Raw genomic sequence first — 57,671 nt, 5'->3', positions numbered from 1 at the left:
GAAAGTCATGACCCAGATTGAAAGACCGTCCATTCTCGCGGGCCTGATCGGCTCAGGTATCCAGGCCTCACGAACACCGTCGATGCATGAACATGAAGGCGATGCCCAGGGTTTGCGCTATCTGTATCGGCTGATAGATATCGACGCCCTCAAGCTGGATATCAACGCACTGCCGCGCCTGCTGGAAGGCGCCCAGAACACGGGGTTCACAGGCCTCAATATCACCTTCCCCTGCAAACAGGCCGTCATTCCTCTGCTGGACGAACTGTCCGACGAGGCTCGCGGCATTGGCGCAGTCAACACCGTGGTCTTCAAGGATGGCAAGCGTATCGGCCATAACACCGACTGCCTGGGCTTTGCCGAAGGTTTGCAGCGCGGTCTGGCTCAGGCTCCGCGTCAACATGTGGTGCAGATGGGCGCTGGAGGTGCCGGCGCTGCCGTGGCCCATGCGTTGCTCAGTGCAGGCGTGCAACGCTTGAGTGTGTTCGAGGTAGAGCCTGAACGCGCCCGAGGCCTGGTCGATAACCTCAATACGTTTTTCGGCGCAGGCCGGGCTCAGGTGGGCATCGATCTGCCAGGGGCAATGGCCGAAGCCGACGGGCTGGTCAATACCACACCTGTGGGCATGGCCAAATTGCCCGGTACGCCCTTGCCGGTAGAACTGCTGCGCCCCGAACTCTGGGTGGCCGAAATCATTTACTTCCCGCTGGAAACCGAACTGCTCAAACATGCCCGCGCACTGGGCTGCCGCACTCTCGACGGCTCGACCATGGCCGTGTTTCAGGCGGTGAAAGCATTCGAGCTGTTCAGTGGTCGCCCTGCCGATGCAGAGCGCATGATGGACCACTTCCACAGCCTGTAAGACTCAACGTTTGAGGTAACTCAGGACAGCGTCGCAGATCATGGTCTTGTGACGCTTCTTGACATCATCGCTCCACAGTTCGATCTGGAAAATCTCGCTGAACGTGTGGCGGTTGGAAATGCGATAGAAGCAGAACGAGCTGATCATCAGGTGCAGGTCCACCGGATGGACACCTTCGCGGAACAGCCCCATGGACTCGCCGCGTCGCAAAATATCGTCCAGCGCACGAATGATGTTCTGGCTCTTGGCCTGAATCGAATCGGACTGTTTGACGTTCTCGCCATTATGTATGTTTTCGATGCAGACAATCCGCACGAAATCGACATTGCGGTCATGGTGGTCGAAGGTGAATTCCACGACTCGATGGATGGCTTCCACCGGCTCAAGCTCGCCCAGGTTCAACTGGCTTTCGGTGGTGCGGATATCGCCGTAGAGCTTTTCCAGCACTTCAACGTACAGTTGCTCCTTGCTACCGAAGTAGTAATAGATCATCCGTTTCGACGTCTTGGTGCGCTCGGCGATGGCATCGACTCGCGCCCCGGTCAACCCATAGGCAACGAACTCGACGATGGCCGCCTGCAGGATATCCTCGCGGGTTTTCTCCGGATTGTTCTTGCGGCTCTTGCGCAGCGCATCGACGGGCTCGACGGCAGCGGAGTCGGCAGTTTTTTTCATTATTCGCTCACGACCACGGTTGAATTCCGGATTATGAAGCGCGTAATGGATCGAGGGAAGCTGCGCAGCACTCCTGCACTGCGCAGCCCGGCAGCTGGCGTCAGAGACGCGCCTGACGCGCCGCCACGTTACGGGCCTTGGCCATGGCCGCAAGACGCACCGGAACGTTGGCCGCGCCATATCCGACGTAATCGTTCTTGCGTTGCAGGATCTCGAAGAAGAAACGCCCGTCAAAGGCATCGGTGTAGACATGGAACAGCTCGCCGCCCTGGGCATCACGGTCGTACAGCACGTTGTAATACGCCAGTTCGCTGAGGAATTCGTCATCGAAGTCGAAGCGTGCGGCCAGGTCGTCGTAATAGTTGAGCGGGATATCCAGCAACGGGACGCCTGCCTCCTTGGCGCGGCTGACCTCGGCGAAAATGTCTTCGCACGAAAACGCGATGTGATGCACGCCGGAGCCACGATAACTCGACAGAGCATGGGATATCGCCGTGTTGCGGTTTTCCGAAATGTTCAGCGGCAGACGGATCGTACTGCACCGGCTGCGCAACGCACGGCTTTTGACCAGCCCGTAAGGGTCAGGCAGCACCACTTCGTCATCGGCCTCGAAATCCAGCAGGCTCTTGTAGAACAGCACCCAACTGTCGAGGCTGTCTGCCGGCAGAGCCATGGCCATGTGGTCAATGCGCTGCAGGCCGCCATGATCCCTGGTCTTGGGGTCAACGATAAAGTCGATGTCGTAGATCGACTGGCCAGGCTCTGCGCCCTGAACCAGATAAATCAGGCTGCCATCGGGCGCACGCACCGAAGGGATTTCCCGCTCGTTCGGCCCGACCAACCCACGGTAGGGCTGGCCCTTGAACGCTCGCGCACGCTCCAGCGCCCTGTTGCCATCATCCACTCGCAAGGCAGTGGCGCACAACGAAGGGCCATGGGCCTCGAAAAAGCTGTGGGCAAAGGAATAGGGTTCGGCATTGAGCACAATCTTGATATCACCCTGACCCAGCAGGCTCACCGCCTTGGAGCGATGCTGCCCCAGACGGGCGAAACCGAGACGTTCCAGCCAGCCGGACAATCGTGCGCCCTGAGTCTCGTCAACCGCGAACTCAAGGAACTCGACGCCACTGTACGTGCTGGCAGGCGGCGGGTTGAACAGGATTTCGGAAGCCACCGGCTCAGCCTCACGGGCCAGAAGCTCGCGGGTTTTCTCTTCCAGATAGAGCAATGAGCGGAAACCATCGGCGGCGTTGGCGCGGGTTGGTGCAGCCCGAAAACCATCATTGAAGACTTCCAGCGACAAAGGCCCGGTGTAGCCACTGCGCAGGATCGGCGCCAGAAAGCCTGGCAGGTCGAATTCGCCCTGCCCGGGGAAGCAGCGAAAATGTCGGCTCCACTCCAGCACGTCCATGGCCAGGATTGGCGCATCGGCCATTTGCACGAAAAATATCTTGTCGCCGGGAATCTGGGCGATGGCACCTGGATCGCCCTTGAGCGAAAGCGTATGGAAACTGTCGAGCAATACACCCAAAGCCGGGTGATCGACCTGACGCACAAGATTCCAGACCTGTTGCCAGGTATTCACATGACGCCCCCAGGCCAGGGCTTCGTAGCCCACCCGCAGGTTACGGGCACCGGCACGCTCGGCCAGCAGGCCCAGGTCATCGAGAAGGATATTTTCATCGCCCACCGAGTCGGCGGCGGCATTGCTGCAGACCAGCACCAGGTCGGTGCCCAGTTCCTGCATCAGATCGAATTTGCGTTCGGCACGGTCGACATTACGCTGAAGCCGGTCACGGCGGCAGCCTTCAAAATCACGAAACGGCTGGAACAGAGTGATGGCGATACCCAGGTCGGCGCAGATCTGCCTGACGTTGCGCGGGCTGCCGTCGTAATACAAAAGGTCGTTCTCGAAGATTTCTACCCCGTCGAAACCGGCTGCAGCAACGGCTTCGAGCTTTTCAGGCAGAGTACCGCTCAGGGATACGGTGGCAATAGAACGCTGCATGCTTTGAGCTCCTGGATGAGCACAACCTCTTCGGGTCGTGACTGGATAGCACCGCATTCTCGGCCTGAATCGGCCTCATTAGAGGGGTGCGAGTAAAGTATTTCCCTGTCAAAATGCCAGATCAACATAAAGTGTACGAACTGGTTAGTTTTGCGTTCGATTATCGAACAAAAGCCATTTTCCTCGATTGACGCTGTTTCGATCAGTCCTCACCATCTGCCACACATTGCAGGATCACCGCGTGTCCGTTTTTCGCTTCACGGCAACAAACCCATAACAATTTCAAAAAACAGGAATATTGCTCATGTCTACCCTCCTTGCGCCGTCCGCTCTCACCTCGACACGCCCTTACCGGTCACTGGACCGACGATACCAGCAGGTCGTTCACGCGACCCGACCTGTCGACGCCTGAATCAACCCAGCGCACTCGAAGGGTTGAGCCTGTAAGATGCCGGCCCGTTGAATCGTTCAGAAGATGCCGTGAGCAACCGGCCACGGGCATAACGGTTCGACGATCTCACTTTTACAGGTACAGCGCCTGAGTCGAGTGGACTTCTCAATTCCGACTGTAGCGAACTGCACAGTCTTGGAACGGATGGTTAGAACATCATGATCAACACCCAAACCAACCCAGCCGCCCGGGCTGCCCGGGCGGGCATCGGCGAAAAGATTCGTGGCGCCATGGCCGTGGGCAAGACCCGCTGGGGCATGCTTGCCCTGGTGTTCTTTGCAACCACCCTGAACTACATAGACCGTGCAGCACTCGGTGTCATGCAGCCGATCCTGGCCAAGGAAATGAGCTGGACGGCGATGGACTACGCCAACATCAACTTCTGGTTCCAGGTCGGTTATGCGGTGGGCTTCATACTGCAAGGCCGGTTCATTGACCGGGTCGGCGTCAAGCGTGCTTTCTTCCTGGCCGTGCTGCTCTGGAGCCTGGCCACCGGCGCCCACGGCCTGGCGACATCCGCTGTCGGCTTCATGATCTGCCGCTTCATTCTGGGCCTGACCGAAGCTGCCAACTACCCCGCCTGCGTCAAGACCACACGCCTGTGGTTCCCGGCCGGGGAACGTGCAGTGGCCACCGGCATCTTCAACGCCGGGACCAATGTCGGCGCCATGCTGACCCCTGCCCTGCTGCCATTGATCCTGACCATCTGGGGCTGGCAGGCCGCGTTCATGGCCATGGGCTCGCTCGGTCTGTTCTGGGTCATCATCTGGCGCCTGAAGTATTACAACCCCGAAGAACACCCGACCCTGAGCAAGAGTGAACTGGACTACATCAACCAGGAAGTCGAGCCAGAGCCGGTCAAGGTGCCTTTCTCACATATCCTGAAGATGCGCGGCACCTGGGCGTTCGCCGTGGCCTATTCCCTGACCGCTCCAGTGTTCTGGTTCTACCTGTACTGGCTGCCGCCGTTTCTCAATCAGCAATACAACCTGGGCATCAGCGTCACGCAAATGGGTATCCCGCTGATCCTGATCTGGCTGACCGCCGACGTGGGCAGCATTGGTGGCGGCATCCTGTCCTCATGGCTGATCGGACGTGGTGTACGGGCAACCACCGCACGCCTGATATCGATGCTGATCTTCGCCATCACCATCTGCAGCGTGATCTTTGCCGCCAATGCCAGCGGATTGTGGGTTGCCGTACTGGCCATTTCGGTAGCGGTCGGTGCGCATCAGGCCTGGACGGCGAATATCTGGAGTCTGGTGATGGACTACACGCCCAAGCACATGATGAGCACCGTATTCGGCTTCGGCGGGATGTGTGCGGCCGTCGGCGGGATGTTCATGACCCAGTTGGTCGGCGCGGTCCTCACTGCCACCAATAACAACTACAGCGTGCTGTTCACCATGATCCCGGCGATGTACTTCATTGCCCTGACCTGGATGTTCTTCATGGCACCCCGCAAGGTGCCGAAGATCAGCGAGTAATAGAACGGCCACCTGTCAAACGCAACATCCGTAGGAATTTATTCGCGAGACGCCCGTACATCCGAAAAAAATGTATCGCCGTCAATGACGTCTCGCGGATAGATCCGCTCCTGCTCACCCCTTGCTACGCTGCTGCCACGCCGCAGCAAGCCCGCTCAGGCAGATGATCACGATGCCGACCTGGGCGATGGGTGACGGCATATGGTCGAAGACCATGAACCCCAGAAGGCCCGCAAAGACAATCTGGCAGTAACTGAACGGCGCCAGGATAGCCGGCGCGGTGAAGCGGAATGCCTGGGTCAGCAGCAAATGAGCGGACATCCCGCACGCCCCCAACGCCAATAGAAACGGCCAGTGCTTGAGCTCAGGCGTCTGCCAGAAAAACGGCACCAGCGCGCTCATCAGCAAGGTATTGAACAGACCGGCAAAGAAGTTGCTGGTGGTCGGGCTGTCGTACGGGCTGACCAGACGAGTCAGCAGTTGATAGATCGCAAAGCACAAGGCCGAAGACAGCGGCAGCAGAATCGCCGGAGTAAAGAGTTCACCGCCCGGGTGAATGATCACGATCACCCCCGAAAACCCCACCACCACCGCCAGCCATTGGCCCCGCGTGACACGCTCCTTCAATAATGGCACCGACAAGGCCGTGACCAGCAACGGCGCAAGAAAGTTGACCGCCGTGGCTTCAGCCTGGGGGATGAACATCAGGCTGCTGGTAAACAACAGGCTGGTACCCAGCAGGGCCAGCGCACGCAAGACCTGAAAGCCCGGTCGCTTGGTGCGCAACACCCGCAGCCCCGCCGACGGCATGAAAATGAACGCCATGAGCAGCGTATGAACCAGATAGCGCGCCCAGACCACCAGAATGATCGGATAGAAGCCGGAAAGGTATTTGGAGAGCGTGTCATGGCTGGCGAACAGAAAGGTCGCCAGCAGGATCAGGCCAATTCCCTTGAGGGGTTGATTGATACCGGATAGCGGCGTGCTGGTAGTGCTCATCGGGCTTCCTTGTTCTGGCATGCAACTGAAGAATATTCACGCGCCTCGCCCAGCGGGGCCGCAATCATTTTTGAGTGAGCATCGCAGGCAGTAATCGGGGCGTCTCGTTAAAATGTTCTAACCAGTTAATTTTTGGTCGATAATCGCACGAAATAGCATTTTTCCAATTGCAGACGCTTCTTTGGTCTTTACTATCAGAGCCAGTTGTACTGCCCACAAATAATGATAAGAAGGCTCCTACCTCATGCGCTTGAAATCCAACTGCAAAATCCTTTGCGGCTTTTCTGCGGCTATCACAGCCAGTCTCACTCCCACCTTCAGCCAGGCGGCAGGCTTCGTCGATGATGCCAAGGTGGGCTTGAACCTACGCAACTTCTTTATCAACCGCAACTTCGTCGACCCTGACAACGCCCAGAACGGCGCTCAGGAATGGACCCAGAACTTCATTCTCGACGCCCGCTCCGGCTTCACCCAGGGCACCGTCGGCTTTGGCGTCGATGTACTGGGGCTCTACTCCCTCAAGCTTGACGGCGGTAAAGGTTCCGGCGGTACACAACTGCTGCCGATACATGGTGACGGACGCCCCGCCGATGATTTCGGACGACTGGGCGTTGCGGCCAAGGCGCGCTTTTCCAAGACCGAGCTGAAAGTCGGCGAATGGATGCCGGTGCTGCCCATCCTGCGCTCCGACGATGGCCGTTCGCTGCCACAGACCTTCCGTGGCGGACAGATCACCTCGAAGGAAATCGACGGCCTGACACTCTACGGCGGCCAGTTCCGCGCCAACAGCCCGCGTAACGACGCAAGCATGGAAGACATGTCGATGCAGGGTCGCGGGGCATTTACCTCCGACCGGTTCAACTTCGGCGGCGGCGAATACACCTTCAATGAAAAACGCACACTGGTCGGCCTCTGGTACGCCCAGCTCGAAGATATCTACCAGCAACAGTACCTCAATGTGGTCCACAGCCAGCCGCTGGGCAAATGGGTACTGGGTGCCAACCTTGGTTTCTTCAACGGCAAGGATGACGGCCAGTCACTGGCCGGCGACATGGACAACAAGACCTGGTCGGCCATGCTCTCGGCCCGCTACGGCGGCAACACTTTCTACCTCGGCCTGCAGAAAGTCAGCGGCGACAGCGCCTGGATGCGGGTCAATGGCACCAGTGGCGGCACCCTGGCCAACGACAGCTACAACTCCAGCTTTGAAAACGCCAAGGAACGTTCCTGGCAGTTGCGCCATGACTACGACTTCGCCGCACTCGGCGTGCCCGGCCTGACCCTGATGAACCGCTACATCAGTGGCGAAAACGTGCACACAGGCACCATCACCAATGGCGAAGAATGGGCTCGGGAATCGGAGCTGGCTTATGTCTTCCAGAGCGGCTCGTTCAAGAATCTGTCCGTCAAATGGCGCAACTCCAGCATGCGCCGCGATTACAGCACCAACCAGTTCGACGAGAACCGCCTGATCGTCAGCTATCCGTTGTCGCTGCTCTGACAGACAAAGGCCGCCAGGGAAAACCCTGGCGGCCTTTTCATGCACCCACTTCCTGAGCCCGCCATCACTCCTTGTTCAACGACTCCACGCCCATCTCGTCCCACACCTCTTCAGCCAGATGGAAAGTCGCATTGGCGGCCGGAATCCCGCAATAGATCGCGCTCTGCATCAGCACTTCCTTGATCTCGTCACGGGTCACGCCATTGTTTTTGGCGGCCTTCAGATGCAGACGCAATTCCCCTTCGCGATTCATGCCGATCAGCATGGCGATGGTGATCAGGCTGCGGGTATGACGCGGCAGGCCGGGGCGCGTCCAGATATCGCCCCAGGCATGACGGGTGATCATTTCCTGAAACTCTTCGTTGAAGGGGGTCAGTTTTTTCAGGCTGTTATCGACATGGGTATCGCCCAGCACCGCACGACGAACCTGCATGCCGGCCTGATAGCGTTCTTCTTCATTCATTGCTTGATCCTTGTGTGTTCGGCGACGGCACGTTCAACCCAGAGTCGGGCCTGGCCAAGGTAATGAGCCGGGTCGAGCAAGCGATCCAGCTCTTGAGATGACAATTGGGCAGTGACGTGCGGATCCTCACCCAGCACCTGACGCAGATGCGCGCCCTGCTGGACTGCCCGACGACAGTTCTGCTCGACCAGATGGTGTGCAGCATCTCGTCCGATGCGTCGGGAAAGCTCGATGCTGACAGCTTCGGCCAGCACCAGCCCACGGGTGGAATCCAGATTCACCAGCATCCGCGACTCATCGACTTCCAGCCCCGGCACAACCTGCAAGGCTTGCTGCAACGAGCCGGACACAAGGCAGCAGAGTTCCGGCAGGGTTTCCCATTCTGCATGCCACAGGCCCAGACTGCGCTCATGCTCCTGAGGCATGGCGGTAAACATTGTGGCGACCAGCCCCGGCGCGCGAGTCGCCGCGCCGATCATCACCGCTGCGCCCACCGGATTTCGTTTGTGGGGCATGGTCGAAGAGCCGCCCTTGCCTGCTGCCGCGGGCTCGAACACTTCGCCAACTTCGGTCTGCATCAGCAGGCTGATATCCCGGCCCATCTTGCCCAGGCTGCCCGCAATCATGCCCAACAGACTGGCGAACTCCACCAGCCTGTCACGCTGGGTATGCCAGGGCTGATCAGGCACGCTCAACTGCAACTCGTCTGCCAGGGCCTCGGTTACCGCAAAAGCCTCATCCCCCAAGGCCGCCAGACTGCCGGAAGCCCCACCGAACTGCAGGCACAGCAGGCGCGGCCTGATCTCTTCCAGGCGCTGGCGATGGCGCGTCACCGCCCCCAGCCAGCCAGCGATTTTCATGCCCAGCGTCACTGGCGTCGCCTGTTGCAGCCAGGTGCGCCCGGCCAGTGGCGTCTGCGCATGACGCTGGGCCTGCACGACAAGGGTGTCGGCCAGCTCTTGCAGATCACACTCCAACAGTTCGATAGCACGACGCACTTGCAGGATAAGCCCGGTATCCATCACATCCTGGCTGGTAGCCCCCATGTGCACGTAACGTTCGGCTTCAGGGTTACGCTGGGCAATCTGCTTGCCCAGCGCCTTGACCAGCGGAATCGCCGAGTTGCCCGCATTACCGATTGCAACGGCCAGGTCATCGAAATCGAACAGCCCGGCACGGCAGCTTTCCACAATATCGGTCACTACGTCCCCGGGAATCAGCCCGACACGGGCCTGAGCCCTGGCCAGTGCGGCCTCGAAATCCAGCATGCCCTGCACTCGCCCGGCATCGCAGAACACCTCGCGCATTTGGGGCTGAGTGAAATAGGCATCGAAAAGTTGATTGCTCGGTCTGTTCACATCACCGCTCCAGATAAAAAGTCAGGTGGCATCTGCATGGCTGACCCAGCCTTTGATCAGTACCGCCAACGCGGCCAGCGCAGCGGGAATCACCAGTGCAGTCAGGACCTGCTCGAAGCTCCAGCCCAATCCCAGCAGCGTCGCACCAGCCCAGGCACCGAGAATCGCACCAAAGCGACCAATGCCCAGCATCCACGAAACACCCGTGGCACGACCCTGGGTCGGATAGAAACGGGCCGCCAGCGAAGGCATCGCCGACTGCGCTCCATTGATGCACATGCCCGCCATCAGCACGAGGGTCGCCAACAGCGCAACATTGTGCAGGCTCTGCCCGACCAGCCAGGCGAACACACCGGCCAACGCATAGGCCACGCCAATCACCTTATGCGGGTTGAACCGGTCCATGGCCCAGCCGACGCCCACGGCACTGAGCACACCGCCAAACTGGAACAAGGCACCGATGAACGCCGACTGCTCCATGCTCGCGCCGCTGTCGCGCATCAGGGTCGGCAGCCAGCTGGTCAGCAGATAAACGATCACCAGGCCCATGAAATAGGTCAGCCACAGCAACAAGGTTCCGGTGCTGTAAGTGCCGGAAAAAATCACCTTCAGTACATTGCGGCTGCTGACGGTCTTTTGCTCCGGGACGCTGAAATCCCCGGCGGTCGCTACCTCAGACGGCGCAATGGGCGCCAGTACTTTACGAATCCGCTCTGCACCGCGATTGCGCACCACCAGAAAACGCGCCGACTCCGGCAGCCAGACCATCAGCACCACTGCCAGCAGCAACGGCAGGATGCCGCCGAGCATCAGCAGGCTGTGCCAGCCCAGGCTGGGAATCATTTTCGCCGAGACAAAACCTCCGCACGCCATGCCCAGGTTGAACCCGCAGAACATGCTGGTGACCAGCAAGGACTTGAGGCGCTCGGGCGTGTATTCGGACAGCAGCGTGGTAGCGTTGGGCATTGCCGCACCCAGCCCCAGGCCGGTCAGCAGACGCAGCACCAGCAACTGGTCGATATTGGTGCTGTAGGCCGAAGCCAGGCTGAACAAGCCAAACACAAACACTGCGACCACCAGCACCACTTTGCGACCAAAGCGGTCAGCCAGCGGCCCGGAGCCCAGTGCGCCGAAGACCATGCCGATCAGGGCTGCACTCATCACCGGCCCAAGGCTGGCACGGTCAATGCCCCAGTCCTGACTCAACGCAGGCGCAATGAAGCCCATGGCCGCCGTATCCAGGCCGTCGAGAAAGACGATCAGAAAGCACAACGCAACAATCCGCCACTGATACCTGGACAGCGGCTGACGGTTGATGAAGACCTGCACGTCGAGCGTGCCCGTGGCGGGCTCGCGAGCTGAAAGCGTCATGGATGTTTCCTTTTATTTTTATAAGGTCGCCAGCCAATGCTGGCGCCATGCAACGCACGCAATGACAACTTTTTAAAAGTCGAAAAACACCGTTTCGTTCTCGCCCTGAATCTGGATATCAAAGCGGTAAGCCAGTTGACCATCGACGCTGCAACGCCGTGCAATCAGTGTTTCGCGACGTGGCGGTTGTTCGATCAGGTTCAGCACCGGATCGACCGCATTGGCCTGAGGCTCATCGTCGAAATACAGCCGCGTCTGCAAGTGGATATTGATCCCTCGGGCAAACAGAGAAACGTTGATATGGGCCGCCATCGGCACTCCGGCGGCGTTGTGCACGACACCCGGCTTGATGGTCTTGAGCGTCCACAGGCCATCGTCCCCAGTTGCGGTACGACCAAAACCGTTAAAGGTCTTTTCAGCCCCGTAAATGCTGTCATAGACACCATTATGGTCGGCCTGCCAGAACTCCAGAAACGCATCGCGAATCAAGTGGCCATTGCCATCGTAGACATTCCCCAGTAACAGAATGTGCTCACCCGGCGCACCGGGCTTGGCCATCTCGTTCCAGATTTCCAGCTCGCGAGTCGGGTTACCGGCTATTTCCAGCGCCAGACCGATATGCACATAAGGGCCAGCGGTTTGCGAAGGCGTTTCCTGCAACAGTTGAACGGGCATGTCGAAACCTCCTCAGCAGTTTTCAAAGTGAGTCTTGCGCTGGCCGCGCAGAACGATATCAAAGCGATAAGCCAGACAATCCATCGGATTGCCCATGCCGAGGTCAAGCCTGGCGATCAGGCTCTGGACCGCATCGGGGTTGGTAATCGACTTGACGATCGGGCAGATCGGAATCAACGGATCGCCCTCGAAATACAGCTGGGTGATCAGGCGCGTGGCAATCGACGGGCCACTGACCGAGACATGGATATGCGCAGGCCGCCAGTCGTTGGGGCCGTTGCGCCATGGGTACGGACCGGGTTTGACGGTGCGGAAACTGTAGTTGCCTTCGCTGTCGGTCAGGGTCCGGCCGACACCGCCGAAATTGGGGTCGATGGGTGCCAGATAGCTGTCGCGCTTGTGACGATAGCGGCCACCGGCATTGGCCTGCCAGATTTCCACCAGCGTGTGCGGAACAGGCTTGCCGTACTGATCGCAGACCCGACCGGCGACGATGATGCGCTCACCGATGGGCAAGCCGCCATTGTTGAAGTTGAGCAACAAGTCGTTGTCATGCTGACCGAACTTCAGGTGTGAAAAGTCCGGGCCGCTGGCTTCGGAAACCGATTGTGGAATGCTGACCAGCGCCTGGCGCGGGGAGCGCAGGATCGAGGTCTTGTAATCCGGTGTCAGTGCTTTGGGATGCCAGTTGCGATCCCGAATGACGAAGCGGCTATTGTCCGCGACAGACATGGCGTTCTCCTTGTTCTTTTTATGGAGAGCGCAAGTGCTCATCACTTGCGCTGCAGGCTGCGGCGAAGTGTCGCGTGATAGCACTTAATCGAAAATTGAAAATATTTGCAGTATCCATAACCAAATGGTTATGCATATCGCCCGTCACGATACGCCTCGCCCACCCCGCGCAATTCATCTACGCACCACTGGGCAGCCCGCGATAACGGCAAGGCGGGATTACTGCACAGGCCCACGGAGCCACCCGGCTCGCGAATCCCCATGTCCAGTTCCACCAGTGTGCCGATCTGCAATTCCTGAAGTACGGCATCCAGCGGCGCAATCCAGATCGCGTTGCTGCACTGCACATAACGCCGGCTCAAGGTCAGCGACAGGGTTTCCAGTCGCTGGCGTGGCGGCTGAATCCCGTATTGCACGAACAGGCTGTCAGCAAACTTGCGGATGGTGGTCCCGGCCAGCGGCAGGACCAGCGGGAAACTTTCCAGGCTTTCGCGTTTGAGAGGCGCCGCCAGCAAGGGGTGATCATTGCGAACCACCAGCGTCATCGACTCGTTGTACAGATGCTCGAAAGTCAGGCCCTGGATCTGCGGGCTGTCGGTCATGCGCCCCACGACCAGATCCAGCTCGCCGACCCGAAGCTGCGACAACAGATAGGCGCTGGGGCCAGTCATCACGCTGACAACCAGAGCCGGATGCCGCTCGTGCAGCCTGCTGATCACCTCAGGCACCAAAAGGCTTTCGGCGGTGGACAACACACCCAGCCGCGCCGTGACCGTTTCATGTTCCCCCGAACGCAGGCTACTGACGCCTTCACGCAGCGCCTGCACACTCGGCCCGGCAAAGCGCATGAAAGCCACCCCCGCTTCAGTCAGGGCTGCGCCGCTCTTGCTACGCACGAACAGCGTGGTTTCCAGCAGGGTTTCCAGTTCCTTGAGGCTTTTGGACAGCGCCGGCTGGCTGATCGCCAAGGCATCGCAGGCCCGAGCCAGACTGCCCTGGCGCGCCACTTCAAGAAAGCACACCAGATGACGAAACTTGATTCGGGTATCGATATTCAACGTGCGCCGGGCCTTTTGATGAGAGGTAAAGCAGTTCAATGACTCAGAAAAAAAGCAACCTGCTCACTGTCAAAGGGCCAATCCAGTTCGGCACCGGTATCGATGCGTCGCAACACGGGAATCCGCAGGCCATAGTCTTCGAAAAAAGCTTCGTTGTCGGCGATATCCACCAGTTCGACCAGCAGACCATGCTCGACCAGAGGCAGCAGAATCCCCTCGGCGACCTCGCAGAGATGACAGCCCAAGGTACCGAACAGTTGGCATTCGGGTGGCATGAAACGCATCCTCCCAGACAGTAGGCTAACTATTCTAGGACGGTTGATGCGTCAGCGCGAGTGCGTCAAACAGGCTGGGCCGGTCAGCGGACATGAGGTTCTAGGAGCCCACCAGGCGCGCGTCATTCCTGAAGCGCCGCTTGCTGAACTCGTTGGCACGATCGAGCACCGGCTTCTCGAAACAGCGGTAGCCTACCCAGCCGTAACACACCACGGCAGCCATCATCAGCGACGCGAAGAACAGGTTGTCCAGATAGCTCTCGGGCCACGCGCCAACCAGATGCCAGACCCGACCTATTACACCCAGAACTAGCAGATGCGACAGATAGACCGTGTAGGACATGTCGCCCACGGCAACCAGAAACCCTGGCATGGCGATCCTTTTACGCCTCTCCAGCAGCACAAGGCTCAACACCAGCGCGCCGAATGCCGACCCCACGGCCAGCATGCGCAACAAGCCCTGGCTGTCGTGAAGACGATAGATACCGATCAGGGGCATGCTCAGCAGCGCAATAACCAGCAGCCCCCAGACCGTCGACGTCGGTACCCGTTCGCTGCGTGGCCCGTAGAAGAACAGCGCCAGGGCAACGCCAATGATGAACTCCAGTGAATAGGGATGCAGGATGATCTTCAGAGCCGGTGAATAGTCCTGCCAGTTCTCCAGGCTGTTGAACACCACGATGACCAGAGCCCAGACCCCAAGCAGCAACGGCAGGCTACGCTCACGGAACCACAGGAAAGTGGAAAACATCAGATAGAACCACAGCTCGAACAGCAGCGACCAGGCCACCATCACCAGCAGGACTTTATCGTTGGGCAGCAGCAGGAAGGACATCAGCAGATTGGATGAACCATGGCCGCTGTTGACCATACCGGGCATGGCCAGATACACCCCAAGCGTGATGAAGAAATACAGCCAGTAGGTCGGATAGATTCGCGAAACACGGTTGAACAGAAAGCGCTGCGCCTCGACACCGTTCTGGAAGCGCCCGCGACTGACAATCACCATCACGAAGCCGCTGATCACAAAGAACAGATCGACACCCAACTGAAAGAAATCGAGAAAAGGCGGCAGAAGAATATCGCCGCCGGAAAATTTTTCCTCCAAAGACATCATGTGGAACAGCACGACGCCCAACACCGCCACGCCCCTGAGCCCTTGCAGGGAATACAGCCGCTCCATGCCTTTCTCCATTACTGACCGCCGCTGCTCCATGGCAACGCAGTACCCGATGACCGAGCCCCACAATTGGATACAGAGCATAGCCAAGCGTGGAAATTATGAAACCCCGGGCTCCAGCCTTTCAGCTTCACCTTCATGAAAGCAGTCCGACACGGGCAAGGCACAATCACGCAAAATCTTCGACAATGCATTACCTTTATTCAGGTCAGTTGCATCGACCCTTGCTGGCATCCTTGTGGCAGAACACGCCAAATTAGCGCGCTCGCCCCCGATGACGCACCAATATAAGCCACACGCTGCTGCGCCGGAACTGGCCGCGGCAATTGAAATGAACCTTCGCGAATACGCTGCACTCGAAACATCCATACGCCACCTGACGGAGAAAAACATGGCTCGCCAAACAGCACAAAATGCTCAAGATATATTGATGGCCGATTTTCAGACCCTGGTCGCCGACACCGAAAAACTGCTCGAACATACCGCCACTCTGGCTGGTGACCAGGCAGACGAGTTGCGCAGCCAGATCCACGAAAGCCTGTTGCGCGCCCGTGAAACCCTGAAACTGACCGAAGAATCCCTGCGCGAACGCGGTCAGGCAGCGGTCATCGCCACTGAAGACTATGTCCAGAACAATCCATGGCAATCGGTAGGTATCGCTGCCGGTGTCGGGTTCATTCTGGGCCTGCTGGCAACGAGGCGTTGATCCCATGAGCCTCGGAACTGAATCAGGGTCGCCCAAGGCGGACCAGGGCTCTTCACCGCGGCGCCTGGGCGCTGCATTTCTCGGTTTGCTGCACAGCCATGTCGAACTGTTCGGGATCGAGTTGCAGGAACAGAAAGCCCGCACCTTGAGCCTGTTGCTGTTCGCAGGACTGGCGCTGGTATTCGCCCTGCTGCTGTTGACCGGATTGTCGGCACTGCTCCTGATCATTCTGTGGGACAGCTATCGCCTGGCCGGCATCATTGGCCTGTGCTCGTTCTATTTCCTGGCGGCAGTGTTCTGTGCATTGCGCTTGAAAGAAGCAATCTTCGATGAGTCTTCGCCTTTCAGCGCGACCCTAGAAGAACTGGCCAACGACCGTGAGCGACTGATGCCATGAATGAACCGAAGTCGCACAGCGGCAACACACGGCGCGAACTGCGCAAGGCGCTGATTCGCCTGCGCATGGAAATGCATCGCCAGGAAATACGTCACGAGTCCGCTCACTTGCTGCAACCCCTGCAACGAATGCGCGGCCTGAAAAACGACTGGCAAGGCGCCCTGGGCATCAAGCATGCGCCCTTGTGGGGAGTCGGTGCCGTCGCTCTGCTGGGTTTCTTCAGCGGTCGGGGCGCCAAGAACCGCCAGGCCAGCACCATTGGCCGCCTGGTGAAGCTGGGCGTCACCCTGCTGCCCTTGCTCAAGGTTGCACTGCAAAACCGCACAGACAAGCGCTGACCTCTGCTTGGCTGCATTCTTGCAACATGTGTAACAAGTGCCCGCCCCGGAGTCGATCCGGGGCGGGTCTTGGTGCTGTGTAAGTAAGGAGAAATATGTGAAAGGGCAACCCCTTGCCTGCTTTCAGCCATTCATCGATACCGCTACCGGACGCATTGCCGGTGTTGAAGCTCTGGGAAGAATTCGTAAGGAAAACGGCCAGCTGGAATCGGTCGGACCGCTGTTCTCTGATCCGAAAGTACCTGCTGCCGATCTGCGTCGCCTTGACCGGCTGATCCGGGACAACGCCCTGAGACGTCTGCATGAAGCGCCCGGTGACTGGTTTCTGAGCCTGAATATCTCGCCCCGCTGGATCAGCCGTCTTCGACCCGGACAAGCCCTCCCCAGCCTCGAGCAGTTGCATCGACATAACGTTCCTGCCGAGCGCATCGTGTTTGAAATAACCGAACTGGGCGGTGACAGTCAGTGCCTGACCGATGTCGTCGCACGCTATCGCGAGGCCGGCGCCCGTATCGCCATTGACGACTTCGGTGCCGGGTACTCGCAACTGGACCGTGTCCTGTCGCTGCAGCCGGACATTCTCAAACTCGACATGCGCCTGTTCCAGGCCGCAGCGCGGGGTGGCCCGAGCAGTGATGTGGTCAAGGCGCTGGCCCTGATGGCAGAAAAGACCGGTTGCTGGATCATTGCCGAAGGCGTGGAAACCGAGGCCGAACTGAATTTTGCCCTGGAATGCGGCTCCCGTTATGTACAGGGTTATCTGTTCGCCAGGGGTGAGCTGGACTTTTTTGCCGCCGACACCTTCGTCACACATTTTGCCGAACTGCGAGACCGTTACGTCCTGCAGAAGGTCGCAGAACGTGCCCGGCTGATGGTGCTGCGCCAGCAACTGACGCAACTGATGCATCTGCTGCAACGCTGGGCCGAAAACAGACTGCCGGTCAGCGAGTTGCCGCAGGTACAAGACTACCCGTGGCTGCTGCGTTTCTATCAATGCGACCGGCATGGCACTCAACTCACGCCAAACCTGGAATGGCTCAAGGGTGCCTGGCACGCCGACGCCCGTTATCTGGGCCATAACTGGTCCTGGCGGCCTTACTTCTATCACCTTCTGGCCGAAGGCTGGGACGAGCGCAGACTGACCCTGTCCAACACCTACCGAGATGCCACCAGCAACCAGTATTGCCTGACTGCCGGACAGTTCTTCGACAATGGCAACCGCCTTCTGCTGATCGATATCGATGCCGCCGGGCTGTAACAGGCCTTGCGGTCCTGCGACCGAACCGGGAAGCTAGACGGACTCGAAAACAACGGAGTGAACGCCTTGGATTGGCAAACCCTGCTTAACCGCGAACGACTCGGCAAGCCGCTGCATAGCCCTGAAGAACTGGGCCGCAGCCCTTTCCATAAAGACCATGACCGCATCATCTTCTCGGGCGCCTTCCGGCGTCTGGGGCGCAAGACACAAGTCCACCCGGTTTCGAGCAACGACCATATCCATACGCGCCTGACCCACTCGCTGGAAGTCAGTTGCGTCGGACGCTCTCTGGGCATGCGCGTCGGTGAAACCCTGCGCAGCGCCCTGCCCGACTGGTGCGACCCCAGCGATCTGGGCATGGTGGTGCAATCGGCCTGCCTGGCTCATGACATCGGCAACCCGCCGTTCGGCCACTCCGGTGAAGACGCGATCCGCAACTGGTTCAATCAGGCTGCCCGGCGTGGCTGGCTCGATGCAATGAGTGAAACCGAGCGCAACGATTTCCTCAACTTCGAAGGCAACGCCCAGGGTTTTCGCGTCCTGACCCAGCTGGAATATCACCAGTTCGACGGCGGCACCCGCCTGACCTACGCCACTCTGGGGACTTACCTCAAATACCCGTGGACGGCCCGGCATGCCGACTCACTGGGCTACAAGAAGCACAAGTTCGGCTGTTATCAGAGCGAGCTGCCGATCCTTGAGCAGATCGCCCATAAACTGGGCCTGCCGCAACTGGAAGATCAGCGCTGGGCGCGCCATCCGCTGGTGTACCTGATGGAAGCCGCCGATGACATCTGCTACGCCCTGATCGATCTGGAAGACGGCCTGGAAATGGACTTGCTGGACTACGCCGAAGTGGAGTCGCTGCTGCTGGGCCTGGTGGGCGACGATCTGCCCGAAACCTATCGCCAGCTCGGCCCTGGCGACTCGCGCCGACGCAAACTGGCCATTCTGCGCGGCAAGGCTATCGAGCACCTGACCAATGCTGCCGCCCACGCCTTCGTCGAACAGCAGGACGCCCTGCTGGCGGGCACGCTTCCCGGCGATCTGGTGGAACACATGCATGGCCCGGCCAAGCGCTGCGTGCTGAATGCCAAGGACATGGCGCGCAAGAAGATTTTCCAGGACAAGCGCAAGACCCTGCATGAAATCGGTGCCTACACCACGCTGGAAATCCTGCTCAATGCGTTCTGCGGCGCGGCTGTCGAACAGTTCGGAGGACGTGCCCCTTCGTTCAAGAACCGGCGCATCCTTGACCTGCTGGGTAACAACGCACCCGACCCCAAGGCGCCCCTGCACAGCTCGTTTCTGCGAATGATCGACTTCATTGCCGGCATGACCGACAGCTACGCCACCGAAATGGCCAGGGAAATGACTGGCCGCTCCGGGCAGATATAGCACCCGTCGGCCGGACACGCTTGCCTCATGTGCCCGGCCAGACCATCTCATGCACAACAACTTCAGAAAAGGCCTACACACAGACCAAAAACGTCCTATCGCCACCCCTTCGCAGCACCCTCAATAATCCAGCCACTTTAACTGCCGAACTGGCAAGCGCCAGCAAGGCACTCTGCCGCCTTGCCGGAAACCTCATGTTTAAAAACGACTTGCGAATCCTGCTGGTAGAGGATCACCCTTTTCAACTGATCGCCACCCAGATCCTGCTGAACAATCAAGGCTACTTCCTGCTGACTCCAGCCCTGAACGCCCTGGAGGCCATGGCCGCCATGGAGCGCAGTGCGCAACCCTACGACCTGATCCTGTGTGACCAGTGTCTGCCCGAGCAAATGGGCTTCGACCTGATCGATCAGGCCTATAAACAGGGCTTCATCCGGCATGCCATCGTCCTCAGCGGCCTTGACCCGTCGCACCTGCATGAACTGGAACAGCAAGCCCTTGCACGCGGAATCCCGCTTCTGGGCTGCCTGAGCAAACCCCTGCATGGCCCTGACCTTTCCCGCCTGCTGGGCAAGCTGCCTACCAGAAGCTGATTTCAAGCACGACCCTCCATACCCGATTCCAGGAGCGATCAGACTGGCGTTACGCCAGCGAATGCACTTTTACACTGTAGGCAGCTTACGATTGTGTTGAAGGGTAATTCCGAAACGCGATAAACAACATAAAACCCAATAACTAATCTGCACACTGGAACATATTGAATTTTTTAAAAACTTAAATCCTTGCGTGGGCTTTTACGTACTCCAATACTCTAATTACTGTAGGAACTTTCCTATATACGCCTGCCGGGCGGGTCCATTCATGTGCCTGCCCGAACATCTGAGCTAAGGTGCGCGCTTTCTTCGCTGCTTGTATGGATTGAATTATGAACTCAGTTTTTATCATCGACGATCACCCCGTTATTCGCCTGGCTGTCAGGATGCTGTTGGAAAACGAAAACTATGAAGTGGTCGGCGAAACAGATAATGGCGTGGATGCCATGCAGATGGTCCGCGAATGCATGCCTGACCTGATCATCCTCGACATCAGCATCCCCAAGCTCGATGGCCTGGAAGTCCTGGCCCGTTTCAACAGCATGGGCCTGTCATCGAAGATTCTGGTGCTGACCTCGCAAACCCCGAACATATTCGCCATCCGCTGCATGCAATCCGGAGCGGCCGGTTATGTCTGCAAACAGGAAGACCTGAGCGAACTGCTGAGTTCTGTAAAAGCGGTATTATCCGGCTACAATTACTTTCCCAGTCAGGCACTGACTCCCGCCGTGCGCGAAGATGGGCAGCCCAGCGAAATAGAACTATTCAAGCTGGTAAATGATCGCGAATTGATGGTATTGCAATTATTTGCCCAGGGCCGCTCCAACAAGGAAATAGCCAAGGGCATGTTCCTCAGCAACAAGACCGTCAGCACTTACAAGACGCGACTCATGCAAAAGCTGAAAACCAGGACCTTGGTAGAACTTATCGAGATGGCAAAACGCAACGCGCTAGTGTGAGAACCCGGATGCCCAAGCGCTTGAAAAACTTTCTGATACTGGCAACGAGCCTATGCCTGGGCTGGGGTACATACACCAACCTTGAGGCAGCAGATCACTACACGCTGCTCGGCCGCTCAAACCCGGCTCACATGGATGTGAAGCTAGACGCCGCCCAGTGGCAATGGGTGCGCAGCAAGCGTGAACTGATCCTCGGCACCTCGGCGCCGGATTACCCACCCTTCGACATCACCATTTCCGGCAATGACTACGAAGGCATCACGGCCGATTACGCCAGCATCATCTCCAGGGCACTGGACCTCCCCATCAAGGTCCAGCGTTTCGAAAACCGCGAGGCCGCGATGAACGCCCTCATAACCGGCCAGATAGACCTGCTGGGCAGCGCCAATGGCTTTGAGGCCATGGACCGCAGCATCAAGCTGACAACGCCCTATGCCGTGGACCAACCCGTCCTGCTGGTACGCACCGGCGATACCCGCTCACTGACCGATGGCCTCAAGGGCATGCGTCTGAGCATGGTCTATCACTATCTGCCCCTGGCCGATGTCCAGGCGCTCTACCCCGAAGCCATCCTGCAGACCTACCCCTCTTTTCAGAACGCCATCAATGCCGTGGCCTTCAATCAGGCCGATGTCTTCCTCGGCGACACCATTTCCACGCAATACATCATCAACAAGGGCTATCTGAACAATGTGAAAATGGCCAGTTTCGGCAAGCACGAAGCCAACGGTTTCAGCTTTGCCACAAGCCATGAAAACACGCAGTTGCTGGACATCGTCAACCAGACACTCAAGGCCATCCCGATGGATGAGCGCATCGACATCTCCAAACGCTGGGGTGCTGGCAGCGACGTGCTGCTGACCGACCAGAAGCTGCAACTGACACAACGCGAGGAGCGCTGGATTACGCGGCACCCGACAGTACGGGTCATGGTCAACGAAACCTATGCCCCCTTGACCTTCTATGATGCCAACGGCAATTTCCGTGGCATCACTGCCGACCTGCTTGAGCTGATACGCCTGCGAACCGGCCTGCGATTCGAGGTCATACGGGCATCCAGCTCAAGCGACATGATGAATCAGGTTGCTCAGGGCCAGGCCGACATGATCGGAGCCATGGTGTCGAGTGATGAGCGTGGAGACCGGTTCAGCTTCAGTCGCCCCTACATCGACAACTCCTTTGTCCTGATCACCCGCAAGGGTGAAAAAGCCCCGACCTATCTGGAACAGATGGACAACCTGCATATCGCAGTCATCCAGGGCAGCCCGATACTGCAATGGCTACGACGCGAACACCCCGATATCGTCATCGTGGAAATCGACAATCCGTTCCAGGCGCTGGACATGCTGGCCACAGGCAAGGTGGAAGGCGCAGTCACATCCCTGCTCAGCGCCAATTACTTCCTGTCTTCCGGCGTCTTCGAGGGGCAACTGCAGATTACCGCCACCGTTGGCGAGGACCCTGCCCTGATCTCGATGGCCACTTCACGTAACGCACGGGAACTGAGCTCGATTCTCGACAAGGCACTAGCGAGCATTGCGCCACAGGACCTGGCAATCATCAATAATCGCTGGCGCTCGTATACCCCTGTCGGTAGCAATTGGCACAACTACCAGCGCCTCATCTATCAGATCCTGGCCGGTGCAGGCCTGCTTCTGCTCGGTCTGCTGGTCTGGAATGCCTACATGCGCCGCCAGATAAAACAGCGCGAAACGGCAGAACGGGCACTGGGCGATCAGCTTGAATTCATGAGCGCGCTGGTTAACGGCACGCCGCACCCGATCTACGTGCGTGATCGGGAAGGCCTGCTGCGCATGTGCAACGACAGCTACCTCGCTGTTTTCGAGGCCCGTCGTGAAGACATCATCGGCAAAAGCGCTACCGAAGGCGTACTGAGCAACGCATTCGAGGCCAGCGAGTACGCCGCCGACTACAAGCACGTCATGGCCAGCGGCACGCCCCTGATTCTCGACAGGACACTGCATATCGGCGAACGCCATCTGACCATCTACCACTGGATCCTGCCGTTTCGCGACTCCCTGGCACACGTGCAAGGCATCATCGGCGGCTGGATCGATATCAGCGAACGTCGACAATTGATCGAAGAACTGCAGTCGGCCAAGGAACAGGCCGACGATGCCAACCGGGCAAAGAGTACCTTTCTCGCAACCATGAGCCACGAAATACGCACGCCCATGAACGCGGTCATCGGCATGCTGGAGCTGGCCCTCAAACGTGCCGACCAGGGTGTTCTGGAGCGTTCCGCAATCGAAGTCGCCTACAGTTCGGCCAAGGACATGCTGGATCTCATCGGCGACATCCTCGATATCGCCCGCATCGAATCCGGACGCCTGACCCTGAGCCCCGAGCGAGCCAATCTGCGGCAACTGGTGGAGTCTGTCACCCGGGTGTTCGAGAGTCTGGCCCGGCAGAAAAACCTGAGCCTGGTGCTGGAGCTCGACAGCCGGACCAACACCGATGTCCTGATCGACCCGCTGCGCTTCAAGCAGATCCTGTCCAACCTGATCAGCAACGCGATCAAGTTCACCCAGCAGGGCCAGGTCAGCGTCACCCTGCAGGCAGCAAACGGCTCCAGCCATCAGCAAATGCACCTGAGCGTGACCGTGCAGGACAGCGGGATCGGCATCAGCGCCGACGATCAGCGTCGTCTGTTCGAGCCTTTTGCCCAGGCCGATAATCAGGCACGCATGGCGCGTACCGGTGCCGGACTGGGGCTGGTGATCTGCCGCAGCCTCTGCCAGATGATGGGCGGCACCCTGACCCTGAATAGCGAGCCGGGCCGGGGAACCCAAGTTCACATGACTCTGGAGCTGACCACCCTGGAACCGCTGGCCATCGCCACGCCGGTGCAAGAAGCCTCACTGCCGCCCGGCACGCCCTTGAACATCCTGATCGTCGATGATCATCCCGCCAACCGCTTGCTGCTTTGTCAGCAACTGGGTTTTCTCGGCCATCGTTGTGAAATGGCCGAACAGGGAGCCCAGGGGCTCGAGCGCTGGCTGGCCGAACCGTTCGATCTGGTGGTAGCCGACTGCAATATGCCGGTCATGAATGGCTATGACCTCACCCGCGCCATCAGAGCCCACGAACAAAGCGAAAACCTTGCCCCCTGTATCATCTGGGGCTTCACCGCCAATGCCTTGCCCGAGGAAATCCAGCGTTGCCTTGAGGCAGGCATGGACGACTGCCTGTTCAAGCCCATCGGCCTGACGCCCCTCAGCGAGCGACTGGCCAAGATCCCCGTACGCTCTGCACCTGCTGCCCCCTTCAACCTCAACAGTCTCAGCAACCTGACCGCAGGCCGGACAGAAATGATGCAGCGCCTGCTCACGCAACTGCTACACAGCAGCCAGGAGGACCGCAAGGCCTTGGGCGACCTGATGACCCGTGGAAACCACAAAAACATTGGCGAAATGGCTCATCGCATCAAGGGTGCAGCGCGAATCATTGGCGCATCGCGGGTGATCGAAAGCTGCGAGGCCCTTGAGCATGCCTGCTCGCCGGGTGATGACCCCAATGTCCTGGAGGCCTGTCACAGGGAACTGAACGCCGCCATGCTTGATCTCGAAAAGGCGTTGATCAGCCAGCAGCCAGAAGACCGAGAGCAAGAAGAGAAAGGGAAGCAACAGTGAAACAGGCACCGTTACCGCTTAACTGGTAGACTGCGCCCCGAAATTACCTAAGAGGATCGCTTCATGGCCACTAACCGCTCCCGTCGTCTGCGCAAAAAGCTCTGTGTGGACGAGTTCCAGGAATTGGGCTTCGAGCTCAATCTGGAATTCAAAGAAGATCTGGATGACGAGGCTGTTGATGCCTTCCTGGACGCTTTCCTGACAGAAGCCATGGACGCGAACGGTCTGGACTACGTTGGCGGCGATGACTACGGTCTGGTTTGCCTGGCTGATCGCGGTTCGGTCACCGAAGAGCAACGCGCTGCTGTAGAAGCATGGCTCAAAGGCCGCAGCGAAGTGGTCAAGGTTGAAGTCAGCCCGCTGCTGGACGCCTGGTATCCAGAAAAGCCGATCAACCCGGCGGCGTGATCCAGAAGCAGACAGTGTGAAAACCGCTCTGTGACGTTCAAACAAATGCCCCGACTTGTCGGGGCATTTGTTTTTCCGGGATACAAAGAGGCCTTTCACGACCGTCCACTGACTTTCTTACCTACAACAAAAAAATCCTGTTACAACCCCATGCCACAACCCACGCGGGCCCGGCTTCGGGCATAATGCCGTTCTGTTACAGCGCTGGCCTTGTGTTATTACCGTTCGGCCTCAGGCGTCTATCATTGTTACCGAGGGAATTCATCCATGCCCTCTTTTTGTTCCCCTTCTTTGCTGTAGGGTTTTTTTGATGATCAAATCTTTGCGTCCACTGCTTCTCGCCTCTTTTCTCCTGCCTCTGGCACTTCCTGTACATGCAGCCGTCATCAATACCACTCTTCCCCCCAAGGTCCAGCAAGCCCTCAAGGCCAGCAAGCTCAACGACAACGCATTGTCGGTAGTGATGCTGCCGCTTAACGGTCCTGGCACCCCGACAGTCTTCAATGCCGATGTTTCCGTGAACCCGGCATCGACCATGAAGCTGATCACCACCTATGCCGCGCTGGAAATCCTCGGCCCGACTCACCAGTGGCGAACCGAATTCTTCACAGACGGCACCCTGAGCAATGGCGTTCTGCAAGGCAACCTGTACCTCAAGGGCGGCGGCGATCCCAAGCTCAACATGGAAAAGCTCTGGTTGCTGATGCGTGACCTGCGCGCCAATGGCGTACAGCAGGTGACGGGCGATCTGGTGCTGGACCGCAGTCATTTCGTGCAGCCACAGTTGCCCGAGTTCAATGATGACGGCAATGACGATAACAAGCCGTTTCTGGTCAAGCCCGACTCGCTGATGGTCAACCTCAAGGCCTTGCGCTTCGTCACCCGTAACGATGACGGCAAGATCCGCATTTCTGTCGAGCCGCCCATTGCAAGCATCCGTGTCGACAACCAGGTCAAAGCGCTGGCGTCCAGGCAATGCACTGGCGATGTACGCTACAACCCGGTGCCACAACCTGATGGCAGCGTCAATGTGACGGTCAGTGGTCAGTTGGGCAATGGTTGTAACTCCCAGACCTACCTTTCGCTGCTCGACCACCCGACCTACGCTGCTGGTGCGGTACGGGCCATCTGGCAGGAACTGGGCGGCAGCATTCTGGGCAAGGATCGTGTCGATGTCGTGCCGGGCAACGCCAAGCTGTTGGCCAAGGCTTTCTCGCCGGACGTGGTTGAAGTGATCCGCGACATCAACAAATACAGCAACAACACCATGGCTCAACAACTGTTCCTGAGCCTGGGACAAGAGTTTCGTAATGATGCAGACGGCGATGACGCAAAGGCCGCGCAGCGGGTGATCCGTCAGTGGCTGGCGAAAAAAGGCATTACCGCACCGCATCTGGTCATGGAGAACGGCTCGGGCCTGTCCCGTGCCGAGCGCGTCAGCGCCCGTGAAATGGCAATCATCCTGCAGGCCGCATGGCGCAGCCCGTACGCTGCCGAGTTCATGAGTTCAATGCCTCTGGTGGGCATGGACGGCACCATGCGCAAGCGCCTGAAACGCACGCCACTGCTGGGCGAAGCTCACATCAAGACCGGCACGCTGAATACTGTGCGGGCCATTGCCGGTTTCAGCCGTGACAGCAATGGCAATACCTGGGCGGTGGTGGCGATTCTCAACGACCCACGTCCGTTTGGTGCGTCATCGATTCTGGACGAGGTGCTGGTGGATCTGTATCGCCAACCGAAACTTAACAACAGTACGGTTTCCATCCTGCAGCCCTGAGTTGCCACGTTACCGGTAGGAGCAATTCATTCGCGAGACGTCATTGGAGGCGATACATTTTCCTCGGATGTACGGGCCCGTCGCGAATGAATTCGCTCCCACAGATTTCTGACATTCGCGAAACAATTCGCGGATAAATCCCCGCAGTTTTGTGTGGCCCTTAGTCGAGTTCCGGCTCGACCCGGTCCCTGCCCGCCAGCTTGGCAGCATAAACCCCCGAGTCAGCCCTCAACAGCAGCGCATCCACGCTCTCTCCCGGCCGCCAACTGGCGATACCGAAACTGGCAGTGACCTGCCCGACCGTATCCAGCGGCTTGCTGCGCAAGGCCTCGCGCAAACCGAGAGCCAGTTGGTAGGCTTGCGGTGCCTGAGCCCCAGGGCACAACACGACGAACTCTTCCCCGCCGATACGGCAAAACACATCATCACAGCGCAGCCGCTGGCTGATCTTTTTGGAAATGGCCTGAAGCACCGAGTCGCCGACCGCATGCCCGTACTTGTCGTTGAAGCGCTTGAAGTGGTCGATATCCAGCATGATGACCGACAAGTAACCGCCGTGCCGATTGATGCGCGCCAGTTCGGACTGCAACCTGTCCTGAAAGTAACGACGGTTATAGGCACCGGTCAGTACGTCAGTCACCGACAGTGCCCGCAACTCCTGCTCGACCCGTTTGAGATCGGAGATATCCGAGATGAATCCATGCCAGAGCACGCTGCCATCGGGCAGACGCTCCAGCGTGGCGGCACCTCGCACCCAGCGCAGCCCCTTGCGTGGCAGCTCGATGCGATATTCCTCGCTCCAGGGCGAGGACTGCTCGGCACTGATACGGATTGAATCGCGCAGACGCACGATATCGGCAGGATGCGTACGCCTGAGCAGAACCTCGGCATCCTTGAGCAACTCTTCTTCGGTCAGCTCAAAGAGCTCGCACATGCCGACACTGGCGTAGGTGAAACGTGAACTGCCATCGGCATCCTGGCGATACTGATATATACCGCCCGGTACCTGGGAGCTGAGTTTCTTCAGCAACTGGTCACGTGCTTCAAGCGCCTCGTAGACACGCTTGTGCTCGGTGATATCGAGGCAGACAGCCAGGTAACCGATCCATTGCTCCTGATCGTCTCGCACCGCCGTGATCAGCATGTTCACCACCAGCGTGCTGCCATCGCGTCGCAGGAAGGTCCACTCCCGGGAAGGATGGCTACCCTCTTGCGTGGCATCGACGAACATGGCCTGGGCCGCGGTAATCGGGCGTCCATGAAGCTCACTCAACCCCTTGGCATGAGCTTCGAGTTCCGATAACCGATGCAGATCCTTGAGCTTGAATGTGCCAAGCACTTCTTCATCCGTGTAGCCCAGCATTTTCTGCGCACCGACGTTGAAGGTCGTGATGACGCCGTTGAGATCAGTGGCAATGATCGCCACTTCAGTCGCGGAGTTGAGCACATTGCGCAGTTGTCCGTGGGTCACGCGCAATTGCTGTTCGCGCTGACGCAACTCGCGGGTCCGCTGCTCAACCATGTGCAAAGCTCGCTGGCGCTGGCTGACAAGGCTGTAAAGCAAGGCACTGAGCATCAGGCTCAGGAGACCACCCAGCAAAGCCAGGCTGCCGGCCATCGGCGGACTGCTCAGCATGAAGGCGTCAGTGGGACGAACCTCAAGCAAATAATCACGATCGCCCATGCTCAGCAGAGTGCTGAGATGCAAATCACTCTCGGCCGCCACACCTGCGGAACGGTACAACAGATCGGGCTCACCGGCCGAACTCAAGTCGAGCATGCTCATGGCCAGATTGTCCTGACTGGGCAACCCCTCGTTCATCATTTGATCGAGGCTGATGATTGCCATGACAAAGCCGCGCAAGACCGGAGTGGGAGCATCAATGGCGGCAACCGGCGAGTACACGGGCGCCATCAGTAACACACCCCGGGTATCGGTCTTGCTCAGACTGACCAGATCCACCCGTGGTGTCGCCACGATGCTGCCACGCAGGCGGGAACGCTCGATGGACAAGTGCCGGATCTGCTCGGAGTTCACATCAAAGCCCAGAGGCGGAGGTTTTTTACTGAGGGTCTGGATAAACACGACAGGAAAGTACTCGTCGCGCACTTCGGCTGTTTTCAGCACGCCATTCCCGTCAAGCTCTCGTATGGCGAAATCCTTGACTCCAGCCTGACGGACGCTTTCTTCAAAGGTCGCACGCTGAACCTGGGTGACGTGAGGCGTCCATGTGTAAGCCTGGGTGCCTACCAGCATAGGGCCGACAAAACCCTCGTACTCGGTACGCGTGATCTCATTGGAATAGAGAAAGAAGCGACGCAGGGTATCAAGTCTTTTGACCTGACCATCCAGCCGCTCCTGGATACGGCTGAAACGCTCACCTGCCAGAAGGTCGAAACGCTGGCGTAACTGGCGTTGATACAGCTCCAGGTTCGCCAGTGCCAGCATCACGGTGAGTGCGGCGCCGGCGGCAAAAGCCAGCGCCGCAACCAACCATGCAGAGGCCTGTTCACTGATGAATCCCAGAATTCTGGGCCGGAACTGTTTCGCCGCCATACTTAGAACCCGTGACGCTGGCCATTATTCTCTTATAGCTATTCGCTAGTAATTTGCCTAGCCCGAATAAAGAGAATCAGTTCACGCGCGTCGTGATCTTCCAGGCACGGTGGATCTTGCTGTTGCGCGCAAAATCCTGATCAATGGTCTGGGCGGTGATTTCTTCGACCGCATAGCGCTGGGCAAGATTCTCGTCCAGCGCAAACTTGCGGAAGTTGTTCGAAAAATACAGCACGCCACCCGGTGCCAGACGTGCCATGGCCAGATCGATCAACTCGACCTGATCGCGCTGCACATCGAAGATCCCTTCCATACGCTTGGAGTTCGAGAACGTTGGCGGATCGATGAAGATCAGGTCGTACTCTTCACGGCATGCCTGCAACCAGGCCATCACATCGCCCTGCTCCAGACGGTTCTTGTCGGAGAAACCATTGAGCGACAGATTACGCCGCGCCCAGTCCAGGTAAGTCTTGGAAAGGTCGACACTGGTGGTACTGCGCGCCCCGCCCTTGGCAGCGTGAACGCTGGCCGTGGCCGTGTAGGAAAACAGGTTGAGGAAGCGTTTGCCCGCAGCCTCGCGCTGAATGCGCATGCGCATCGGTCGATGATCGAGAAACAGACCGGTATCCAGATAATCGGTCAGGTTAACCAGCAGCTTGACCCCGCCTTCGCTGACTTCCTGGAACTGACCCTGAGCACTTTGACGCTCATATTGCTTGGTGCCGCTCTGACGCTCGCGACGCTTGATCACTACACGGCTCTTGTCGATGTTCAAGGCCTGAGGAATCGCTGCCAGTGCATCGAACAGACGTGCCGAGGCTTTTTCCGGGTCGACGGATTTAGGCGCGGCATATTCCTGAACGTGAACCCAGTCATGGTACAGATCGATGGCCAGGGAATATTCGGGCATGTCGGCGTCGTACACGCGATAGCAGTCGATGCCTTCGCGGCGCACCCATTTACTCATCTGCTTGAGGTTCTTTTGCAGACGATTGGCGAACATCTGCCCGCCTTCGCTCAAGCGTGCCTGTTCGACCACAACCGGAGCCTGCTTGATCGGATTGCCATTCTTGTTGAGCTTTCTTTCGACCGGCTCTTCAACCTGTGTCTCGCGCTCGATCTGGCGCTGCTCGGGCGTACGCCGCTCGCCGGTGACGAACTGATCCGGCAGGACCTTGATGAGCAACAGCTTGCAAGGCAAGGCGCCGTTCCAGAAGGAATACTGCTTGTGGCTGCGAATCCCCATGCGCTTGCCCAGATCCGGCGCGCCGGTGAACACCGCAGCCTCCCAGTTGAGACACGCCTGACGCAGACGCTCACCCAGGTTCTGATAGAGGTACAGCAGGCTCGCCTCGTCGCCCAGGCGCTCACCGTAGGGGGGGTTACAGATCACCAGGCCTTTCTGGTTCTGATCCGGACGCGGCTCGAAAGTCGCCACTTCGCCCTGATAGACCTTGATCCAGTCGCTCAAGCCTGCCCGCTCGATGTTGTTGCGGCCCGGCTGGATGAGACGCGGATCGGCTTCATAGCCACGAATCCACAGCGGTGGCTTGGCCAGGCCTGCCTGAGCACGCGCCAGGGCTTCATCGTGCAGCTTGCGCCACAGCGCCGGGACGTGGCCGAGCCAGGCCGAGAACCCCCAACGCTCGCGCTTGAGGTTAGGTGCGATATCGGCGGCGATCATGCCGGCTTCCACCAGAAAAGTGCCGACACCGCACATGGGGTCAGCCAGAGCGCCACCTTCGGCAGCGATACGCGGCCAGCCGGAGCGGATGAGGATCGCCGCGGCCAGGTTTTCCTTGAGCGGCGCGGCGCCCTGCTGCAGGCGATAACCACGCTGGTGCAGGCTGTGGCCGGACAGATCCAGGGACAGGATTGCCTCGCCACGGTCCAGACGCAGGTGCACCCGCAAGTCAGGATTGATCTTGTCCACTGAAGGACGCAGGCCATCGGAGGTGCGCAGCTTGTCGACAATCGCGTCCTTGACCTTCAACGCACCGAAATGGGTGTTGTCGATGCCCGAACCATGACCGCTGAACTCCACAGCCACAGTGCCATCGGCTTCCAGATGATCCTGCCAGTCGACATGCAGTACGCCTTCGTAAAGGTCGTCGGCGTTTTTCATCGGAAAACGCTTGAGTACCAGCAGCACCCGGTTCGCCAGGCGCGACCACAGGCACAGCCGATAGGCGGTTTCCATGTCGGCTGTACCACGGATGGCAGAGGTGTGTTCGCGTGTGTCCTGAAGGCCAAGCGTGGTGGCTTCCTCGGCAAGCAGGCCTTCGAGGCCTTTGGGGCAAGTGAGGAAAAGTTCGTAGCGATCCGACATGAGTATTCCAGGGCCTGAGCCGTCAGCGGCGGGCAACGCATTGCCCGACCAGATTTAAAACAGACGTCTTTCATGGAGAGCGTCTGCGTGGCACATGATGTGTGCCGATCCACCGTATGAACCTGTCATGTCATTACGGCAGTCTTGTAACGATGAAAAAGTGAATATTGGACCCTACGACGTAGGTAATAAAAAGTCACATCGCGACCCTTCGTCGAATTTTCACTGAATGCATTAAGCCATTACTCGCATTTGCGAGCCCGTCTCACTCCTGCCTGAAACCCGCGACTCAGCAGGGTTAGGACATGAATCAAATTTGAAACACCTTCTCGCTTATCGCTCTACAGACCTAAATATGACGTGCTTATGACAAAACGATCATTCACACCGTCTCGCGCTTTGGTTAGAACTCACCACAGGTCATCACTGCAACGGTAATGACACTCAGGCCCGCGACGCCGGCAGCGGGCACCAACGGCAGAAAATTCTGCCCGACCTCGACAGAGGTCTTCAGGGATATAACAGTCAACAGACGAGGGCAATACCCTATGAGAAGACTTAAGCGTGATCCGTTGGAAAGAGCATTTTTGCGCGGATATCAATACGGCGTTACAGGTAAATCCCGTGAGCTTTGCCCTTTTACTCTACCGTCAGTACGCCAGGCATGGATCAATGGTTGGCGAGAAGGACGTGGCGACAACTGGGACGGTATGACCGGCACTGCGGGAATCCACAGACTCAACGAACTTCACGCGGTCGGATAGGTAACCTCCGGCCAGTCCATCAAACTTTCTACTGACTTTTACACCCATACCATGCACGCCCCATCCGGGCGGCGGGCTTCGGCCCAGGGGCTCCTCAAGGAGCCCCTTTTTTTCGCCCTGCAATCAGCTACGAGGCATGGCTGCAATCGCATCCACCGATTCACGGATAAGCGCCGGGCCCTTGTAGATGAACCCCGAATACACCTGCACCAGACTCGCACCGGCAGCGATTTTCTCGGCGGCGTGCCGGCCTTCGGTGATACCACCTGCTGCAATGATCGGCATACGCCCTGCCAGCTCGCCAGCCAGTACCTTGACGGTATGGGTGCTCTTTTCCCGAACCGGTGCACCGGACAGACCGCCTGCTTCGTCAGCATGGGCCAGACCTTCAACACCCTCGCGGCTGAGCGTGGTGTTGGTGGCGATGACCGCATCCATGCCGGACTCGATCAGGGCCGAGGCGACCAGCACGGTTTCTTCATCGGTCATGTCAGGCGCGATCTTGATCGCCAGCGGCACACGCCTGCCATGCAATTGCGTCAGTTCCTGCTGACGCAGGCTCAGCGCCTCCAGCAATTGCTTGAGGGAGTCGCCAAACTGCAGGCTGCGAAGGCCTGGAGTATTGGGCGAGCTGACATTGACGGTGACATAACTGGCGTGGGCATAGACCTTGTTCAGGCAGATCAGGTAGTCATCGACAGCGCGTTCCACAGGCGTATCGAAGTTCTTGCCGATATTGATACCCAGGATGCCCTTGTATTTCGCGGCCTGAACCCGGGAGACGAGGTTGTCCACGCCCAGGTTGTTGAAACCCATGCGATTGATGATCGCTTCGGCATCGGGCAGGCGGAAAATACGCGGCTTGGGGTTGCCCGGCTGCGGACGCGGCGTCACGGTGCCGATCTCGACAAAGCCAAAACCCAACTGCGCAAAACCATCGATGGCCGCACCGTTCTTGTCCAGCCCGGCTGCCAGCCCTACCGGATTCGGAAATTCCAGTCCCATGACCGTGACCGGCAACTTCGCAGGCGCCTTGCTCAACAGGCCATTGAGGCCCAGCCGACCACCGGCACCGATCAAGTCCAGCGACAGGTCGTGGGAGGTTTCCGGGGAAAGTTTGAAGAGTAACTGGCGGGCCAGGTTATACATGGGCGGGCAAGGCTCGTGGGAAGCTGAATTCAGGGCGCGATTATAGACATGTGCCGCCCCCGGCGCGAGGCAAGCTTGCATTTCGTGCTTTTGCGCCCTCCATCTGTGCGCAACGCTTCACGGCAGTGCACAAACAGCCACGGCATCCACCCCAATGCCCCGCAGACAGGCTTACCTGCAACTTGGCACAACCGCTGCATGAACGCATGTCATTCACAAGACTGCACCCCTCAACGACGAGGGCTGCTTTTCCCGAGAGAACGGGACCGGACAAAGGCGTCCTCGTCAGGTAACTGGCGAGACGCCTTTTTTGTTTGCGCAGAATTTATCGAGCACGGCCTTGCCGTGACCTCGGAGGCGACATGGCGAAACTCAGACTGGTAATGATCGGCAATGGAATGGCCGGGGTCCGCACCCTTGAAGAACTGTTGAAGCTGAACGAAGACCTCTACGAAATCACCGTCTTCGGCGCCGAACCGCACCCCAACTACAACCGGATACTGCTGTCGCCAGTACTGGCCGGCGAGCAGACCTTCGATGATATCGTGCTCAACGACCTGAATTGGTACAAAGAACACAATATCCAGTTGCTGCTCAACCGTCGGGTAGTAAAAATCGACCGCTTCCGGCGCATCGTGACGGCCGAGGATGGCACCCAGGCCCCTTATGACCGCTTGCTGATCGCCACCGGCTCACGCCCGTTCGTGCTGCCAGTCCCCGGCAATACCCTCAAAGGCGTGATCGGCTACCGCGACATCGCCGATACCCGACTGATGATCGATACGGCAACTACTCACCGACGTGCCGTGGTCATCGGTGGCGGCCTGCTGGGACTGGAAGCGGCCAATGGCCTCAAGTTGCGCGGCATGGACGTAACGGTGATCCACAACGGCAAATGGCTGCTGGAGCGGCAACTGGACAAGACCAGCGGCCAGATGCTGCAAGCGGCACTGGAGCGGCGCGGCCTGGCGTTTCGTCTCAACGAGCAGACCGAGGCCTTTCTCGGCGATGAGCAGGGTCAGGTTCAAGCCGTGCAATTCAAAGGCGGTGCGGTGATTGATGCCGATCTGGTGGTCATGGCCGCAGGCATTCGCCCCAACATGGAACTGGCCGCACAATCAGGCCTGCCCTGCGACCGGGGCATTCTGGTCAACGACACCCTGCAGACCTACGACCCACGGGTCTATGCCATCGGCGAATGCGCCAGCCATCGCGGTATCGCCTATGGTTTGGTTGCACCACTGTTCGAGCAAGCCCGAGTCTGTGCCAATCACCTTGCTCAGTTGGGTTTCGCCCGCTATCCGGGCTCGGTGACCTCGACCAAACTCAAGGTCACCGGCATCGACCTGTTCTCTGCCGGCGACTTTCTGGGGGGCGAAGGCACCGAAAGCATCACCCTCTGCGACCCTTTGGGCGGCGTCTACAAAAAACTGGTCATCAAGAATGACGTGCTGGTCGGCGCCTGCCTGTATGGCGATACCGCCGACGGCAGCTGGTACCTGCAACAGATCCGGGAAAACCGCGGGATCGATAACATCCGCAATCACTTGATGTTCGGCGAACAGACTACCGACGAGGCGGCATGCGCATGATGGAAGCCCCGACCCAGACCACACAGATCACCGCATCCACCTGCTGCTACTGCGGCGTTGGCTGCGGCGTGCTGATCGAACATGACGGACAGAACATTCTCGGAGTCAGTGGCGACCCGCAACATCCGGCCAACTTCGGCAAGCTGTGCAGCAAAGGCTCGACCCTGCACTTGACCGGCGACCTGTCGGCACGGGCGCTTCATCCTCAACTGCGCCTGAGCAAAAGCCTGGCCCGCAGCAACACCGACTGGGATACGGCTCTGGAACATGCCGCGAATGTCTTCGCCGACACCATCAAGGAGCACGGCCCCGACAGTGTGGCGTTCTATATTTCGGGGCAATTGCTGACCGAGGATTACTACGCCTTCAACAAGCTGGCCCGGGCACTGGTGGGCACCAATAACATCGACAGTAATTCCCGGCTCTGCATGTCTTCGGCCGTGGTGGGCTACAAGCGCAGCCTGGGCGCCGATGCACCGCCGTGCAGTTACGAAGACATCGAGCTGAGCGATTGCGTGATGATTGTCGGCAGCAACATGGCCTACGCCCACCCGGTCCTGTTCCGACGACTGGAAGAAGCCAGGAATCGTCGGCCCGAGATGAAAATCATCGTGATAGACCCCAGGCGCACAGATACCTGCGAACTGGCGGACTTGCACCTGGCCATTCAGCCAGGCACTGACGTTGCGCTGTTTCACGGCATCCTGCATCTACTGATTAACGAAGGCTTCACCGATCGCAGCTTCATCGACGCCCACACCCAAGGCTATGCAGAACTGGAAAACCTGGTTCGGAACTACCCGCCAGAGACCGTCGCCGAAACCTGCGGTATCTCCATCGAAGACCTGCGCGCCTGCGCCCGCTGGATTGGCCTGGCTCCTGGCTTCCTGTCGCTCTGGTGCATGGGGTTGAACCAGTCCACAGCCGGTAGCGCCAAGAACAGCGCGTTGATCAACCTGCATCTGGCCACCGGCCAGATCGGCCGCCCCGGCGCAGGCCCCTTCTCGCTCACTGGCCAGCCCAACGCCATGGGCGGCCGTGAAACCGGCAGCCTGTCCAACCTGCTGCCAGGCCATCGCGAAGCCGCCAATGCCGAGCATCGCGCCGAGGTCGCCGAATACTGGGGGGTCGATACGCTGCCGGTCACTCCCGGGCTGCCTGCCATAGATCTGTTCGAGCAACTGCGCACAGGCAAGGTCAAAGCGCTATGGATCGCCTGCACCAACCCGGCCCAATCGCTGCCCGATCAGCAAAGGATCAAAGAGGCTCTGAGTACATGTCCTTTCGTGGTATTGCAGGAAGCTTTCCAGACCACTGAAACCGCACGTTTCGCCGACCTGCTGCTGCCCGCCGCCAGCTGGGGAGAAAAGGAAGGCACCGTCACCAACTCGGAACGACGCATCTCCAACGTGCGCAAGGCCATTTCCGCTCCTGGCCTGGCACGCCCCGACTGGGCAATCACCGTGGATTTCGCGCAACGCCTGGAACACAGGCTGCGACCCGGTGCTCCTGCCCTCTTCGACTTCACCAGCCCTGATCAGCTATTCGATGAATACAAGGTTCTGACACAGGGCCGCGATCTGGATATGTCCGGCATCGACCGCGACCTTATCGACCGCCTCGGCCCACAGCAATGGCCTTTCCCCCAAGGCGCTCGCGGGGGTACCGCCCGCCTCTACAGTGACGGTGTATTCCCGACGGCTTCGGGTCGAGCGCAGTTTGTCTGCGATGCTTATGTCGCCGCCAAAGAGCTGCCCGATGCGCAGTATCCACTGACGCTCAATACCGGCCGACTGCGCGATCAATGGCACGGCATGAGCCGTACCGGCACGGCCGCCCGCCTGTTTGGCCATGTCAGTGAAGCCATGCTGGGCCTGCACCCACAAGAAATGCAACGCTATGGACTGGAGTCAGGTGACCTGGTTCATCTGCATAGCCGTCGTGGCGATCTGGTGGTGCCCGTCAGCAGCGATGACGGCGTTCGTCCGGGTCAGGCATTCCTGCCCATGCATTGGGGCGACCGGTTTCTCAAGGGCGGCATCAACGTACTGACTCAACCCGCCTTTGACCCGCTCTCCAAGCAACCGGAACTCAAACATTCCGGGGTACGCCTCGAGAAAGCAGACTTGCCCTGGCAATTCTTCGCGTTGATCGAAGGTGATGTGCAAAGCCACCTGACGGCGCTTCGTCCGCTGTTTGACACATTTGCCTATGTCAGCCTGGGTCTGATCGGTCGCGAGCGCCCTGCACTCGTGATAAGGGCAGCCAATCTCCGGGCACCGGAGCATTCGCTGCTGGAAGACATTGATCGCCTGCTGGGCCTCAATGAAGGTCCGGTCATGGCCTACGACGATCCCAAACGTGCCATCGGCAAGCGGATCCGCCTCGATGACGGCCACATCACCGCCTTGCGCCTGGCAGGAGAAACCCTCGCTCAGCACTGGCTGCAGAATCTGTGGCTACAAGGTCGGGTAGACGAGCAACTGCGCCGCTGGATGCTGGCTCCGATCAGCAGGGAACCGGGCAAAAATGCCTCTCAGGCCCGCGACAGGATCCTCTGCAACTGCAAGAACGTCAGCCAGAGTGCAATCATGAAAGGAATAGACAACGGCCTGGATTTGAACCAGCTTAAAACACAGCTCGGTTGCGGAACCCAGTGCGGCTCATGTGTGCCGGAAATAAAAAGGCTGATAAGCGCTGTGGTACTGACGGATTGAATATCGGTTCATCAAATCGCAGGCAAAGAAAAGCCCGGCATAAGCCGGGCTTTTCATTCAAAGCAGGCTAATTACTTAGCTTGTGCTTCAACTTCAGCTTCTACGCGACGGTTTACTGCGCGGCCAGCTTCAGTTGCGTTGTCAGCAACTGGACGGGTTTCGCCGTAACCAACCGAGTTTACGCGGTTAGCGCCAACACCGTACTGGTTGACCAGAACTTGTTTAACGGCGCTAGCGCGACGCTCGGACAGTTTCTGGTTGTAAGCGTCAGGACCGACGGAGTCAGTGTGACCTTCAACAGTGGTGGTGGTTTGTGGGTACTGTTGCATGAAGTCAGCGAGGTTTTTGATGTCGCCGTAGCTGTTAGGCTTGACCACAGCTTTGTCGAAGTCGAACTTGACGTCCAGCTCAACACGAACCACTTCAGCAACTGCCGGGCAGCCATCAGCGTCAACAGTTACGTTGGCTGGGGTGTTAGGGCACTTGTCGACGTTGTCGCACACGCCGTCGTTGTCGCTGTCGGAGCAGACTTCAGCAACTGGAGCAGCTACTGGAGCAGCTTCGGTTTTCTTGCTGCCGCCACCGAAGTTTACGCCGATACCGACGCTAGGAGCCCACTCGGTCTCGCCTTGGTCGATGTTGTACTGAGCTTCAACGCCAGCACGAGCATAGAAGTTGTCGGTGAAGTACAGCTTGGCACCGCCGCCAACGTTGGCGAAGGTGGAACCGTTACGACCACCACGGTTAGTCTGACCGATGCTCTGATCGGAGAAACCTGCAGACACGTACGGACGCAGCATGTCGCCTGGGTTGTTGAAGTGGTACAGAGCGTCCAGGGCAGTGTTGGAGCCCTTGATGTTCTTGCCATCGTCGCCACGAGCGTTGTGAACTTCGTCGTAGCCCAGACGCAGTTCAACGTCGTCAGTCAGGAAGTAACCGATCGAACCGCCGAACAGGTTGCCGTCGTTTTTGAAGTCGCGAGAGCTGTCAAAATATTGCTTCTTGGCGAAGCCCTCGATCTCGACTGCGCCTTGGCCTTGCGCCAGCACGCCGAACGAAGTCGCGGCAACGATAGTACCAATGGCCAAGCCCAAGGTGTTTTTCAGTTTCATCCGTTAAATCCCCATCTGGTGATTGTAAAGCAGCCCCATGACAACTGAGGCAATTCGTCGGCAAGTCTAGCAGACCCTGCCAGTTCTTTAGAGATATTTGCTCCGAGTTAAGTTTCGGTGATGCCCGCAAATTTCTCACGTAATTTATCTAATGCCCGCTTATAGCGCATTTTCGTTGCGCTTAAGCCCATGTGCATGATGTCTGCAATCTCCTGGAATTCAAGTTCTGCGACAAACCGCAGCACCAGAATCTCCCGATCGATCGGGTTCACATGCACAAGCCAGCGATCAAGTCCGCCCCTTTCTTCAGGTTTGGGCGTCTTCTCTTCAGACGCTTCCTCAAGCGGGTCCAGACTCAAAGCGTCCATCAAGCGACGCTTTCGCCGTTCCTTTCTGTACTGAGTGATGCACTCGTTGTAGGTGATGCTGTAGAGCCAGGTTTTGAACTTCGATTTTCCCTCGAAATTCTTCAATCCATACAAGACCTTAAGCATCACTTCCTGACAGACATCATCAGCATCGCGATCGTTCCCTAAATAACGTGCACAGACGTTAAAAAGTGTTCTCTGGTAACGACGCATTAACTCTTCGTAGGCCCGAGTCACGTTGAAAAGCTCGACGTGAGCGCGCGCGACCAGCTCCTCATCTGAGAGCTCGCGTGGGTCGTAGCGCGTCGAAAGCGGTAAGGGTTTATTCAAAACGAGTCGTGCCGACAGTCAGTTCAATGTCCGCCAATGCCCGGATTCCGGCAATTTGGGGCGGCATAGATTAGCAGATTCGCCGCTTAACGGCTGCTTACTCTCTGCTCAAGGAGAATTTTGTTGGAAAAAGAAACCAACTCCCCTTCGTCTGTCAGCAGTGTAGTCTTGACCGTACCGATTTCCTCGATTTGCCCCTCTATGTCGCCCACCTGCAAATGCTGGCCGACCTGATAAAGTTCTCTGACATAAATCCCCGCCAGAATCTGACCTGCAATTTCACGACTTCCCAACCCCAGTGCCAAGGCAACGGCCAGGCCGACGGTCAGGAGACCAATCACGATAACGTGATTGAGCAGATCTGTCTTCACTTCAAGCTGGCTGATTGCCACCGAAATACTGATGATGATCACCAGCCCCTGGGCAATTCGCCCCAGACCGGGCGCATAATCGACCCCGACGCCTTCGGCAGCGCCACGCACCAGCCCGTTGACCAGTTGCGCCAGCAATACACCCACAAGCAGCACCAGCGCCGCACCAAACACCTTGGGCAGGTACAACGCCAGCATGTCCAGCGTCGCCGATACACGTTGCAGCCCAAGGGACTCGGCCGCCGATACCAGAAAGATCAGCAGGACGAACCAGTAGACGATCTTGCCGATCAGGGTGGAAATAGGCACTTTCACGCCGGCACGGCTGATCAGCTTGGTCAGCCCGGTGCCGCCCATGAGACGATCCAGGCCCAGCTTGGCCAGCAATTTCGATAACAGTGCATCGAGCAGTTTTGCGACCACGAAACCCAGCAGCACCACCACAAGGGCGCCGAACAGGTTAGGGATGAAGTTTGCGACTTTGGTCCACAATGCAGTCATTGCAGCAACCAGACTCTGGGTCCAGAGATCCAATTCCATGTTCAATCAGCCTTATCGACAGGACGGGCAGTAGGTTGGGTTCGACGGGAAACAGGGGAAACGTGTGCGGAACCGTTATTGAGGGCAATCATCATCGCCTGGGACCAGCGCCCAAGCAGCCCGAACAGCACACCGGCACCTACCTGGCGGTTGGCGGTTTTCAGGACACGGTCCAGGCAAGCGTCGTCATCCCGGCTGGAGGATGACGATTTGAGCATGTCTCGCAAAGATTCTTCAAAGGGATCGTGCATCAGGCACCTCACGCAATGTCAGTGAGAGACGTGGCTCGTTCCGGGCGAGTCACAAACGGCATTGAAAATTTATCCGTCACAACCAGCGCAAACGCCTGAAAAGAAACCACTGCCCCACCGCCACCATGACAATCAAGGCACAGGCCAGCAGAAAACCGTAAGGATTGTCGGAGCCGGGAATACCGCCGACGTTGATCCCCAGCAGCCCGGTCAGAAAACTCATGGGCAGAAAAATACCGGTAATGATCCCGAAACGGTACATGGTGTGATCCATGCGCTCACGCAGACGCCGGTCTTCGGACTCCAGCAGCAGCCCCACGCGCTCGCGGGTCAGCTCAAGCTCTTCAAGGTAACGGGTCAGGCTGTTGTTCAGTTCGTTCCAGTAATCGGCATCGTCATCGACGAACCAGCCAAGCTTGATACGCGATAACTGTCCGAAGATATCCCGCTGGGGTGCAAGAAAGCGGCGCAACCCCGCTGCCCGCCGCCGAATCTGCAGCAGCTTGCCGTGCTCAGGGCTGTAACGCTCGTCGGCATCGGTCTTTTCTTCCTCATCATCCACCGACTCGGTCAAATCGCCGAGCAGGTCCTGCACTTTTTCGGTCAGGTATTGAGCCAGATAAAGCGTCAGTTCGGAGGCTGTCTTCGGTCCTTTGCCTTCACTCAACTGCTCAATGAGTTCTTCGGTCGCCCGCAAAGGCCGCAGCCGCAAGGAGATCACCCGCTGGGCAGCCGCGAAGATCCGCACCGACACCATGTCTTCAGGCTCGGCCCCCGGATTGAGGTTCACACCCCGCAGGAACAGCAACAGCTTCTGATCAGGCAAGGGCAACAGACGCGGCCGGGTATTTTCTTCGAGCAGCAGCGTGCAGGCGAACTCACTCAGGCCACTGGAATTGCGCAACCACGAATGAGTCTGCGGGTGACTACGGTCCCAATGCAGCCACAGACTTTCATGGGGCTGCATCTGAAGACCATCGAGTTCGGTTCGAGCAATGAAACGCGCTCCGCCCTGACCATCCAATACGAGGGCATGAACCAGCCCCCACTGCGCATTTGCTTCGTCGAACATTCTTGCTTCGCTTATTCCGGCATTTTCAGAGAGGACGGAGAAATGATCACACCATTATTGTCGGCATACAGGTAATCGCCCGGCCGAAAAGTGACGCCGGCAAAGGTCACCGGGACATTCAAATCACCGATGCCGCGCTTGTCGGTCTTTTTCGGGTGACTGGCCAGCGCCTGCACGCCCAGATCGGTTTGCGCCACAACGTCGACATCGCGGATGCAGCCATAGATCAACAAGCCTTCCCAGCCGCTTTTCGCAGCCTTGTCAGCCAGTAGATCGCCCAACAGCGCACAACGCAGAGAGCCACCACCATCGACGACCAGAACCTTGCCTTTGCCGTCGAGTGCCACCTGGTCTTTCACCAGTGAGTTGTCCTCGAAGCACTTGATGGTCACGATCTCGCCACCAAAGGAGTCACGGCCGCCGAAGCTGCTGAACATGGGCTCTACGACTTGCACCAGCTCTGGATAGGCATCACACAAATCGGGGGTCGAATAATGCATGGCTAACTCCTGTCGGTGAGAGATGGGAATGCTCAGGGCAGCATAGTGGCTTTGACCTCAACTTTCGCCCCGACTTTCATACAAACACAAAACCAGGCTATTGCCCTACCGCTTCCTGTAATTGGGGAAGCTCGCCGCTGGACGCAGAACGCTCTTGCAGCCAGTCGAGCACTCGCGGCCAGACCTGCTGCTGCGCGCCTTTGCTGACCAGCATCCGCACATGATCGAAATCTTCATTGAAGCCATGCTCGCGCCCCAGGCACAGAAACTGTCGCTGCGGGGAGCCAAACTGATCGAACAGCATCTTGCAGGCCCAGACCGGATCCTGATGATCGCCCACCGCAGCCACTGCCAGTACCGGCACTTCGACACTGGCCAGCCCGGTCCACCAGTTGCTGTCACGATCACCGAAACGCCCGAACAATCCATGCCAGCGCATGCTTTCCAGGACAACGCCAATCGGTTCGTCCTCCGGCCCACGCTTGAGACGCGGCCCGGAAATATGCTCGAAAGGCTTGAGCAACAGACGCCCGGTCCACTGCACTGGCGGAATCTTCAATGGCCAATAGGTACGGCTGATCTGACTGCCAAACAAGGCTGCCGATGCAGCACCCTCAGGCCCGAGATATTGACCACCCAGCGCCGCCGCCAGCGTGGTACCGCCCAGGGAGTGGCCGATCCAGTGCGGCACCTGACCGTTCTGTTCGCGAACGAACGCAGCAATGGCCGGCAGATCGTAGCGGGCATAATCCGCCACGCGATTGCGACGATAGTCCTGATTGCGGGCCGAAAGGCCATGGCCACGCATCTCGGCAATCCACACATCGTAACCGGCACGTGCCAGGAACGGCCCGAGGCCGATGCCTTTGGGGGAATACCAGAAGCGGCGATTGGAAAAGCTGCCATGCAACAGAATGACAGGCACACCGCGCACATCGGGCTGATCCACCAGACCGAGACGGGTAACAGCCAGCTCGACACTGGAGTCAGGGCTGTTGGCAGGCTTCAAGCGATAGACGTCCTCGACCAGATCGCCACGACGCTCGGCACTGATCAAGGCAACGGGAAAAAGATTGCTGCTGCTTTGCATATTGCTCTTTTATCTAGGCTTCAAAGGCATCGGGTCGCCTCTGACAGACGGATGAAACTGCTGGTTCGGTTGCCCCCTTTGGGGCCTTGCATGAAAAAGGGCGGTTTCCGAAAAAACCGCCCTTCCTCGAAACGCTTGAAACCCTAGACGATTCAAGACGCTATTGCATCACATCGGAAAAAACTCAGGCAGGCGCCTGACCCTCCGCGAGGAAGAACCAGGTTTCCAGTACCGAGTCCGGGTTCAGCGAAACGCTTTCGATGCCCTGCTCCATCAGCCAGCGAGCCAGATCCGGATGGTCCGAAGGACCCTGACCGCAAATGCCGATGTATTTCCCGGCCTTGTTACAGGCCTGGATGGCATTGGACAGCAGCTTCTTGACCGCCGGGTTACGCTCGTCGAACAGGTGCGCAATGACACCCGAATCGCGGTCCAGGCCCAGCGTCAACTGGGTCAGGTCGTTGGAACCGATGGAGAAACCGTCGAAGTGCTCCAGGAACTCTTCGGCCAGAATCGCGTTGGACGGCAATTCGCACATCATGATGATGCGCAGACCGTTTTCGCCACGCTTGAGACCATTGGCCGCCAGCAGCTCGATGACCTGGCTCGCCTCGCCCAGGGTACGCACGAAAGGCACCATGATTTCGACGTTGGTCAGGCCCATGTCCTCGCGCACACGCTTGAGGGCACGGCATTCAAGCTCGAAGCAGTCGCGGAAGTTCTCGCTGATGTAACGCGAAGCGCCACGGAAACCCAGCATCGGGTTTTCTTCTTCCGGCTCGTACAGCTTGCCGCCGATCAGGTTGGCGTATTCGTTGGACTTGAAGTCCGACAGACGCACAATGACCTTCTTCGGCGTGAACGCTGCGGCCAGGGTGCTGATGCCTTCGACCAGCTTGTCGACATAGAAATCCACCGGATTGCTGTAACCGGCAATACGCTTGTCGACGCTGTCCTTGATCTCTGGCGGCAGGCCGGCGTAGTTGAGCAGCGCCTTGGGATGCACGCCGATCATGCGGTTGATGATGAACTCCAGGCGCGCCAGACCGACACCGGCATTGGGCAACTGGGCGAAGTCGAACGCGCGATCGGGGTTGCCGACGTTCATCATGATCTTGAACGGCAGCTCAGGCATGGCATCGACCGAGTTGGTCTTGATGTCGAAGCCCAGCTCACCCTCGAAGATGTAACCGGTATCGCCTTCGGCGCAGGATACGGTGACGCCCTGCCCGTCCTGCAGCAATTGAGTGGCATTGCCGCAACCCACAACGGCCGGAATACCCAGTTCACGAGCGATGATCGCGGCGTGGCAGGTACGGCCACCACGGTTGGTGACAATGGCGCTGGCGCGCTTCATGACCGGTTCCCAGTCCGGGTCGGTCATATCGGAAACCAGCACATCGCCGGCCTGGACCTTGTCCATCTCGGACACGTCCTTGATGATCCGTACCTTGCCCGCGCCGATGCGCTGACCGATGGCACGGCCCTCGACCAGCACATTACCGGTTTCCTTGAGCAGGTAACGCTCCATGACATTGGCCGCGGAACGGCTTTTCACGGTTTCAGGACGCGCCTGAACGATATAGAGCTTGCCGTCGTCGCCATCTTTGGCCCACTCGATGTCCATCGGAGCCTTGTAGTGCTTCTCGATGATCATCGCTTGCTTGGCCAGTTCGCTGACCTCGGCATCGGTCAGACAGAAACGCGCACGGTCGGCAGCGTCGACATCGACGGTTTTCACCGAACGACCGGCCTTGGCCTCGTCGCCGTAGATCATCTTGATGGCCTTGCTGCCCAGATTGCGGCGCAGGATAGCCGGGCGACCGGCAGTCAGGGTGTCCTTGTGGACATAGAATTCGTCCGGGTTGACCGCGCCCTGCACCACGGTTTCGCCCAGGCCATAGGCGCCGGTGATGAACACCACGTCACGGAAGCCCGACTCGGTATCGAGGGTGAACATCACCCCGGCAGTACCGGTTTCGGAGCGGACCATGCGCTGAACACCTGCCGACAGGGCCACCAGCTTGTGGTCGAAGCCCTGATGCACACGGTAGGAAATGGCGCGGTCATTGAAGAGCGAAGCAAAGACTTCCTTGGCCGCACGAATGACGTTATCGACACCGCGGATATTGAGGAAGGTTTCCTGCTGGCCTGCGAAGGAGGCATCGGGCAAGTCTTCTGCCGTTGCCGAAGAACGCACTGCCACTGCCAGATTCGGGTTGCCTGCCGACAAGGCGGCGAAAGCCGTACGAATCTCGGCATTGAGCTTCTCGGGGAACTCGGCCTCCATGATCCACTGACGAATCTGTGCGCCGGTTCTGGCCAGGGCATTGACGTCGTCGACATCCAGAGCGTCCAGAGCTGCATGGATCTGATCGTTCAGACCGCTCTGCTCAAGGAAATCACGGTAGGCCTGGGCTGTCGTAGCGAAACCACCGGGCACCGAAACACCAGCGCCTGCCAGGTTGCTGATCATTTCGCCGAGGGATGCGTTCTTGCCTCCCACGTGCTCCACATCATGGACGCCGAGCTTATCGAGGGAAACTACGTACTCTACCAAGGTGATCTCTCCACTAACTGTGTTTGTTGTTGGGAAAAGCTCATGCACCCGAGCCACGCGCGGTGTGACAGCGGGTATTTCTGGACCGACTTGAAGCAGTAACCTTGAAAAAAGGTGAGAATGCAGGCCATCTGGGCCGGCAAGCGCGCCTATGATATCCAAGAATCGTCACCAGCTTAAGGCCAAGGGCGCAAATGAAACGATCCGCTTTCTTCATCTCGGACGGCACAGGCATCACCGCTGAAACGTTGGGCCAGAGCCTGCTGGCACAATTTGAAAACATTACGTTCAACAAGTTCACGCGCCCCTATATCGACAGCGTCGAGAAGGCGCGGGCGATGGTACAACAAATCAACAATGCCGCCGACAGGGACGAGGTGCGACCGATCATCTTCGATACCATCGTCAACCAGGAAATTCGCGAGATCCTGGCAACCTCCAACGGCTTCATGATCGACATTTTCTCGACCTTCCTTGCGCCGCTGGAGCAAGAGCTTAGTTCACACTCCTCCTACTCGGTGGGCAAATCGCATTCCATCGGTCACAACTCCAATTACATGGAGCGTATCGAGGCCGTGAACTTCGCCCTGGACAACGACGACGGCGCGCGCACTCATTATTACGACAAGGCCGATATCATCCTGGTGGGCGTCTCACGCTGCGGCAAGACGCCGACCTGCCTGTATATGGCCATGCAGTTCGGTATCCGCGCCGCCAACTACCCGCTGACAGAGGACGACATGGAGCGCCTGCAACTGCCCGAAGCCCTCAAGGCTCACCGCAGCAAACTGTTCGGCCTGACCATCGACCCGGACCGCCTGACGGCCATCCGTCATGAGCGCAAGCCCAATAGCCGCTATTCCAGCTATGCCCAGTGCGAGTTCGAAGTGCGCGAAGTGGAAAGTCTGTTCCGCCGGGAAAACATCCCGAACATCAATTCCACACATTTCTCTGTGGAAGAGATTTCAGCCAAGGTGCTTGTAGAAAAAGGGGTTGAGCGGCGCTTCAAGTAAGCTCACATGGCTCGTCGCGGCCAAGGCCCCTCCCAACATTTATGCGGGAAAGGCCTTGGCCGCGACCGGTTAAAGCACTGAGCCCGGCACCCGCACCCAACCTTCCATCAACACCCTGGCGCTACGGCTCATGATGGCCTTGGTGACCTTCCATTCGCCCTCTTCCTGCTGCGCCTGAGCCCCCACGCGCAAGGTGCCGGACGGGTGTCCGAACGTCACGGACTCACGCTCGCCGCCACCTGCTGCAAGATTGACCAGCGTGCCCGGAATCGCCGCAGCAGTGCCGATAGCCACGGCGGCAGTGCCCATCATGGCGTGGTGCAGTTTGCCCATGGAGACGGCCCGCACCAGCAGGTCGATATCCTGTCTGTTGACCGGCTTGCCGCTGGACGACAGATAGTCCGCAGGCCCGGCAACGAAGGCTACCTTGGGGGTGTGCTGACGCAGCGCAGGATCGTCGATGCTCTTGATCAGCCCCATGCGCAATGCGCCGTGAGCCCGAATGCTTTCCAGTTTCGCCAGCGCCTGGGCGTCGCCATTGATATCGCCCTGCAACTCGGTGCCGGTATAGCCGATATCAGCGGCATTGACGAAGACTGTGGGGATACCGGCGTTGATCATGGTCGCCTTGAGCGTGCCGATACCCGGCACCTGCAGCTCATCGACCAGGTTGCCGGTAGGAAACATCGAACCGCCCGCGCCCTCTTCATCTGCAGCGGGGTTCAAGAACTCCAGTTGCACTTCGGCGGCCGGAAAAGTCACGCCATCGAGTTCAAAGTCGCCGGTTTCCTGCACCTCACCGCCGGTGATGGGCACATGGGCAATGATGGTCTTGCCGATATTGGCCTGCCAGATTCGCACCACCGCAACGCCGTCGTGGGGAATGCGAGCGCTGTCCACCAGCCCCTGACTGATGGCAAACGAGCCGACGGCAGCCGAAAGGTTGCCGCAGTTGCCACTCCAGTCGACAAAAGGCTTGTCGATGGACACCTGGCCGAAGAGGTAATCGACATCGTGGTCGGCCTTGCTGCTGCGCGACAGGATGACCGTCTTGCTGGTACTGGACGTCGCACCGCCCATGCCATCGATCTGTTTTTCGTAAGGATCTGGGCTGCCGATGACCCGCAGCAGCAATGCGTCACGGGCCGGGCCAGGAACCTGTGCAACGTCGGGCAGGTCCTTCAGATTGAAAAACACGCCTTTGCTGGTGCCGCCGCGCATGTAAGTGGCCGGGATTCTGATCTGTGGTGTGTAAGGCATGAGAGGCTTCCTTGAAGGTGAACCTCTGCAGGAGCGAATTCATTCATGAAAAACCGTTCGCGAATGAATTCGCTCCTACAGGGTATATCAGGCTTGTGCAGACTCCAGAAAGTCCTGGGCGAATCGTTGCAGCACGCCGCCTGCCTCATAGATAGACACCTCTTCGGCGGTATCCAGGCGGCAGGTCATCGGCACTTCCAGGCGCTCGCCGTTCTTGCGCTGGATCACCAGCGTCAGGGTTGCCCGTGGCGTGCGCTTGCCGATCACGTCGAATGTCTCAGTGCCGTCGATCCCCAGCGTCAGGCGATTGGTGCCAGCCTGAAACTCCAGCGGCAAGACGCCCATACCCACCAGATTGGTGCGATGGATACGCTCGAAACCCTCGGCAGCAATGGCCTCCACACCCGCCAGACGCACGCCTTTGGCCGCCCAGTCCCGGGACGAGCCCTGCCCGTAGTCAGCACCAGCGATGATGATCAGCGGCTGCTTGCGCTCCATGTAGGTTTCGATGGCTTCCCACATGCGGGTGACCTTGCCTTCTGGCTCTATCCGGGTCAGCGAACCCTTTTTGACCTTGCCATCCACCACGGCCATTTCGTTGAGCAATTGCGGGTTGGCGAAGGTGGCACGCTGTGCGGTCAGGTGGTCGCCGCGGTGAGTTGCATAAGAGTTGAAGTCTTCTTCCGGCAGGCCCATCTTCGCCAGGTACTCACCCGCCGCGCTGTCGAGCAGGATCGCGTTGGAAGGCGACAAGTGATCGGTGGTGATATTGTCCGGCAGCACCGCCAGCGGGCGCATGCCCTTGAGCGTGCGCTCGCCGGCCAGCGCGCCTTCCCAATACGGCGGACGGCGGATGTAAGTGCTCATCGGGCGCCAGTCATACAGCGGCTCGACTTTCAGGCCGTAATCTTCCTCAAGAGCGAACATCGGAATGTAGACCTGCCGGAACTGCTCCGGCTTGACCGACGTCTTGACCACTGCATCGATTTCCTCATCGCTCGGCCAGATATCCTTGAGGCGGATTTCCTTGCCGTCGGCAATGCCCAGCACATCGTTTTCGATATCGAAACGAATGGTGCCAGCAATGGCATAGGCCACCACCAACGGCGGCGAAGCCAGAAAGGCCTGCCGGGCATACGGATGGATACGCCCGTCGAAGTTGCGATTGCCGGACAACACAGCCGTGGCATACACATCGCGCTCGATGATTTCCTGCTGAATCTTCGGCTCCAGCGCGCCGGACATGCCATTGCAAGTGGTGCAGGCAAACGCCACGACGCCAAAGCCCAGTTGCTCAAGCTCCGAAGTGAGCCCCGCCTCATCCAGATACAACGCAACCGTTCTGGAACCGGGTGCCAGCGACGATTTCACCCAAGGCTTGCGACTCAGGCCAAGGCGATTGGCGTTGCGCGCCAGCAAGCCAGCCGCGATCACGTTCCGCGGGTTGCTGGTGTTGGTGCAACTGGTGATGGCAGCAATAATCACTGCGCCATCCGGCATCTGGCCCGGCACGTCCTGCCACTGTCCGGCAATGCCTTTGGCCGCAAGGTCCGTGGTGGCGACGCGGGCATGAGGGTTGGATGGCCCGGCCATATTGCGTACCACACTGGACAGGTCGAAGCTCAATACCCGCTCGTAGTCCACCTGCTGCAAACTGTCGGACCACAGCCCTGTGTGTCTGGCATACAGCTCCACCAGACGCACCTGCTCGTCCTCGCGCCCGGTCAGGCGCAGGTAATCGATGGTTTGCTGATCGATGGAGAACATCGCGGCAGTGGCGCCGTATTCCGGGGCCATATTGGAAATCGTCGCCCGGTCCCCGAGTGTCAGGCTCGATGCACCTTCACCGTAAAACTCAAGATAGGCACCGACGACTTTCTGCTTGCGCAGGTATTCAGTCAAAGCCAGCACCACGTCAGTGGCGGTAATGCCGGGCTCGCGGCGACCGGTCAGCTCGACGCCGACGATATCCGGCAGGCGCATCCAGGAGGCGCGCCCGAGCATGACGTTTTCCGCTTCCAGGCCACCGACACCAATCGCGATGACGCCCAGAGCATCCACATGGGGCGTATGGCTGTCAGTGCCCACCAGGGTGTCCGGGAAAGCCACGCCTTCGCGGACCTGCACCACCGGGGACATTTTCTCCAGGTTGATCTGGTGCATGATGCCGTTGCCCGGCGGGATCACTTCGACGTTCTTGAAGGCCTTTTTGGTCCAGTCGATAAAGTGAAAGCGGTCCTCGTTGCGACGATCCTCAATGGCCCGATTCTTCTCGAAAGCCTGCGGGTCGTTACCGCCACATTCCACAGCCAGCGAGTGGTCGACGATCAACTGCACCGGCACCACCGGGTTGACCAGCGCAGGGTCGCCGCCCTGGGAAGCAATGGCATCGCGTAAACCGGCCAGATCCACCAGCGCGGTCTGCCCCAGAATGTCATGACACACCACACGCGCCGGAAACCATGGAAAATCCAGGTCGCGCCTGCGCTCCACAAGCTGACTCAGGGAAGCCTTCAGTGTGGCCGGATCACAGCGGCGCACCAGGTTTTCGGCCAGCACCCGTGAGGTGTAGGGCAACAGGTCGTAAGCACCCGGCTTGATGGCTTCGATGGCCCCACGGGCGTCGAAGTAATCCAGCGAGGTTCCGGGAAGCGGCTTGCGGTATTCAGTGTTCATGGCACGGGGACTCGATCACGGAGTTTGGGAGTAGAGAGGGGAACTCATGGGCGGCTCCCCTTCTCTCTTCAGCGCTGTTCGATGGGCACGAACGTGCGCTGTTCGACGCCGACATACTCGGCACTCGGGCGGATGATGCGGTTATTGGCGCGCTGCTCGAAAACGTGAGCAGCCCAGCCGGTCAGGCGCGAACAGACGAAGATCGGCGTGAACAGCTTGGTGGGAATGCCCATGAAGTGATACGCCGAGGCATGGTAGAAGTCCGCATTGGGAAACAGCTTCTTCTGCTCCCACATGGTCTTGTCAATGGCTTCGGAAACCGGGAACAGCACGGTATCGCCCACTTCGTCCGCGAGCTTTTTCGACCAACCCTTGATGACCTCGTTACGCGGGTCGGACTCCTTGTAGATCGCATGGCCGAAGCCCATGATCTTTTCCTTGCGCTCCAGCATCCCAAGAGTGCCCTTGGTGGCCTCGTCGGCCGATGCAAAGCGCTGGATCATTTCCATGGCCGCTTCGTTGGCACCACCATGTAGCGGGCCGCGCAAGGTGCCGATGGCTGCCGTGATGCAGGAATAAAGGTCCGACAGGGTCGAAGCGCAGACCCGTGCGGTAAAGGTCGAGGCGTTGAACTCATGCTCGGCGTAAAGGATCAGTGAGACATCCATGACCTTGCGATGCAGTTCGCTGGGGGATTTGTCGAGCAGCAGGTGCAGGAAGTGGCCGCCAATGGAGGTTTCATCCGTCACGCAATCAATGCGCTTGCCGTCATGGGAGAAACGATACCAGTAGCACATGATTGCCGGGAAGGCGGCCAGCAGCCGGTCCGTGGCATCGCGCTGCTGTTCAAAGCTCAGCTCCGGCTCAAGGGTACCGAGCATCGAAGCGCCAGTACGCATCACATCCATCGGATGGGTGTCGGCGGGAATGCGCTCCAGCACTTCTTTCAGTGCCTTTGGCAGGTCCCGCAGGCTCTTGAGGCGGTCCATGTAGGCGTTCAGTTGTGCCTGGGTCGGCAATTCGCCGTAGAGCAGCAGGTAGGCGACCTCTTCAAAGCGGGCCTCGGCGGCCAGTTCGCGCACATCATAGCCACGGTAAGTCAGGCCCGCACCCGCGAGGCCGACAGTGGACAGGGCAGTCTGGCCGGCAACCTGACCCCGCAGGCCAGCGCCGCTCAATACTTTTGCTTCAGCCATTGCATTCTCCAGTTCTTGAAATTATCGGGAATTGGCGATTCGTTTTTCTTCGCAGATGAATTCCATGCATGCCGATTGGCACAAGTGTGTACATCAACCCTTCTTCTGAGCGAACAGCGCATCCAGCTTCTGCTCGAAGGTGTGATAGTCGATGGCGTCATACAGCTCCATGCGTGTCTGCATGGTGTCGATCACATTCTGTTGCGTGCCATCACGGCGAATGGCGCCATAGACGTTTTCCGCCGCCTTGTTCATGGCGCGGAATGCCGATAAAGGATAGAGCACCAGCGAAACGTCAGCGGCGCGCAGCTCATCGACGGTAAACAGCGGCGTTGCACCAAACTCGGTGATGTTGGCCAGAATCGGCACACCCACCCGATTGGCAAACTGCTTGTACATGCTCAGCTCGGTGATGGCCTCGGGAAAAACCATGTCGGCACCGGCCTCGATACAGGCCGCTGCCCGTTCCAGCGCCGACTCCAGGCCCTCGACTGCCAGAGCATCGGTACGCGCCATGATCACGAAACTGCTATCGGTTCGCGCATCCACCGCAGCCTTGATGCGGTCGACCATTTCCTGCTGGGAGACGATTTCCTTGTTGGGACGATGCCCGCAACGCTTGGCACCCACCTGATCCTCGATATGAATGGCCGCCGCGCCCGCCTTGATCATCGACCGGACGGTGCGCGCCACGTTGAACGCCGAAGAACCGAAACCGGTGTCCACATCCACCAGCAATGGCAGGTCGCAGACATCGGTGATGCGTCGCACATCCGTCAGCACATCATCCAGCCCGGTGATCCCCAGGTCTGGAATCCCCAGGGAGCCAGCGGCCACTCCGCCGCCCGACAGATAAATCGCCTTGAACCCGGCGCGCTTGGCCAGCAGCGCATGATTGGCATTGATCGCCCCCACGACCTGCAAAGGTTGCTCACTGGCAACGGCATCACGGAAACGCTGGCCGGGAGTTTTATTGTCGTGACTCATTTCTCACCTCGGTCGGGAGCCGCCTGGTAATGGCGCTCGATGTTGCGTCTGGAAGCGCCGATATGGCGGCGCATCAATAATTCGGCCAGTTCACCGTCGCGCTCGGCAATGGCGTCAAGAATGCGATAGTGTTCGGCAAAGGCCTGGCGCGGACGATTGGGGGTGGTGGAAAACTGGATGCGGTACATGCGCACCAACTGATAAAGCTCGCCACAGAGCATCTGGCTGAGGGTCTTGTTACCGCTGCCCTGAATGATCCGGTAGTGGAAGTCGAAATCCCCTTCCTGCTGGTAGTAACCCACTCCGGCCTGAAACGCGGCATCGCGCTCATGGGTATCGAGCACAGTGCGCAACTCATCGATCTGTTCGGCGGTCATGCGCTCGGCGGCCAGACGGCAGGCCATGCCCTCAAGGGATTCACGAATTTCATACAGTTCGATCAGCTCGGCATGGCTGAGCGATACGACGCGCGCGCCCACATGCGGAACCCGCACCAGCAGTCGCTGACCTTCCAGTCGGTGAATGGCCTCACGCAGCGGCCCGCGGCTGATGCCGTAGGTGCGGGCCAGCTCCGGCTCGGAAATCTTGCTGCCGGGGGCGATCTCGCCTTTGACGATAGCCGCCTGAATACGCCTGAAGACGTTTTCGGAAAGCGTTTCCGAGTCCTCGACGACGGCCGTGGAAGCCTCGACTGCATCCAGCATATTGTCGACACCTTCAAAATTACATGAGGACAAATCTAGTAAATACGGCAATTTTCGTCAAAACAATTCTTGCGATTGTCGACAATCCACCAATGCAACGGCGTCCTCCCCTACAGGCTAATGTCAATCAGTGAAGACACAAACAAGCTGCCTCCCACAACGTTATTCATAGCCCTGACTGATCGGCATTACTACGACAGGCAGTGATAACTGGCATCACGAAACCTTCATGCTAGAATGGCGACCGCATCTGCCCAGTGCAGCTCTTCAAAGGACACGGCCTGCCAGCACGCCAGGCTGAAAAACCTGCGCTGCGGCCCTGAAGCTTTCCGCCTGTTGCGCAAGGACCTATGAGACTCGAAACCCTCACCACGTTGCTCTGTCTGCTGTTTCTTCCTGCCCTGTGCGCTGCCGCCAACAAGACCGTCTACGGCCTGAACGAATACGCCAGACTCACCAACATTGACCTTGAGGTCGCCGCCAAACTCGACACCGGCGCAAAGACCGCATCGCTGAGTGCGCGTGATATCAAACACTTCAAGCGCAACGGCGAGAACTGGGTCAGGTTCTACCTGGCCATCGACAACAGCCACGCCCACCCCATCGAACAGCCCCTGACGCGCATCAGCCAGATCAAGCGGCGAGCCGACGATGTCGACCCGGACGACGAGAAAAAGTACAGCGCACGCCCGGTGATCAACCTCGATATCTGCATGGGTGAAGTTTTACGCACCATTGAAGTGAACTTGACCGACCGAAGTGCTTTCCAATACCCGCTTTTGATTGGCTCCGATGCACTCAAACACTTCGATGCGCTGGTCGATCCAAGTCTCAAATTTGTGGCGGGCAAGCCCGCCTGTGCCTCCGTCGTTCAAAACGCAGAGTAAATACATGCGCTCTCTTACACTCCATCTGAAAATCCTGATCACGCTCCTGGTGACACTCGGCATCGCGATCACGGCCTATCAGATTGTCATCCTCGGCATCCCGCTGACCGAGGACGAGACCGACAACCTGTGGAATATCGACGCCAAGGTAGAGTTCCAGGCCAACAGTAAAGAGTCGATCAAGATCCAGATGTTCGTCCCGCCTCTGACCACGGACTACATCAGCCTCAACGAAAGCTTCATCTCCAATAATTACGGCGTCAGCGTCAACCGCGTCGACGGCAACCGCAAAGTCACCTGGTCCTCACGCCGCGCCAATGGCAACCAGACGCTGTATTACCGGCTGGTGCTGACCAAACGCTACGGCGCAGACAAGCCCAAGAGCAAAGGCCCGATCTTTCGCGACAGCATTGCGGTAGAAGGCGCCGAAAAAATCGCCGCCGAAGCCTTGCTTGCCCCTATTCGCCGCCACTCTGCCGATGTTGAAACCTTCATCAGCGAAGCCATCAAGCGCGTCAACAACCTCAAGGACGACAACGCCAGGCTGCTGCTGGCGGGAGACACTTCAGCCGTCAAGAAAGCCCAGATCACGGAGCTTCTACTGTCCATGGCCCACGTGCCGATGGAAAAGGTACACACCCTGCGCCTGATCACCGACCAGCCACAGACACCCGAGCTGTGGCTGCGCAGTTTCAATGGCAAGGAATGGCTGTATTTCAACCCGGACACCGGCGAAGCCGGTCTGCCGGATGACCGGCTGCTGTGGTGGACGGGCGACGAGAACCTGATCAGCATCGATGGCGGCAGAAAGGCCACAGTCAGTTTTACCCTCAACAACAGCGAAATGAACGCCATGCGGCTGGCCAAGCTGACCGATGAAAGCACCGACACGGACTTCCTGTCCTATTCGCTGTACGGCCTGCCCCTGCAAACCCAACAGACCTTCATGATCATGGTGATGATCCCGATTGGCGTACTGGTCATCCTGATCCTGCGCAATCTGGTCGGCCTGCAGACACTCGGCACCTTCACCCCGGTGCTGATCGCCCTGGCCTTCAGGGAAACCCAACTGGGCTTTGGTATCGCGCTGTTTACCGTGATCACGGCCTTGGGCCTGTCGTTGCGCTCCTACCTTGAACACCTGAAACTGCAGATGCTGCCGCGCCTGTCGGTGGTCCTGACCTTTGTCGTGGTGCTGATCGCGGCCATCAGCCTGTTCAGCCACAAACTGGGTCTGGAACGCGGCTTGTCGGTAGCCCTGTTCCCGATGGTGATTCTGACCATGACCATCGAGCGCCTGTCGATCACCTGGGAAGAGCGCGGTGGCGGCCATGCCATGAAAGTGGCTATCGGCACCCTGTTCGCAGCCTCTCTGGCGCACCTGATCATGAGCGTGCCGGAGCTGACGTACTTTGTATTCACCTTCCCGGCGGTGCTGCTGATTCTGGTCGGCTTCATGCTGGCGATGGGCAGATACCGTGGCTATCGCCTGACCGAACTGCTGCGCTTCAAGGCCTTCCTCAAAGCAGAAGACGCCAAATGATCGGTTTGTGGAAGACCTGGAAAGCCCTGGAAGCCAAGGGCATCATGGGCATCAACCGGCGTAACGCCGACTACGTGCTCAAGTACAACAAGCGCAGCCTGTACCCGATTGTCGATGACAAGATCATCACCAAGGAACGGGCCATGCAGGCGGGTATCCAGGTCCCGGAAATGTACGGCATCATTTCCACGGAAAAGGAAATCGACCGGCTCGACGACATCCTGGGCAAGCACACCGACTTCGTCATCAAGCCCGCGCAAGGCGCAGGCGGCGACGGGATTCTGGTGGTGGCCGACCGCTTCGAGGGGCATTACAAGACGGTTTCCGGGCGCATCATCACCCACTCGGACATCGAGCATCAGGTGTCCAGCATCCTGACCGGGCTGTATTCACTGGGCGGGCATCGGGACCGGGCACTGATTGAGTACCGGGTCATTCCGGATCAGATCTTCAAGAGCATCAGCTACGAAGGCGTGCCCGATATCCGCATCATCGTGCTAATGGGCTACCCGGTCATGGCCATGCTGCGCCTGCCGACGCGCCAGTCCGGCGGCAAGGCCAACCTTCACCAGGGCGCTATTGGTGTCGGCGTGGGCCTGGCCAGCGGCGTGACCCTTGAAGGCACCTGGCTCAACAGCATCATCAACAAACATCCCGACACCACCAACCCCGTGGACGGTGTGCAACTGCCTTACTGGAACGGCTTCATGAAACTCGCCGCCGAGTGCTACGAGCTATGTGGCCTGGGCTACATCGGCGTCGACATGGTGCTGGACCAGGAGAAAGGCCCGTTGATCCTTGAACTCAACGCCCGCCCCGGCCTGAATATCCAGATCGCCAACAACTGCGGGCTGACTCACCGGACCCAGGCGGTTGAGGCGCGTCTGGAGGAGTTGGCACGCAAGGGCGTCAAGGAGACGCCTGAACAACGGGTGCAGTTTGTGCAGGAGATGTTTGGGTGAGTCGGATCCTGTGAGCCCCCAGCTTAAAGATTGAACTGTCCCTCACAGAGGGTCCCCCCACATATCCTGGCCTTTAAATACTCTAAGGAACGTATCCCTGAACCCTAACAAATCAGGTGGAACAATATCATCCTCCAACTGTGTAACAGTTCTAACAGAAGACTGACTGGCATCACCTCTACTAGCCAAATACCTACTAGTAGTAGTAGGGCGAGCAGCGGCAGTAGATGCGTGTGGAGTGCTTCTACTCTGACCTCTGTTAAAGTCCCGAAGAGCTAAGAATGTGTCAACTTTTTCACTTTCCAAAACACTCCTTGCATGGATAAAAGACCCAATTCCCGCCACCGCACTCGCGACCCCCAATCCCGCCGATACATACCCCAAAATCGCACCTGCATTAGAATCGGGAGCAGAAACCGAAGCTACGCCACTCGCCACCCCCGTCACGCCGGATACAACCCCAAGCCCAACCGATACCTGCGAAGCAACACTCAACGCCCCCCAAGCCGCAGCTACGCCCGCACCCGCTGCGGGTGCTGCCGTGCCCAACGTAGCA

The 57,671-nt window shown here is 58.5% G+C and carries 47 protein-coding genes and 1 pseudogene (1 of these 48 running past the window's edge); 20 read left to right on the top strand and 28 right to left on the bottom strand.

Annotated features, from left to right (window positions below; translation table 11 throughout):
- Positions 1 to 7 precede the first annotated feature (7 nt).
- Positions 8 to 862, top strand: coding sequence for a shikimate dehydrogenase (locus tag CKW23_RS02485; protein WP_025260520.1), 855 nt, complete (start codon positions 8 to 10; stop codon positions 860 to 862).
- A gap of 3 nt (positions 863 to 865) precedes the next feature.
- On the opposite strand, the gene CKW23_RS02480 is transcribed toward CKW23_RS02485, so the two are convergent.
- Together CKW23_RS02480 and quiC are read right to left on the bottom strand one after the other, a co-directional pair.
- Positions 866 to 1,537 carry a TetR family transcriptional regulator gene (locus CKW23_RS02480; protein WP_025260521.1) on the bottom strand — a complete coding sequence of 224 codons (672 nt, stop codon included), beginning with the start codon at positions 1,535 to 1,537 and terminating at the stop codon, positions 866 to 868.
- Positions 1,538 to 1,637: 100 nt separating this feature from the next.
- Entirely contained in the window at positions 1,638 to 3,545 is a 1,908-nt protein-coding gene (gene quiC / locus CKW23_RS02475; protein ID WP_095066975.1) for a 3-dehydroshikimate dehydratase QuiC, read from the bottom strand.
- 609 nt (positions 3,546 to 4,154) lie between these two features.
- Here quiC and CKW23_RS02470 point away from each other — a divergent pair.
- Complete coding sequence (locus CKW23_RS02470; protein WP_025260523.1) at positions 4,155 to 5,483, top strand: MFS transporter; 1,329 nt, start codon at positions 4,155 to 4,157, stop codon at positions 5,481 to 5,483.
- Positions 5,484 to 5,597: 114 nt separating this feature from the next.
- Here CKW23_RS02470 and CKW23_RS02465 read toward each other — a convergent pair whose 3' ends face one another.
- Positions 5,598 to 6,482 (bottom strand): DMT family transporter, encoded by an 885-nt coding sequence (locus CKW23_RS02465; protein ID WP_025260524.1) that lies wholly within the window; start codon positions 6,480 to 6,482, stop codon positions 5,598 to 5,600.
- A 244-nt stretch (positions 6,483 to 6,726) separates the two neighbouring features.
- Here CKW23_RS02465 and CKW23_RS02460 point away from each other — a divergent pair, with 244 nt between their 5' ends.
- Entirely contained in the window at positions 6,727 to 7,983 is a 1,257-nt protein-coding gene (locus CKW23_RS02460) for an OprD family porin (RefSeq protein WP_025260525.1), read from the top strand.
- A gap of 64 nt (positions 7,984 to 8,047) precedes the next feature.
- Here the strand turns inward: CKW23_RS02460 and pcaC are convergent, their stop codons facing one another.
- The 8 genes from pcaC to CKW23_RS02420 all read right to left on the bottom strand — a co-directional run bounded on the left by pcaC (position 8,048) and on the right by CKW23_RS02420 (position 15,098).
- Positions 8,048 to 8,446 (bottom strand): 4-carboxymuconolactone decarboxylase, encoded by a 399-nt coding sequence (gene pcaC, locus CKW23_RS02455; protein WP_025260526.1) that lies wholly within the window; start codon positions 8,444 to 8,446, stop codon positions 8,048 to 8,050.
- Positions 8,443 to 9,804: a 3-carboxy-cis,cis-muconate cycloisomerase gene (locus CKW23_RS02450; protein ID WP_025260527.1), complete on the bottom strand. Its 1,362-nt coding sequence runs from the start codon at positions 9,802 to 9,804 to the stop codon at positions 8,443 to 8,445. The genes pcaC and CKW23_RS02450 overlap by 4 nt, the downstream gene beginning before the upstream one ends.
- A gap of 21 nt (positions 9,805 to 9,825) precedes the next feature.
- Positions 9,826 to 11,175 carry an MFS transporter gene (locus CKW23_RS02445; protein ID WP_025260528.1) on the bottom strand — a complete coding sequence of 450 codons (1,350 nt, stop codon included), beginning with the start codon at positions 11,173 to 11,175 and terminating at the stop codon, positions 9,826 to 9,828.
- A 72-nt stretch (positions 11,176 to 11,247) separates the two neighbouring features.
- A complete protein-coding gene (gene pcaG, locus CKW23_RS02440) occupies positions 11,248 to 11,850 on the bottom strand; it encodes a protocatechuate 3,4-dioxygenase subunit alpha (protein WP_095066974.1) in 603 nt (200 codons plus the stop codon).
- A gap of 12 nt (positions 11,851 to 11,862) precedes the next feature.
- On the bottom strand, positions 11,863 to 12,582 hold the full coding sequence (gene pcaH / locus CKW23_RS02435) for a protocatechuate 3,4-dioxygenase subunit beta (protein WP_025260530.1): 720 nt from the start codon (positions 12,580 to 12,582) through the stop codon (positions 11,863 to 11,865).
- A 128-nt stretch (positions 12,583 to 12,710) separates the two neighbouring features.
- Positions 12,711 to 13,640 (bottom strand): pca operon transcription factor PcaQ, encoded by a 930-nt coding sequence (gene pcaQ, locus CKW23_RS02430; RefSeq protein ID WP_095066973.1) that lies wholly within the window; start codon positions 13,638 to 13,640, stop codon positions 12,711 to 12,713.
- A 35-nt stretch (positions 13,641 to 13,675) separates the two neighbouring features.
- The gene (locus CKW23_RS02425) at positions 13,676 to 13,915 is read right to left on the bottom strand and encodes a glutaredoxin family protein (RefSeq protein WP_025260532.1); all 240 of its coding nucleotides are present in this window, start codon (positions 13,913 to 13,915) and stop codon (positions 13,676 to 13,678) included.
- Positions 13,916 to 14,015: 100 nt separating this feature from the next.
- Positions 14,016 to 15,098, bottom strand: coding sequence for an acyltransferase (locus CKW23_RS02420; RefSeq protein ID WP_095066972.1), 1,083 nt, complete (start codon positions 15,096 to 15,098; stop codon positions 14,016 to 14,018).
- Between the two features lie 388 nt (positions 15,099 to 15,486).
- Between CKW23_RS02420 and CKW23_RS02415 the strand changes: the two genes are divergently transcribed.
- The 10 genes from CKW23_RS02415 to dacB all read left to right on the top strand — a co-directional run bounded on the left by CKW23_RS02415 (position 15,487) and on the right by dacB (position 26,585).
- Entirely contained in the window at positions 15,487 to 15,801 is a 315-nt protein-coding gene (locus CKW23_RS02415) for a YqjD family protein (RefSeq protein ID WP_025260534.1), read from the top strand.
- A gap of 4 nt (positions 15,802 to 15,805) precedes the next feature.
- Complete coding sequence (locus CKW23_RS02410; protein WP_025260535.1) at positions 15,806 to 16,198, top strand: phage holin family protein; 393 nt, start codon at positions 15,806 to 15,808, stop codon at positions 16,196 to 16,198.
- Positions 16,195 to 16,536, top strand: a complete 342-nt coding sequence (locus CKW23_RS02405; RefSeq protein WP_025260536.1) for a hypothetical protein — start codon at positions 16,195 to 16,197, stop codon at positions 16,534 to 16,536. The genes CKW23_RS02410 and CKW23_RS02405 overlap by 4 nt, the downstream gene beginning before the upstream one ends.
- A gap of 97 nt (positions 16,537 to 16,633) precedes the next feature.
- Positions 16,634 to 17,794 (top strand): EAL domain-containing protein, encoded by a 1,161-nt coding sequence (locus CKW23_RS02400; protein WP_095066971.1) that lies wholly within the window; start codon positions 16,634 to 16,636, stop codon positions 17,792 to 17,794.
- A 66-nt stretch (positions 17,795 to 17,860) separates the two neighbouring features.
- Complete coding sequence (locus CKW23_RS02395; protein WP_095066970.1) at positions 17,861 to 19,192, top strand: deoxyguanosinetriphosphate triphosphohydrolase; 1,332 nt, start codon at positions 17,861 to 17,863, stop codon at positions 19,190 to 19,192.
- Between the two features lie 194 nt (positions 19,193 to 19,386).
- Positions 19,387 to 19,785: a response regulator gene (locus CKW23_RS02390; protein ID WP_038399907.1), complete on the top strand. Its 399-nt coding sequence runs from the start codon at positions 19,387 to 19,389 to the stop codon at positions 19,783 to 19,785.
- A gap of 332 nt (positions 19,786 to 20,117) precedes the next feature.
- Entirely contained in the window at positions 20,118 to 20,744 is a 627-nt protein-coding gene (locus CKW23_RS02385; protein ID WP_025260540.1) for a response regulator transcription factor, read from the top strand.
- 8 nt (positions 20,745 to 20,752) lie between these two features.
- A complete protein-coding gene (locus tag CKW23_RS02380) occupies positions 20,753 to 24,397 on the top strand; it encodes a transporter substrate-binding domain-containing protein (RefSeq protein WP_095066969.1) in 3,645 nt (1,214 codons plus the stop codon).
- A gap of 63 nt (positions 24,398 to 24,460) precedes the next feature.
- Positions 24,461 to 24,805 (top strand): YggL family protein, encoded by a 345-nt coding sequence (locus CKW23_RS02375; RefSeq protein WP_025260541.1) that lies wholly within the window; start codon positions 24,461 to 24,463, stop codon positions 24,803 to 24,805.
- Between the two features lie 310 nt (positions 24,806 to 25,115).
- Entirely contained in the window at positions 25,116 to 26,585 is a 1,470-nt protein-coding gene (dacB, locus tag CKW23_RS02370) for a D-alanyl-D-alanine carboxypeptidase/D-alanyl-D-alanine-endopeptidase (protein WP_025260542.1), read from the top strand.
- A gap of 160 nt (positions 26,586 to 26,745) precedes the next feature.
- Here the strand turns inward: dacB and CKW23_RS02365 are convergent, their stop codons facing one another.
- Both CKW23_RS02365 and rlmKL read right to left on the bottom strand, forming a co-directional pair.
- Positions 26,746 to 29,142: a diguanylate cyclase gene (locus CKW23_RS02365; RefSeq protein WP_025260543.1), complete on the bottom strand. Its 2,397-nt coding sequence runs from the start codon at positions 29,140 to 29,142 to the stop codon at positions 26,746 to 26,748.
- Between the two features lie 76 nt (positions 29,143 to 29,218).
- The gene (rlmKL, locus tag CKW23_RS02360; RefSeq protein ID WP_095066968.1) at positions 29,219 to 31,471 is read right to left on the bottom strand and encodes a bifunctional 23S rRNA (guanine(2069)-N(7))-methyltransferase RlmK/23S rRNA (guanine(2445)-N(2))-methyltransferase RlmL; all 2,253 of its coding nucleotides are present in this window, start codon (positions 31,469 to 31,471) and stop codon (positions 29,219 to 29,221) included.
- Between the two features lie 548 nt (positions 31,472 to 32,019).
- Between rlmKL and rmf the strand changes: the two genes are divergently transcribed.
- Entirely contained in the window at positions 32,020 to 32,235 is a 216-nt protein-coding gene (gene rmf / locus CKW23_RS02355; RefSeq protein WP_074569014.1) for a ribosome modulation factor, read from the top strand.
- Between the two features lie 123 nt (positions 32,236 to 32,358).
- Here the strand turns inward: rmf and CKW23_RS02350 are convergent, their stop codons facing one another.
- The gene (locus CKW23_RS02350) at positions 32,359 to 33,384 is read right to left on the bottom strand and encodes a quinone-dependent dihydroorotate dehydrogenase (RefSeq protein WP_095066967.1); all 1,026 of its coding nucleotides are present in this window, start codon (positions 33,382 to 33,384) and stop codon (positions 32,359 to 32,361) included.
- Between the two features lie 362 nt (positions 33,385 to 33,746).
- Here CKW23_RS02350 and CKW23_RS02345 point away from each other — a divergent pair.
- A pseudogene (locus tag CKW23_RS02345) lies at positions 33,747 to 34,946 on the top strand (NAD(P)/FAD-dependent oxidoreductase); the annotation flags it as partial.
- Positions 34,947 to 34,972: 26 nt separating this feature from the next.
- Positions 34,973 to 37,693 (top strand): nitrate reductase, encoded by a 2,721-nt coding sequence (locus CKW23_RS02340; RefSeq protein ID WP_095067013.1) that lies wholly within the window; start codon positions 34,973 to 34,975, stop codon positions 37,691 to 37,693.
- Positions 37,694 to 37,764: 71 nt separating this feature from the next.
- Here CKW23_RS02340 and CKW23_RS02335 read toward each other — a convergent pair whose 3' ends face one another.
- The 8 genes from CKW23_RS02335 to ppsA all read right to left on the bottom strand — a co-directional run bounded on the left by CKW23_RS02335 (position 37,765) and on the right by ppsA (position 45,887).
- A complete protein-coding gene (locus CKW23_RS02335; RefSeq protein ID WP_025260548.1) occupies positions 37,765 to 38,805 on the bottom strand; it encodes an OmpA family protein in 1,041 nt (346 codons plus the stop codon).
- 107 nt (positions 38,806 to 38,912) lie between these two features.
- A complete protein-coding gene (gene sigX / locus CKW23_RS02330) occupies positions 38,913 to 39,503 on the bottom strand; it encodes an RNA polymerase sigma factor SigX (RefSeq protein ID WP_025260549.1) in 591 nt (196 codons plus the stop codon).
- An 86-nt stretch (positions 39,504 to 39,589) separates the two neighbouring features.
- On the bottom strand, positions 39,590 to 40,414 hold the full coding sequence (locus CKW23_RS02325) for a mechanosensitive ion channel domain-containing protein (RefSeq protein ID WP_025260550.1): 825 nt from the start codon (positions 40,412 to 40,414) through the stop codon (positions 39,590 to 39,592).
- Between the two features lie 2 nt (positions 40,415 to 40,416).
- Positions 40,417 to 40,665 (bottom strand): CrfX protein, encoded by a 249-nt coding sequence (locus tag CKW23_RS02320; protein WP_095066965.1) that lies wholly within the window; start codon positions 40,663 to 40,665, stop codon positions 40,417 to 40,419.
- A 76-nt stretch (positions 40,666 to 40,741) separates the two neighbouring features.
- On the bottom strand, positions 40,742 to 41,737 hold the full coding sequence (locus tag CKW23_RS02315) for a zinc transporter ZntB (RefSeq protein WP_095066964.1): 996 nt from the start codon (positions 41,735 to 41,737) through the stop codon (positions 40,742 to 40,744).
- Positions 41,738 to 41,748: 11 nt separating this feature from the next.
- Positions 41,749 to 42,237 carry a ribonuclease E activity regulator RraA gene (gene rraA / locus CKW23_RS02310; protein ID WP_095066963.1) on the bottom strand — a complete coding sequence of 163 codons (489 nt, stop codon included), beginning with the start codon at positions 42,235 to 42,237 and terminating at the stop codon, positions 41,749 to 41,751.
- Between the two features lie 97 nt (positions 42,238 to 42,334).
- Positions 42,335 to 43,327 (bottom strand): alpha/beta fold hydrolase, encoded by a 993-nt coding sequence (locus CKW23_RS02305; RefSeq protein ID WP_095066962.1) that lies wholly within the window; start codon positions 43,325 to 43,327, stop codon positions 42,335 to 42,337.
- A gap of 184 nt (positions 43,328 to 43,511) precedes the next feature.
- Entirely contained in the window at positions 43,512 to 45,887 is a 2,376-nt protein-coding gene (ppsA, locus tag CKW23_RS02300; protein ID WP_095066961.1) for a phosphoenolpyruvate synthase, read from the bottom strand.
- A gap of 194 nt (positions 45,888 to 46,081) precedes the next feature.
- Between ppsA and CKW23_RS02295 the strand changes: the two genes are divergently transcribed.
- Positions 46,082 to 46,900, top strand: coding sequence for a pyruvate, water dikinase regulatory protein (locus tag CKW23_RS02295; protein WP_025260556.1), 819 nt, complete (start codon positions 46,082 to 46,084; stop codon positions 46,898 to 46,900).
- A gap of 69 nt (positions 46,901 to 46,969) precedes the next feature.
- Here CKW23_RS02295 and prpF read toward each other — a convergent pair whose 3' ends face one another.
- The 5 genes from prpF to CKW23_RS02270 form a co-directional block, all read right to left on the bottom strand.
- Positions 46,970 to 48,160 carry a 2-methylaconitate cis-trans isomerase PrpF gene (gene prpF, locus CKW23_RS02290; protein WP_095066960.1) on the bottom strand — a complete coding sequence of 397 codons (1,191 nt, stop codon included), beginning with the start codon at positions 48,158 to 48,160 and terminating at the stop codon, positions 46,970 to 46,972.
- Positions 48,161 to 48,247: 87 nt separating this feature from the next.
- Positions 48,248 to 50,836: a Fe/S-dependent 2-methylisocitrate dehydratase AcnD gene (gene acnD, locus CKW23_RS02285; protein WP_025260558.1), complete on the bottom strand. Its 2,589-nt coding sequence runs from the start codon at positions 50,834 to 50,836 to the stop codon at positions 48,248 to 48,250.
- A gap of 68 nt (positions 50,837 to 50,904) precedes the next feature.
- Entirely contained in the window at positions 50,905 to 52,032 is a 1,128-nt protein-coding gene (gene prpC / locus CKW23_RS02280; RefSeq protein WP_025260559.1) for a 2-methylcitrate synthase, read from the bottom strand.
- Between the two features lie 93 nt (positions 52,033 to 52,125).
- Entirely contained in the window at positions 52,126 to 53,019 is an 894-nt protein-coding gene (gene prpB / locus CKW23_RS02275) for a methylisocitrate lyase (RefSeq protein ID WP_025260560.1), read from the bottom strand.
- Entirely contained in the window at positions 53,016 to 53,723 is a 708-nt protein-coding gene (locus tag CKW23_RS02270; RefSeq protein WP_095066959.1) for a GntR family transcriptional regulator, read from the bottom strand. Before CKW23_RS02270 ends, prpB begins: the two co-directional genes overlap by 4 nt.
- 350 nt (positions 53,724 to 54,073) lie before the next feature.
- Between CKW23_RS02270 and CKW23_RS02265 the strand changes: the two genes are divergently transcribed.
- From CKW23_RS02265 to CKW23_RS02255, 3 genes are read left to right on the top strand one after another with little or no spacing between them, the layout of a single operon-like run.
- Positions 54,074 to 54,610 (top strand): ATP-dependent zinc protease, encoded by a 537-nt coding sequence (locus CKW23_RS02265; RefSeq protein ID WP_025260562.1) that lies wholly within the window; start codon positions 54,074 to 54,076, stop codon positions 54,608 to 54,610.
- 4 nt (positions 54,611 to 54,614) lie between these two features.
- Positions 54,615 to 56,153, top strand: coding sequence for an inactive transglutaminase family protein (locus CKW23_RS02260; RefSeq protein WP_095066958.1), 1,539 nt, complete (start codon positions 54,615 to 54,617; stop codon positions 56,151 to 56,153).
- Positions 56,153 to 57,115 (top strand): alpha-L-glutamate ligase-like protein, encoded by a 963-nt coding sequence (locus CKW23_RS02255; protein ID WP_177434619.1) that lies wholly within the window; start codon positions 56,153 to 56,155, stop codon positions 57,113 to 57,115. Before CKW23_RS02260 ends, CKW23_RS02255 begins: the two co-directional genes overlap by 1 nt.
- Positions 57,116 to 57,157: 42 nt before the next feature.
- On the opposite strand, the gene CKW23_RS02250 is transcribed toward CKW23_RS02255, so the two are convergent.
- Positions 57,158 to 57,671 carry the 3' portion of an RHS repeat domain-containing protein gene (locus CKW23_RS02250; RefSeq protein WP_095066956.1) on the bottom strand. It continues 4,148 nt past the right edge of the window, so only the last 514 of its 4,662 coding nucleotides appear in the window; the start codon falls outside the window, past its right edge — the gene reads right to left on this strand; its stop codon occupies positions 57,158 to 57,160.

The sequence above is a fragment of the Pseudomonas sp. Irchel 3A18 genome, from assembly GCF_900187465.1.
GTDB lineage: Bacteria > Pseudomonadota > Gammaproteobacteria > Pseudomonadales > Pseudomonadaceae > Aquipseudomonas > Aquipseudomonas cichorii.
Note: the sequence above shows the minus strand (reverse complement) of the source record. Positions and strands in the feature narration are given on the sequence as shown.

What these genes read in the sequence shown, in the direction of transcription:
- CKW23_RS02335 (WP_025260548.1), bottom strand. Translation starts at nt 38,805, where the DNA reads ATGAAACTGAAAAACACCTTGGGCTTGGCCATTGGTACTATCGTTGCC.
- CKW23_RS02350 (WP_095066967.1), bottom strand. Translation starts at nt 33,384, where the DNA reads ATGTATAACCTGGCCCGCCAGTTACTCTTCAAACTTTCCCCGGAAACC.
- rmf (WP_074569014.1), top strand. Translation starts at nt 32,020, where the DNA reads ATGAGAAGACTTAAGCGTGATCCGTTGGAAAGAGCATTTTTGCGCGGA.
- CKW23_RS02405 (WP_025260536.1), top strand. Translation starts at nt 16,195, where the DNA reads ATGAATGAACCGAAGTCGCACAGCGGCAACACACGGCGCGAACTGCGC.
- CKW23_RS02375 (WP_025260541.1), top strand. Translation starts at nt 24,461, where the DNA reads ATGGCCACTAACCGCTCCCGTCGTCTGCGCAAAAAGCTCTGTGTGGAC.
- CKW23_RS02415 (WP_025260534.1), top strand. Translation starts at nt 15,487, where the DNA reads ATGGCTCGCCAAACAGCACAAAATGCTCAAGATATATTGATGGCCGAT.
- CKW23_RS02410 (WP_025260535.1), top strand. Translation starts at nt 15,806, where the DNA reads ATGAGCCTCGGAACTGAATCAGGGTCGCCCAAGGCGGACCAGGGCTCT.
- CKW23_RS02265 (WP_025260562.1), top strand. Translation starts at nt 54,074, where the DNA reads ATGAGACTCGAAACCCTCACCACGTTGCTCTGTCTGCTGTTTCTTCCT.
- pcaC (WP_025260526.1), bottom strand. Translation starts at nt 8,446, where the DNA reads ATGAATGAAGAAGAACGCTATCAGGCCGGCATGCAGGTTCGTCGTGCG.
- quiC (WP_095066975.1), bottom strand. Translation starts at nt 3,545, where the DNA reads ATGCAGCGTTCTATTGCCACCGTATCCCTGAGCGGTACTCTGCCTGAA.
- CKW23_RS02460 (WP_025260525.1), top strand. Translation starts at nt 6,727, where the DNA reads ATGCGCTTGAAATCCAACTGCAAAATCCTTTGCGGCTTTTCTGCGGCT.
- CKW23_RS02470 (WP_025260523.1), top strand. Translation starts at nt 4,155, where the DNA reads ATGATCAACACCCAAACCAACCCAGCCGCCCGGGCTGCCCGGGCGGGC.
- prpC (WP_025260559.1), bottom strand. Translation starts at nt 52,032, where the DNA reads ATGGCTGAAGCAAAAGTATTGAGCGGCGCTGGCCTGCGGGGTCAGGTT.
- rraA (WP_095066963.1), bottom strand. Translation starts at nt 42,237, where the DNA reads ATGCATTATTCGACCCCCGATTTGTGTGATGCCTATCCAGAGCTGGTG.
- CKW23_RS02305 (WP_095066962.1), bottom strand. Translation starts at nt 43,327, where the DNA reads ATGCAAAGCAGCAGCAATCTTTTTCCCGTTGCCTTGATCAGTGCCGAG.
- CKW23_RS02365 (WP_025260543.1), bottom strand. Translation starts at nt 29,142, where the DNA reads ATGGCGGCGAAACAGTTCCGGCCCAGAATTCTGGGATTCATCAGTGAA.
- rlmKL (WP_095066968.1), bottom strand. Translation starts at nt 31,471, where the DNA reads ATGTCGGATCGCTACGAACTTTTCCTCACTTGCCCCAAAGGCCTCGAA.
- CKW23_RS02325 (WP_025260550.1), bottom strand. Translation starts at nt 40,414, where the DNA reads ATGGAATTGGATCTCTGGACCCAGAGTCTGGTTGCTGCAATGACTGCA.
- CKW23_RS02315 (WP_095066964.1), bottom strand. Translation starts at nt 41,737, where the DNA reads ATGTTCGACGAAGCAAATGCGCAGTGGGGGCTGGTTCATGCCCTCGTA.
- CKW23_RS02385 (WP_025260540.1), top strand. Translation starts at nt 20,118, where the DNA reads ATGAACTCAGTTTTTATCATCGACGATCACCCCGTTATTCGCCTGGCT.
- CKW23_RS02270 (WP_095066959.1), bottom strand. Translation starts at nt 53,723, where the DNA reads ATGCTGGATGCAGTCGAGGCTTCCACGGCCGTCGTCGAGGACTCGGAA.
- CKW23_RS02420 (WP_095066972.1), bottom strand. Translation starts at nt 15,098, where the DNA reads ATGGAGCGGCTGTATTCCCTGCAAGGGCTCAGGGGCGTGGCGGTGTTG.
- CKW23_RS02390 (WP_038399907.1), top strand. Translation starts at nt 19,387, where the DNA reads ATGTTTAAAAACGACTTGCGAATCCTGCTGGTAGAGGATCACCCTTTT.
- CKW23_RS02295 (WP_025260556.1), top strand. Translation starts at nt 46,082, where the DNA reads ATGAAACGATCCGCTTTCTTCATCTCGGACGGCACAGGCATCACCGCT.
- CKW23_RS02445 (WP_025260528.1), bottom strand. Translation starts at nt 11,175, where the DNA reads ATGACGCTTTCAGCTCGCGAGCCCGCCACGGGCACGCTCGACGTGCAG.
- CKW23_RS02380 (WP_095066969.1), top strand. Translation starts at nt 20,753, where the DNA reads ATGCCCAAGCGCTTGAAAAACTTTCTGATACTGGCAACGAGCCTATGC.
- CKW23_RS02480 (WP_025260521.1), bottom strand. Translation starts at nt 1,537, where the DNA reads ATGAAAAAAACTGCCGACTCCGCTGCCGTCGAGCCCGTCGATGCGCTG.
- CKW23_RS02485 (WP_025260520.1), top strand. Translation starts at nt 8, where the DNA reads ATGACCCAGATTGAAAGACCGTCCATTCTCGCGGGCCTGATCGGCTCA.
- CKW23_RS02465 (WP_025260524.1), bottom strand. Translation starts at nt 6,482, where the DNA reads ATGAGCACTACCAGCACGCCGCTATCCGGTATCAATCAACCCCTCAAG.
- prpF (WP_095066960.1), bottom strand. Translation starts at nt 48,160, where the DNA reads ATGCCTTACACACCACAGATCAGAATCCCGGCCACTTACATGCGCGGC.
- CKW23_RS02340 (WP_095067013.1), top strand. Translation starts at nt 34,973, where the DNA reads ATGATGGAAGCCCCGACCCAGACCACACAGATCACCGCATCCACCTGC.
- pcaH (WP_025260530.1), bottom strand. Translation starts at nt 12,582, where the DNA reads ATGTCTGTCGCGGACAATAGCCGCTTCGTCATTCGGGATCGCAACTGG.
- pcaG (WP_095066974.1), bottom strand. Translation starts at nt 11,850, where the DNA reads ATGCCCGTTCAACTGTTGCAGGAAACGCCTTCGCAAACCGCTGGCCCT.
- CKW23_RS02260 (WP_095066958.1), top strand. Translation starts at nt 54,615, where the DNA reads ATGCGCTCTCTTACACTCCATCTGAAAATCCTGATCACGCTCCTGGTG.
- CKW23_RS02320 (WP_095066965.1), bottom strand. Translation starts at nt 40,665, where the DNA reads ATGCACGATCCCTTTGAAGAATCTTTGCGAGACATGCTCAAATCGTCA.
- CKW23_RS02425 (WP_025260532.1), bottom strand. Translation starts at nt 13,915, where the DNA reads ATGCCACCCGAATGCCAACTGTTCGGTACCTTGGGCTGTCATCTCTGC.
- acnD (WP_025260558.1), bottom strand. Translation starts at nt 50,836, where the DNA reads ATGAACACTGAATACCGCAAGCCGCTTCCCGGAACCTCGCTGGATTAC.
- prpB (WP_025260560.1), bottom strand. Translation starts at nt 53,019, where the DNA reads ATGAGTCACGACAATAAAACTCCCGGCCAGCGTTTCCGTGATGCCGTT.
- dacB (WP_025260542.1), top strand. Translation starts at nt 25,116, where the DNA reads ATGATCAAATCTTTGCGTCCACTGCTTCTCGCCTCTTTTCTCCTGCCT.